The sequence below is a fragment of the Vibrio sp. L85 genome (assembly GCF_963871815.1).
Classification (GTDB): Bacteria; Pseudomonadota; Gammaproteobacteria; order Enterobacterales; family Vibrionaceae; genus Vibrio; species Vibrio harveyi.
This window is the reverse complement of sequence record NZ_CAWMYL010000053.1, coordinates 1-41,871: the sequence shown is the minus strand read 5'-3', so window position 1 is coordinate 41,871 and position 41,871 is coordinate 1. Positions and strand designations below refer to the sequence as shown.

At 43.4% G+C, this 41,871-nt stretch carries 14 protein-coding genes and 2 pseudogenes; 13 read left to right on the top strand and 3 right to left on the bottom strand.

Annotation, left to right across the window (positions count from 1 at the left end; genetic code table 11):
* Positions 1-239: 239 nt before the first annotated feature.
* The 8 genes and pseudogenes from AACR11_RS07635 to AACR11_RS07600 all read left to right on the top strand — a co-directional run.
* A pseudogene (locus AACR11_RS07635) lies at positions 240-376 on the top strand (IS256 family transposase); the annotation flags it as partial.
* Between the two features lie 160 nt (positions 377-536).
* A complete protein-coding gene (locus AACR11_RS07630) occupies positions 537-2,186 on the top strand; it encodes a cyclic peptide export ABC transporter (RefSeq protein WP_017817775.1) in 1,650 nt (549 codons plus the stop codon).
* Positions 2,186-3,997: an extracellular solute-binding protein gene (locus AACR11_RS07625; RefSeq protein ID WP_223295728.1), complete on the top strand. Its 1,812-nt coding sequence runs from the start codon at positions 2,186-2,188 to the stop codon at positions 3,995-3,997. Before AACR11_RS07630 ends, AACR11_RS07625 begins: the two co-directional genes overlap by 1 nt.
* A 2-nt stretch (positions 3,998-3,999) precedes the next feature.
* Positions 4,000-5,055: an ABC transporter permease subunit gene (locus AACR11_RS07620; protein WP_017189268.1), complete on the top strand. Its 1,056-nt coding sequence runs from the start codon at positions 4,000-4,002 to the stop codon at positions 5,053-5,055.
* Positions 5,052-6,116: an ABC transporter permease gene (locus AACR11_RS07615; RefSeq protein WP_017817776.1), complete on the top strand. Its 1,065-nt coding sequence runs from the start codon at positions 5,052-5,054 to the stop codon at positions 6,114-6,116. Before AACR11_RS07620 ends, AACR11_RS07615 begins: the two co-directional genes overlap by 4 nt.
* Positions 6,103-7,659, top strand: coding sequence for an ATP-binding cassette domain-containing protein (locus AACR11_RS07610; protein ID WP_017817777.1), 1,557 nt, complete (start codon positions 6,103-6,105; stop codon positions 7,657-7,659). Before AACR11_RS07615 ends, AACR11_RS07610 begins: the two co-directional genes overlap by 14 nt.
* On the top strand, positions 7,634-8,236 hold the full coding sequence (locus tag AACR11_RS07605) for a nitroreductase family protein (RefSeq protein WP_079324618.1): 603 nt from the start codon (positions 7,634-7,636) through the stop codon (positions 8,234-8,236). Before AACR11_RS07610 ends, AACR11_RS07605 begins: the two co-directional genes overlap by 26 nt.
* Before the next feature lie 45 nt (positions 8,237-8,281).
* Positions 8,282-8,992 (top strand): 4'-phosphopantetheinyl transferase family protein, encoded by a 711-nt coding sequence (locus tag AACR11_RS07600; RefSeq protein WP_017817779.1) that lies wholly within the window; start codon positions 8,282-8,284, stop codon positions 8,990-8,992.
* Here the strand turns inward: AACR11_RS07600 and AACR11_RS29855 are convergent.
* The 3 genes from AACR11_RS29855 to AACR11_RS07590 all read right to left on the bottom strand — a co-directional run bounded on the left by AACR11_RS29855 (position 8,923) and on the right by AACR11_RS07590 (position 12,236).
* Positions 8,923-9,639 (bottom strand): thioesterase II family protein, encoded by a 717-nt coding sequence (locus AACR11_RS29855; protein WP_079324616.1) that lies wholly within the window; start codon positions 9,637-9,639, stop codon positions 8,923-8,925. The two genes, AACR11_RS07600 and AACR11_RS29855, sit on opposite strands and share 70 nt — an antisense overlap.
* A gap of 64 nt (positions 9,640-9,703) precedes the next feature.
* Positions 9,704-12,001, bottom strand: a complete 2,298-nt coding sequence (locus AACR11_RS07595) for a TonB-dependent siderophore receptor (RefSeq protein WP_079324614.1) — start codon at positions 11,999-12,001, stop codon at positions 9,704-9,706.
* A gap of 34 nt (positions 12,002-12,035) precedes the next feature.
* Entirely contained in the window at positions 12,036-12,236 is a 201-nt protein-coding gene (locus AACR11_RS07590; RefSeq protein WP_017189274.1) for an MbtH family protein, read from the bottom strand.
* Between the two features lie 172 nt (positions 12,237-12,408).
* On the opposite strand from AACR11_RS07590, the gene AACR11_RS07585 reads away from it, so the two are divergent.
* The 5 genes and pseudogenes from AACR11_RS07585 to AACR11_RS07565 all read left to right on the top strand — a co-directional run.
* Positions 12,409-13,323, top strand: coding sequence for a TauD/TfdA family dioxygenase (locus tag AACR11_RS07585; protein WP_223156690.1), 915 nt, complete (start codon positions 12,409-12,411; stop codon positions 13,321-13,323).
* 13 nt (positions 13,324-13,336) lie between these two features.
* A complete protein-coding gene (locus AACR11_RS07580) occupies positions 13,337-20,125 on the top strand; it encodes a non-ribosomal peptide synthetase (RefSeq protein ID WP_079324612.1) in 6,789 nt (2,262 codons plus the stop codon).
* A 3-nt stretch (positions 20,126-20,128) separates the two neighbouring features.
* The gene (locus AACR11_RS07575) at positions 20,129-26,851 is read left to right on the top strand and encodes a non-ribosomal peptide synthetase (RefSeq protein WP_079324610.1); all 6,723 of its coding nucleotides are present in this window, start codon (positions 20,129-20,131) and stop codon (positions 26,849-26,851) included.
* Positions 26,848-40,815, top strand: coding sequence for a non-ribosomal peptide synthetase (locus AACR11_RS07570; RefSeq protein WP_079324608.1), 13,968 nt, complete (start codon positions 26,848-26,850; stop codon positions 40,813-40,815). Before AACR11_RS07575 ends, AACR11_RS07570 begins: the two co-directional genes overlap by 4 nt.
* An 843-nt stretch (positions 40,816-41,658) precedes the next feature.
* Positions 41,659-41,871, top strand: a pseudogene (locus AACR11_RS07565) (hypothetical protein); the annotation flags it as partial.

Sequence of the window (41,871 nt, the reverse complement as noted above, 5' to 3'; positions counted from 1 at the left end):
ATCAACATGGGACAGCCATGTCTTTTCACTTAATTAAGCAACAAAGCCCATTTTTGAAACAAAGTTCAGCAGTTTGTTCAATAGATGATCCACATTCAAATTCATGAAAAAAGTAGTTTTTGGCCATTTTGTGATACTTCAGAGCTATACTGATTTCTGGTGTATGGAAGAGAAAGGAAGTTGCGGTGTAATCTGTTGATGCTGTTCTCCCCAGAACGATTAACAGATAAGTACACCGCATGACTGATAATACTGTTGTTTCATTGAATGCACCACAAGACCCACTTACTGAACTGATGCGCAAGGGGCTAGAGATTTTATTGCACAAGCTGTTGAAGCTCAGCTTCAACAGCTACTAGCCCAACATCATCGTCTCTACAAGCGTTTTGACTGGGGGTTATACAAATGCGAAATTTTGTTAATTAACTCATGTTAATAGAATTGATAAGTGTTATCATTACGATTCTTTTTATAAATATTTATCATAGAGAAGGCTTAGTTACAGAAATAAAGCCTCCTAGCAGTGTTGTCTACCCATGAAATTAATCCTATCGTTATTGAAAGGCAGTCAGCGTCAGTTTCTTTTCGCAATCTTACTTAGTGGTTTGAGTGCGGTGGCTGGTGTTTCCGTTATTGCTTTTATCAATGAAGCTATCAGTCAATTGAGTCGCGGTGGCGAGTTTCCAGTCTCAATTTTTTTCGTCCTGATTCTGTTTTTGTTTGGGTTGAGTTTTTTATCTCAATCTATGATCACTGCTTTAGGGCATAAAGTTGTATATGAACTTAGGTTAAGTATTAGTCGTCGACTCATGAATACTTCAGTTGAACGAGTTGAACAACTTGGGCAGCCTAAAATACTTGCTACTCTTACCAAGGATATTACTGCAATTAGTCAAGCGTTTAACAGCTTGCCATTCGTGGTGTTTGGTATCTCGGTTATTGTCTTTACATATAGTTATCTGTTTTGGTTATCGATTCCATTTTTTGCCGCGACCATTGCAATGACCATCGTATCTGTTTTCTTGGGGCGCAAGCTAATGTTGGTATCCCGCGAATACAAAAGAAAAGTTCGAGAAAATGATGACACTTTGTATGGTACGTACCAGGCAATGTTGAGTGGAAGAAATGAGCTTAAGTTAAGTTATGAACGACGTTCGTCTTTTTATCGAGATCAGTTGGAGCCCACAGCTGAGCATTCCAGAGTGTTAGACACGAAAGCGGATCGCATGAACGTATTGAATGGAAGTTGGGTCAATACTTCGGTTTTGCTCGTTATTGCAGTTGTTGTTTTGATGCACGTTAAGTTCGCAATTGGAACCTCAGAGCAAGTAACTGGCTATGCGCTCGCTATTTTATTCTTACGCTCACCTTTAGCTGGTTTTGTTGGGTCTTTACCGGCTCTAATTCAAGGTGCAGTCGCTTACGCCAAAGTTCGCTCTTTAGCGCTTTCTGAAGAACGCGAAAATAATATACAACTAGACCCACAGCTTAAAAACTGGCAGCAATTGACTTTAAAAGGTGTTGAATATGATTATTCAACAGAAAACGGAGAGCCTGGTTTTTCCGTTGGACCGATCGACTTAACAATTAAACAAGGGGAGCTTATTTTTTGGGTTGGTGGAAATGGTTGTGGTAAGTCTACATGCGCCAAACTGATCACAGGTCTGTACCAACCGCATAGAGGATCTATTGAGTTCTCGGGACGACGTATCGAGCAGCATAATATCGATTGGTATCGAAACCATTTTTCAGTGGTCTTTGCTGATTTCTATTTGTTTAAAAATCTAATCAATGAGGAAGGTAAACGACCTGATAGGAAGCTCGTCGAGAGCTACCTCACCAAATTGGCGTTGCGTGACAAAGTTTCGGTTGAAGAAAGTCAACTTAGCACCACACAACTTTCACAAGGGCAGCGGAAACGCTTGGCGTTACTTCTAGCATATCTAGAGGGGCGAAGCTTGATTATTCTTGATGAATGGGCAGCTGACCAAGATCCGACGTTTAGGCGTGTATTTTACACAGAGCTTTTACCAGAGTTACAAGCTCATGGCAAAACGGTAATTGCAATTACGCACGATGATCATTACTTCCATTTAGCAGATAAAGTGTATCGAGTTGATGCTGGGAACATATCGATCGTAGAAAAAGAACATCGTCAACAACCTCAAATGAAAGTGACTTACTAATGATTAGACCAAATTATTCTTACAGGACGACTATTTTTAGTCTGGCGTTGTCGTTGTTAATGGTGCAACCGGCAGTGGCAAGTGACACAACACACGCCATTAGCCTGTATGATGAACCTAAATATCAGCCGGGTTTTGAGCATTTTGAATATGCTAACCCAAATGCACCTAAGCAAGGTGAACTTGCTATGGTGGAGATTGGTAGCTTCGACTCATTACATCAGTTCATTGATCTTGGCAAAAAGCCGCGAGGACTGTTCTGGATCTATGATCGCTTGACTGTACGCGGTCATGATAAAGATGAAGCTAAGGTACGTTACGGATGGTTAGCTGAAAAAATGGTTATTGAAGATGACTATTCATCTGTGACTTACCACATGCGAAAAGAAGCTAAGTTTAGTGATGGGCACCCTGTTGATGCTGAAGATGTTGCTTACTCAATCAATCTTTATCAGAAGCATGGGCTAAGTAATATCAAATCACGATTTAAAGCGCTTAAATCAGTTTCAGTTATCGACTCTCATACAGTTAAGCTTGATTTTGGTGAAGAAGGTAGCAAGCTCCAGATTTTGAATTCAGGCAACCTTCCAGTCTTACCAAAACATATATGGGAAAATCATGACTTCACAAAGCCTTCCTTAAATGTACCTGTTGGTTCAGGCCCTTATAAAGTAGCTTCAGTAGAGCCGGGACGTAACATTACTTACGAATTGAGAGAAGATTATTGGGGTAAAGACATTGCCGTCAATAAAGGTAAGTACAATTTTAAGAAAATTAAGGTCGAGTACTACCGTGATAGGACTGCCGCAGTGCAAGCTCTTAAATCTGACCAAGTAAACTACATTGCTGAAACCGATATTTTACGTTGGAACAAGTTATATCAAGGTTCAGAATTCGATGCTGGTAGCGTGGTTAAGGATAAGATCAATTATGAGGCGCCTTCCTTTGTTACCGCAATGGCATTTAATCTTCGTTTAGATAAGTTTAAAGATATTAGAACACGAGAAGCTTTAGTTTATGCGTTTGATTTTGAATGGTTAAACGCGAAGGCTTTTGATCATCAATATATTAGGGCTAAGAGTCTATTTAATAATAGTTTTTTAGCATCTTACGGAATGCCGAATAAAGATGAACTCGAGATCTTAGAGCAGTTCGCTGACTCTGTACCAAAGTCTGTAATTAGTGATTCATTTTCATTGCCCACATCTGATGGCTCAGGACGGAATCGTCAGAATCTAAGGAAGGCTCAGCTACTACTGAAGGAAGCTGGTTGGGTTATGCAAGATGGTAGACTGATTAATGGTCAGTCAGGTGAAGCAATGACTATCCAATTTTTATTGCCTTCTCCTTCTCTGAAGCCCGCTATAGGTGGTTACATTCAAAGCCTAAAGAGACTAGGAATAGAGTCTAATGTTATAGTGAAAACGGGCACTGAGTACTTCAAACTGTTATTGCAAAGGCAATTCGATATGACGCCGATTCAATATAAGGTTCGAATTCCGCCGAATACAGAATTGCGCTCATCACTCAAGTCTGAGTTTGCTGATGTATCAGCAAGTTACAATGTTACGGGTATCAGTAACCCTGTGGTGGATGAACTTGTTGAAGGGCTTGTTCATGCCAACTCGTATGCTGAAACTCAAGCATATGGTCGTGCTCTCGATAGAGTGTTGAAGTGGAACTATTACTATTTACCACTGTGGGCCCGCAATTTTCAATTAGTTGCCTATCAGAGTTATATCCAGAAGCCAGCGCAAGCTCCTAAGTATGGCTATGAAGTCGAATTTTGGTGGGATAGTCGTAAAGAATAACTATGTTAGGTTTGTATGTGCTCCGCAGGCTCTTATTGTTAGTGCCTACGCTTTTTGTCGTTATATCTCTGAATTTTTTATTGCTTCAATGGCTCCCTGGTGGTCCAGTAGAGTCGGCATTAGCTAAGCTACAAGGAGTAGATAATTCAGCTGTTGATCTGTTTGATAGCGTAGAAAGTGCTCTATCGGATAATGTTATAGATCAGCAGCTACAAGAAAAAATTGCTAAGGAGTATGGATTCGATAAACCTTTATCGGAACGTTATAAAGACACAGTTTCACGCTATATATCTTTTGAACTGGGCAACAGTTACTTTAATGGTTTACCTGTTAGCGAACTCATCTTAGATAAATTAACGGTTTCTTTGTCATTGGGTGGGTGGACATTATTTATTACTTACCTGATTGCTATACCTCTAGGGGTTGCTAAGGCAAGTCGACAGGGCAGTGTATTTGATTCATTTTCCAGTTTTATTTTGCTGCTGGCTTATGCGATCCCCACTTTCATTATTGCCATTATATTCCTGATGCTTTTTGCTGGTGGAGGCGTTTTTAACTGGTTTCCGCTTCGAGGACTTGTTTCATCTAATCATAATGAATTGAGTTTGACTGGGCAGATACTAGATTATTTCTGGCATTTAGCTCTTCCTGTACTTGCGTGTGTCGCAAGTGGATTGGTGTCTTTAACCGTGTTGACGAAAAACTCCATACTCGACCAAATGTCCGAGCAATATGTAGATACGGCAATCTGTATGGGTGAAAGTAAGTCACGCGCTGTGATTCATCATGTGTTACCAAACACTTTATTAGTTATCGTCGCTAGGTTGCCGTCCGATCTGTTATCGGTGTTTATAGGAGGTACCTTGCTGGTTGAAATCGTATTTTCTTTAGATGGTATCGCTCTTTTGGGGTTCGAAGCATTGCTTGAACGCGATTACCCAGTCGTGTTAGGTATTTTATACGTCTATACAATATTAGGTTTGATATTAAATTTAGTTGGTGATCTCCTTTACCGTTTGGTAGATCCAAGGGTCTCATTTTCTGAGGTGTCAGGGTGAACGATTCGAAGAATAAGCCTTTGGCTGCAGCACAAGTCACAGATAAATCATTTGTTCATCGTAAAAAGAATAGTGTGATTTTTCGCGGTAAATGTGCGGCATTGGTTTTGATACTTTTGACTTTCATTTGTTTGTTTGCTGAAGGAGTCGTAAACGATAAACCGATCCTAGTCCATTACGATGGTGATTGGTTTGTGCCGATTTTCAAGAGCTATCCTGAAACCGCTTTTGGAGGAGATTTTGAATCAGAAGCGGATTATAAAGATCCATATGTACTTAACATGATAGAACAGTCGGGTTGGGTTCTTTGGCCACTCGTCCGTTATCACTACGATACGATTAACTATGATTTAACTTACCCATCACCGCCTTCAAAACAAAATTGGCTAGGGCTTGATGATCAAGGAAGGGATGTTTTCGCCCGCTTAATTTATGGTTTGAGAATCAGTTTGGCTTTTGCTTTAACTTTAACATCGGCTATCTCAGCGATAGCTCTTGTTACCGGTACCGTTCAGGGGTATCTAGGTGGATGGGTTGACTTGATTGGTCAGCGTCTTACTGAAATATGGGGTGCTATTCCGGTTATGTTCGTTGTCATGATAGTCGCAAGTATACTTAACCCCGGCTTTGCGACATTGACTCTGGTTCTTGCTCTCTTTGGTTGGCATTACCTTGCTCAACTAATTCGTGCCGAAGTACTCAAAACACGTCAGTTAGAATATGTTCAATCTGCACTTATTGCTGGAGTGTCTGATTTTCGAATAATGTTGCGACATGTGCTTCCTAATGCGCTGATCACAACGTTAAGTACTCTACCTTTTATCTTTGCAGGATCTTTAGGCTCCCTGATTACTCTCGACTTTTTGGGTTTTGGATTACCAGTCGGCTATCCATCATTGGGCGAGTTGATAGCACAGGGCAAGAATAACCTTCATGCTCCCTGGCTGGGAATGACAGGGTGTGGTGCAATATTATTTGTTATTACGCTTGTTGTATTAGTTGGCGAAGCTGTACAGGAGTGGTTGAGTCCATTTAAGGAGCATCACCATGCTCAACGTTAAAAATGTCCGCCTACTTGTCGACAAATCTCTTCTTCTAAGTAACGTGAGTTTTGATGTACAGGCTGGTGAAACTCTCGCTATTGTCGGTGAAAGCGGAGCAGGTAAGACATTACTTTCTAAGCTGTTGCTTGGAATCGAGCCCCAAGGGAGTTTAGTAGAGGGGGAGGTAATGGTCGATGGTAAGAATACCCGACTGTTTTCCGAGAAAGATTGGTTAAACATCCGAGGTAAAGAGATTGGTTTCGTATCTCAGGAGCCATTGTCTGCGCTAAACCCAGTAAAAAGTGTGTACTGGCATTTAAAACGAGCCTTGTTAATTCATAGCGCAACGCAATTCCAAACGAGCAAGAAGATAGCAAAAAGTATTGCCGCTTTGTTGGAACAAGTGGGATTACCAACTTCTCTATCCAGTCGCTACCCTCATCAATTATCGGGCGGACAAAGACAAAGATTATTGATCGCCATTGCGATTGCGAATAAACCAAAGTTACTTGTCGCAGATGAACCTTCGACTGCGCTTGATCCGTCAGTACGTGATCAAATCTTGAGTTTAATAAGGCATATTCAACAACGTACCCGAATGGCTATCGTTTTAATCTCTCATGATCTAAATATGGTTGAGCGATTTGCAGATACGGTGGTCGTCTTGAAGGAAGGTGTTATTGTCGAAAAACAGTCAGCTCGCAAATTATTTTCGTCACCTACGCATGATTATACCCGTTCATTAATGCGACCAATTGAATTTGCTAAACCGTTACCTGCAAGTTCAGAGCCCTTGTTGCGCGTCGATCATTTGAATACCGAGATCAAAGCCACTTTGTGGTGGCAGTCACCTCACTCCCTTTTACGCGATGTATCTTTTTCTCTTAATAAGGGAGAAAGTATCGGTGTAATTGGAAAAAGCGGTTCGGGAAAATCTACTCTTGCTAAGAGTTTGCTTAGGTTAATCTCAAGTCAAGGTTCTGTCGAATTTGATGGGTTGGAGTGGCTAAAAGCCGATCGAAGAGATTTAAGAGCATTCCGTCACAAAATGCAGTTTGTATTTCAAGACACCTCCTCGAGTTTGAACCCGAGAATGACTATCGAGCAGACGCTTAAAGAAGGTTGTATTGCGCAACAGAAAACAATCGGCTTGGCATCTCGAGTAAAAAAGGTTATGCGAGAGGTCGATTTACCGATCGCTTTTTTAAAACGTTATCCTCATCAACTCTCTGGTGGTCAAAGGCAGCGGGTGATGATAGCCCGAGCATTGATTTTGCAACCGAAGCTTTTGATTCTAGATGAGCCCACTACTGCTCTCGATCGAAAAAATCGTCGAAGAATGATCCACCTTCTTAAGTCGATCCAAGACAAACACCAAGTTAGTTTTATATTGATTACTCACGATTTAACATTGATAGAAGCGTTGTGCCACAAGGTTCTAACTTTATCAAGTGGAGAGCAAATTAGTTATGAGTCTTCAGACACTTGGCTAACAACACAACAAAATGAATTTACAAGTTTAGAAGGAAATGAAAATGAATCCATTAGAGCCACTGCTTGATAGACGTTCCTACAGTTTTTCAAAATTGACTTATCCAGGTCCTTCTGATGAGGAGTTGAAGCAACTTTTCGATCTTGTAATGACAACCCCCGATCATGGGAATATTAAGCCATGGAAGTTCGTGGTTGCTCGTGGTGAAAATATGAAAAAAGCTGGGGAGATGGCATTAGAGCTATACAAACGGCAGTCTTCTTATGGGCAAGTTAGTGAAGATGGCAAGCGATCGGCAGAGTATATTAGTAACCTGCCAATGATGATTTTGGTAATGACTAACGTTGACCCCAATCATAAAAAAGTGACCATATGGGATCAGCAGTTGTCAGCCGCCGCCGCCGCGCAGAATATCATGAATGGACTTCATCTAATGGGATACGGCGGTCTGTGGTATACGTTCTTAGCGAACGAACAAGTGAAACCTCTTTTTGGAATGAAAACTGATGACCAAATTGTTGGTGCTATTGCAGTGGGTACGCCGTTACCCGAATTTGTGAAGAAGATAAAGCGTCAGTCTCCCGCAAAGTACTGTTTCGAATGGCAAGGGCTTGGTGTCCCACCTTCCGAACTTTTTGAAAAATAAAAATTTTTGTGCGGAGTAAAAGGTTTAAAATAATGTGTTGTTAATATGAATCTAGCAATCTACGTTACACCGAGTTCATTTTCGATCCCATTTAGCTTAAATGACGAGGAGTGGGCTCACTCTTTATCTTTTCGTTATGAATTAGATAGGCGCCGTTATGTATTCGCTCATAACTTTAAAAGACATGTACTGAGTTTAGAATATCCAGATATTTTCCCCAGTGATTGGGTGATTACCAAATCGCCAGAGCGTAAGCCCTTTTTAACAGCACCAATTTCATTTAACTTGAGTCATAGTAAAGAAGCGGTCGCAATGGTGGCTGCTGTGGGGCAAAGTGAATTACAAATCGGGATAGATGTTGAATGCTACCAAAAAATCGAAGATTTGAACGAGTTGATTCAACTAATCTGTCACCCTAATGAATTAGCAAGACTTGAACTGAAGATTGATGAACATAAAAGTTTCTATTGCTTATGGACGGCAAAAGAGTCTCTATTAAAAGCTGTTGGTTCTGGGTTGGTGGATAATCTCAAAGAGCTTGATTGTAGTGAGTGTCTGGTGAAAGAGAGGTGTTCGATACTTTGGAACAACCAAGAATTTGGGCTTCAAACATATAAGTTTGATTGGGGTGTATGTAGCGTTGCTTGGAACAACGCTATAAAGGTTGATTCATTACACATGGCAAGTCAGGATAAGTTAGAACTACTTTCAAATACAGAAATTAGTGAAGGCAAGAGTTGCTCCAAGTCTGAGTGAAAATAAAAGTGGTCTCCTCGCATTTCAAGTAGCTTGAAATCTGATTGGGTGAACTCTCTCCATTGTTGGATTTTGTCTGTGTCTACCACTGGATCTATATCACCGTAGATCGCAGTGATCGGTACAGCTATTTTCGAAGGGTCAACATTCTCGTACTGCTCATTCAGATTTAGGTCTGATCTGATAATGGGTAGTAACAATTCCATAAGCTCGCTGTTTGCTAAAATATCTATTGGAAGCCCACCCATTTTGGTCAATGTTGCAGTGAGATCGGAATCACTTGAAGAGTTTGAAAGCGAAGACGCCACTTTGTTGTTGGGAGAGTGACGTGAAGATACGAATAGATGGGTAGGTAGGCGGTGGTGTTTCTTGCAAATTAACTTGGTACATTCAAAACTAACTAGGCCACCCAGACTGTGTCCAAAGAAAGCAAATTCACTTCTCTCTGATAAATTGTCTTCAATTTGTGAACACAGATCTTCGCATAGTGCTTGAATACTACTGACGAACGGTTCGCCGAATCGACTTCCTCTGCCAGGGTATTCTAGGGCAACTACATTGATATTATGTTCGCGTAATGGATGTATCCATGCATGATACATGCTTGCGGCACTTCCTGAAGAAGGGAAGCAATAAAGTGTCAACATATCTATCCTTACAACATATAAGAGGGGTACACCTTGTACCCCTCAGCTTATTACACAAATATAATTAGAAGTTGTATGCTGCGGTTAAAGAGATTGTTCTTGGAGAGCCTAGGTACACAGCGTTTTGTGTCGAATCTGATCCTGCCGAGTAGTACTCTTCATCGAATACGTTTTTAACGTTAAGTTGTAAACGTAAATCTTGATCAGCGAAATCTGGTGTGTACCAAGCTGCCATATCAATCAGGGTATATGCTGGAAGTGTGTAATCGTAAGCTTCACGGCGGTTACCTGCGCGGTCACCTACGTAACGAACACCACTACCCACTCCCCATTCTTGTGTTGCTTGGTATGATAACCAAAGGCTCGCATTGTGCTCAGGTACATTTACTGGTTTATTAACAGAAGATGGAGAGTTCACGAATTCAACATCGTTGTAGCCGTAGGCGAATAATGCCATTAGCTTTCTTGTAATAGCGAAATCGCCGTCAACCTCAAAACCTTGGCTGCGTTGTTTGTACACATCGTAGCTACCTGGTACATCACCCTGGTACGCTACGTTTTCTAAGTCAATATGGAAGATAGCTGCTGTTAAGTTGAGTCGCGAATCTAATAATGATGTTTTCGTACCAAACTCATACTGAGTGCCTCGTTGAGAGTCTACCCACTCGTTTTTGACTGTGTCGTATTTTTGGTTTGGTAGGTATGAATTAGTGAAGTTACCAAACAATGATACTTGATCATTTAACGCGTAAAGCGCACCTGCTTGTAAGCTTAGGTTTTTCTCTTTAGGGCTGTCTGAGTTAGAGTTCTGAAGCGTTACGTTAAGTCTAGCCGCGCCTTGTTGCACAGTTGAGTCCCAAGTTTTTGAAGACTCGGCGTCGAAGATGTCGTAACGAGCACCCAGTACAAAGTTCCAGTCGTGATACTCGACTAGATCTTGTAAGAATATGCTGTACTCTTTCAGTTCAAAAGTATCTGTATTGACGTTATACGTGTCATTCGGGTGTGTAGCGGTAGAAGGGGCGTCGTTGTAGTAGTTGTATACACCACTGTTAGGGTTCACCGTACGCTGAATTAAAGCAGAGTATCCGACAAGGTCTGGGTCGCTCCATGAAGATGATGCCATCGTTTTGGTCTTGGATTCGTAAGATGTGTAGTCTGCTCCTGCAATGATACGGTGAGCGAAATCTTCAGTTTCCACATCAAAGACATTCTCCCATGAATACAATGTTGTTTCGCTTGACTCATTACTGCTAGCAATATAACGGGCAATTGTCCCATCAAATGCGTTCGTCGCTCTGTCTTCAATATATAAAGTTAAATTCCCTTGAGCAGGTGGCGTCGTAATTGGAGATGCTGCATAAAAGTGAACCCGGTCACCCTTATAAGTACGTTCTTGATAACGGGCTTTAAAGCGCGTCGTCCAGTTGTAATTAATAGCGTGCTCTAACTCTAACGAATATTTATGGGTTTCGCGTTCTTGGTTTGAAAACGTAGCGCCTAGACGTTTTTCATCGATATCAAGAAACTCCCACCCGGTATTACTAGCATTTCGCACCGCCAGAGTTCCACGATCGAATGGCATTTCTTCTTTGTTGTATTTGTAGGCAAAGGTAACAGCTGTGTCTTCCGTTGCTAGCCAAGTGACACTAGGCGCGATAAATGTTTGTTTGCTGTCCGAGTGGTCACGCCACCCTTCAGAATCGTCAAATACACCAACAAGACGATAAAGAATTGTTTCATCTTCATTTGCGGACCCAGTAAAATCTAAACTGAATTTTTGCTTTCCGTGTTCATCTAGAGTTGCTTTAACTTGGTGGTTGGCAACCGCTTGCGGTCGTTTCGTAATTAAATTAACGAGACCACCCGGACTCATGTTGCCGTAAAGTACTGATTCTGGTCCTTTTACTACTTCAATGAACTCCAAATCGTCTATTACTGCTTTATCTTGTGCTAGTCCGTAAATACGCGTTCCGTCTTCGTAGGCATTAGCATCGAAACTACGAATTTTGAATTGATCTCGTGTGCCACCGTAGTTGTTGTGTTCTGCGACGTTACTAACGTTATAAAGAGCATCACTTAAGCTCTGAATGTCTTGTTGCTCAATAACTTCAGTATTGATCACTTGAACAGATCGAGGAACGGTCGATAAATCCGCTTCGGAGCGCATAGTCGATTGCGCAACGTTTGTTGTCAGGCTTTGCTTAACGCCGATTACCTGAATTACTTCTTGCGCTTCATCGTTTGAGCTTTGATTTACTTCCGTTGCAGCGAAAACTGGTGTTGAAGCTAAAAGGGCTAGAGTCAAACAATGAGGCTGTACTGTTGTTTGAACAGCAGTAGCCAATTTGGTTTTGAACATAATACTTCCTGTAAATACTTCTTTTTAAGTGTGGTTAGAGAGCTTGTTGAAATAGCTTGAGAGAGGCTGGACGCATATCGGTCCAGTTTTCTTGAATGAATTGTAAGCAGCTTTCCTTGTCGCCTTGGAAACCCACTTCTTTCCAACCGCTCGGAATTGCTTTGTAGGTTGGCCAGATGGAGTACTGCTCTTCAATGTTTATGACGACATTATAGAGAATGCTTTGTTGTTTCATTTTAAATACTTATGTTACTTGATTGTCTGATTGATTTATAAAATAATAACACTCTTGGTGGTAATATCAATAATCATTATCATTTGTATTTTTATTTATTTCATTTAGTGAGACTTCAGTAGTGACTAGCCCAAAGTTTTTAAATATCAAACCATTATTATCTGATTCTTTTTTGCCCCAAGTCGTTACAGCTGACAACGGTGTGCGCCTCTCTGACTGTATTCAAGAAGTACATGCCATAGCTGAAGAGCAATTACGTACCACTGGGGGTGTTTTATTTAGAGGGTTCGATTTAATTGGAGAGGAGCCTTTCCAAGAGTTTGCGCGTTCCTTCGGTTTTCCTCTACTTAGTTATGAGTTCGGTTCAACGCCAAGAACCGATCTTGGTGAAGGTGTGTATACCACGACAGAGTATCCAGCCCATCAGACAATTCCATTACACAATGAGCAAGCGTATACGCTCAATTGGCCAATGAAGATCTGGTTTCACTGTATTACGCCAGCAGAAACGGAAGGTGAGACGCCAATAGCTGATAGCAGACAAGTTTTTAACAAGATCTCCCCTACAATTCGCGAACGCTTTGAACGGAAGAAGCTTAAATATGTTCGCAACTATGGAAATGGTCTAGACCTGCCATGGGAGAAAGTGTTTGGCACAGACAACCCAAAGGAGGTTGAGAAGTTCTGCTTACAAAATCAAATCGACTTTGAATGGAAAGAAGATGGTGAATTGCGAACGAGTCAAATTTGTCAGGCTGTTGCTAAACATCCGGTAACGGGTGAAATGGTTTGGTTCAATCAAGCCCACTTGTTCCATGTATCTAACTTAGAACCCCACATAAGAGAAACGCTTCTTTCCGTTGTTGATGAAAAAGACCTACCACGCAATGTGTACTACGGTGATGGAACTGCCATAGAGGATTCGGTTCTAGATGAAATTCGAAGTGTTTTGGATGATTGTACGGTGAAGTTTCCTTGGGAATCTGGCGATATCTTAATGCTCGATAACATGCTAGTCGCACACGCACGTTCTCGCTTCACAGGAACTCGCAAAGTCATCGTTGCTATGGCTGAACCTAACTGCTAGGAAACCAACTCAAATGGATTTATTAAAACCTCTGATTAATTTGCGAGAAAAAGGCATTCAGATTGAGGCTCACAATGATTTATTGAAAATAAACAGCAGCCCAATAAATGCTGGGCTGGATTCAAAATTGTCTCAAACGGAACATCAATGGCTGTTATCAAACCAAGATGACATTGTTGAAACGATGTCTGAGTATCCAGAGTATTTTGAGCGCTTATTGGTGTCATCGAATCAAAAATCTTTATGGTTTTTGTACCAATTATCTCCAACATCGAGTGCGTATAATATGTACTTTACTTCGGTGTTAGGGGGAGAAAAACAGACCCCGCTTGATCTAACTATTCTTAAAGAGAGCTTTTTTGAAACAGTTTCACATCACCGCTCGCTTCGTACTGGATACGCACAGGAAGGGAGCAGGGTGTATGGGAACTTGTTTACGTCTGATGTAGCAAAATTGACGGTTGATTATACGAGTTTCTCTAAGTCAGAGTTGGATGATTGGGTTGCTAAACAAACAGATGAACCTTTCGACATCGAAAAAGGCTATGTATGTCGTGCGAATGTTGTTTTTAACACTTTTGAAAAAGAGACAACACCTTATCTCATCTTAACTCTTCACCATATCGCTGGCGATTACTACTCGATTGAGCAGTTAATGCAGACATGGGCAGAATACTATTTATATTTGGCGAATGGCGAAGACCAGCCATTGCCGTCTGAACAATATTGTTCTTGGGCTCAAGAACAACAAGATTACTTATCATCTGAAGCTGCGACCAAATCGTTGCAGTTTTGGAAAGACTCATTGACGCCACTTCCAGAACCATTAATACTTCCAACAGACTTCGAGCGCGGCGATGTCCAAGAGTTCGATGGTGGGCAAATACATTTTCATACCAGCAAGTCCATTACTAGCAAAGTTAGAACGCTTTCTTCTCAGTTGAATACCACTCCGTATTCAGTTTTATTCAGTGCCTTCCAATTCTTTTTCCATAAACTTTCGGGTCAATCTGAGTTTTTACTAGGTTCTCCAACGATGGGGCGTTATGGACGAAGACATAAAGGTGTTGTTGGTTACTGTGTTAATCCTGTTTTAATTCCAGCGAATTTCACTGAGCCACAGAGTTTTGAGGCATTAGTAAAGACGTTCACTGAGTTCTATCGTAAAACGGTTCGTCATCAGAAAGTACCTTTAACTACGCTAACTGAATCGTTGTTAACTGAACGTCGAGCTGATAAGACAGCGATAGTGTCTCATATGTTTACTTATGCTCGCATTCATGATCACTCTTTAGCCATGCCTATCACTGACCACGCAGAAAGTTCAGGTCAAAGAGGTGCTGCGCATGATTTAAATCTTGTCGTATATGAGTATGAAGATTCGTTCCGCTTGCATTGGAGGTTCAATTCTAGTTTGTATCGTAAGCAAACGGTCGAATCGATTTCACACGACTTTTTGGAGATTTTGGAAACGGTATTAAACAAACCGGAAGTGAAGTTGAACGAACATCTTTTCCGACAATGGCTACCAACAGTTGAACAATCGTCTCCTCAAAAAACAACAGCTTTGTCACTCTGGTTAAACCGTGAACGTAGTGAACCGGCACTCTTACATAATGACAAATTGATTACAGGCGAAGAGTTAGGTCTTAGTGCTTCGAACCTGGCTTTTGCTTTACGTGGTAAAGGTGTAACTCATGGAGCAAGAGTCGCTGTGTTATTGCCTCGTGGGGTCGAGCAAGTAACAGCTATGCTGTCAGCTTGGTATGTAGGTGCCGCTTACGTGCCATTGGACCTGTCACAACCTGCTGATCGAAGTGCAATGATGCTTGAAGAGGCAGAAGTCAGTGTTGTTATTGGTTTCGGGAGAAGGGCGGATTGGTTAGCAGAACAGATGGAATGGATCGATGTTTCCAAACTACCCTCTGGGTCCATTGAACCGGAGGGCGTGGACGCGAAAGATTTAGCGTATCTGATTTTTACCTCTGGATCCACAGGCAAGCCCAAAGCTGTGACTGTTAGCCATGGTGCTCTTGCATCCTATGTTATTGCAGTTAACAAACGCTTGGAGATGCCATCAGGAAGCGTTTATGCCAGTTTAGCTAGTGTCGCGACAGACCTAGGTTATACATCTCTATGGGGGGGGCTGCTTGCAGGGCACGCAGTACGCCTTTTAGACGAAGACTTTATGCTCGATGCAGAGGCTTTGTCTGAGCACCTAAATCGTTATCCAGTTGATATGCTCAAAGTTGTTCCATCCCATTTACAAGGATTAATGGCTTCAGAGTGTGAAGGGTTGTTACCGCGCGATGCACTAGTCCTAGGCGGTGAGGGCGTTAACCAACGCTTGCTAGAGGATATCGAGCAAACTGCGCCATCATTGCGAATTTTTAATCACTACGGCCCTACGGAGGCCACCGTTGGTGTTATTGCTGGTAGTTTATCATCGCAAGAACCTATCGCACTTGGAGAGCCCTTAGACGGTTGCCGGGTGTATATCTTGGATAAGTCACTGCAAGCCGTCCCTGTAGGGGCAATCGGTGATCTTTATATTGCTGGTAATCAATTAGCTCAGGGGTATTGGAAAGACTCAGAAAAAACAAAGCTTAGCTTTATCGACGATCCGTTCAGCGATCAAGAAAAAATGTACAGCACCGGTGACCGTGTGAAGCGACTGCCTGATGGTCGAGTGCAGTTTATTGGTCGAGCTGATGGGCAAGTAAAAATTCGTGGCTACCGCGTGGAGTTAGCTGAAGTTGAAAGTCATATCAATGCACTAACAGGAGTTGCAGAAGCTGCAGTTCTCTTTGATAAAAGTAATGTTCGTGAGGCCTTAACCGCGATCGTGGTGCTGGATAAGGAGTGGCATCGAAAAGATAATAAATTGGCATTAGCTGAACTTAAGAATCAGCTTAGCGAGCAATTACCTGCTCATATGCAGCCTCACTTTTGGCAATTTAAGGAAACAATTCCTCGAGCAGTAAACGGCAAAGTTGACAGAAACACTTTGTCTTTGGCAGTGGAAAAAGTCGATGAAAATGCAATAAGTAGCGGTGAACAAGAATCAAGCGCGGATGCGTTTTGGTGTAATTTGTTTGCACAAGTGCTTGATATGCCGAATGAAGTCGTGTCATCGACAGATAGTTTCTTTGCCATTGGTGGAGACTCTATTCGAGCTCTACAATTAGTTGCTTTGGCAAGAAAACAAGGCATTGCTCTAACGCCACAATTGTTATTCAAACACCAATCCGCGAAAGAGCTTACTCAGGTTTTAGCTTCGCAACATCAAGCAACTGAAAGTGCAGAAAACCAAATTAGCTCGGATTCTCGAGTAACCAATTTAGCAAGCGCACAAAACCTAGTTAAATCGCTATGGTCTAGCACACTATCTGTATCAAACGTAAACAATGACGATAACTTCTTTGCAATTGGTGGTGACTCGATATTGGCACTTCAGCTTATTGCTGCAGCAAAGAAAGAAGGGTTAACGCTACTCCCGCAACATGTTTTCCAGCATCAGAGTGTGAATGAGCTGGCTCAATTTATTCTTCCTCAATTGGAGAACAATGATTTTGATATACCGGCGTCGCAAGCCAAGGAAAAGCACCGAAGTGATCTAGATAGGCTACCGTTAACCATCACGACCGACGAAGTCACTGCGGAGATATCGGCACGTGATTTGAATGAGATCTGCCAACATATTCCAGCGACGAATATAGAAGATGTTTTACCGCTAGCACCAACTCAACAAGGCATCTTGTTTCATTGTTTATTAGACCAAAATCCTCAGCTGTACCTCAATGTTACGAGCATGTCATTGGACGGGCCCATAAATAGTGCTGCGTTTCTGGCTGCGTGGGAGGAGGCAGTACTTCGTCATGATATTAATCGTGGGCGTTTCATTTGGAATGAGCTTGATCAGCCTTACTTTGTTGTTTGTCGAAATGTTCAATTTTCTACGAATTTGCTGGATTGGAGCGATGTTTCTCATCAAGAGCAATTAGCTCTGTTTAAAGAACTTGTGGACGAGGAGAAGCAAACCGGTTTTGTTCTTGATGAATCACCGTTGATGAAAATCACGTTGATAAAGTTTGATGAAAGTGTCTATCGAATGGTTTGGTCACGCCATCATTTGGTGGTCGATGGTTGGACGTCTACTTTAATTGCTGACGATGCAATGACAATATACAGAAATCAGCCAATTTCGCCTGCTCCTCGATACGCAGATTACTTCAAATGGATTGCGAAGCAAGATGTAGACGTCGCAGAGCAGAAGTGGCGAACTTATCTTGCTGATGTCGAACAGGTACCGCATTTACCTAAACCAACACAACCTAAGCAGGAGCAGAAGAGCCGCCAAAAGTTTATTTCAAAAAGCGTTACTCAACAGCTGGAGAATCAAGCTCGCTCTCATGGTCTAACTCTAAATACATTAGTCCAAGTTGCGTGGTCATTGACGCTTAGTCGTTACTTAGGTCAATACGATGTGTTATTCGGGATGACGAGCTCGGGTCGACCACAAGAAGTGGATGGAATTGAAAAAATGGCAGGCGTTTTTCTTTCTAGTTTGCCAGTGTACGTGAAATTGGATCCCGATTCCAAATTGATCGACGTTGCCAAGCAAATGCAGCTCGATGTTGTCGAACTTCGTGGCATTGAACATGTTCCTCTATCTAACATTCAATCTAACGTAAGCTTAGAGCCTGGTGAGCTCTTATTTGATACTGTTCTTGTGTTTCAGAATTTTCCATTTCCACCAGCGTTAGCTGAGATGAAAGCCCCTAAATTTGATCTGCTAGAAGTATTTGGAACGAGTAACTTTCCAATTATGCTACAAGTGACCCCGAACGAGTCTCTTCAATTAAATTGCACTTACGACTGTCAGTCCGTGTCAAATACTCTAATTGAACGCATGCTTTCGACATTCGAGCTCGCATTAATCGCCCTTACTGAAGACCTGTATCAAGAGGTACATCAAGCGGTTGAAGCACTCGTCTTTATACCTGAGCCTTTGCCACGTGCAGCGCGTGATTCTAACTGGGACTTTCTAACCGAGATTGAGCATCAGGCGCGTGATAGTGGTGACGCTGTAGCTTTGATCACAGAGGATAGAACGTTGACCTATCGTGAATTAGTCACCGAAGTTGATGCGCTAGCTGTGTCACTTTCACACTGGACTTACGATAATGATCAACCTGTAGCTGTTTGCCTAAACCGAAAAGCAGAACTACTAATTACATTGCTGAGTCTATATAAACTGGGACTTTGTTACATCCCACTAGACCCTGCGCTTCCTCCTGCTCGTTTAGGTAACATTATCGAACAGGCTCAACCTCAGTTAACAATCAGTGATGTAGTCTTGCCGAAATGTCGAAGTGTCAACATCGACGATATCAAACAAACGGTAATTGATGGGCAGAGAGTCAAAGTGAAGCATGCTAAGCAACTTGCTTATACCATTTTTACATCTGGTTCGACGGGCAATCCGAAAGGTGTGCAAATTGAGCGTGGCGCACTTAACCATTTCCTTCAGTCTATTTCTCCAGTAGCACGTCTTACGCGTGAAGATACGTTGTTGGCATTAACTACGGTTGGATTTGATATCGCGGTTCTGGAGTTGTTCTTACCATTAATCCATGGGGCAACAGTCGTACTCGCTAGTGATCAAAAGAGCAAAGATAGCCAATGCCTCTCGGATCTGATGGAGCGTCATTGCATCACAGTGATGCAAGCGACACCAGCAACTTGGCAGAGCTTAGCGGATATGAATGCAGCTTGGTGGGCATCGTTGAAGGTGTTAGCTGGTGGAGAGGCGCTACCGATTACATTGGCGAAACGACTGAAGCAAAAAGCGAAATCGGTGACGAACGTGTATGGACCGACAGAAGCCACGGTGTGGGTATCAAGTCAGACTGTTGATCATACCCAAGGACAGACTGTTGCTTTAGGTAATCCCATTGAAAATATGCAGTTTCACGTACTCGATGAATTACTCAATCCTGTGGCAGAGGGGGTTGAAGGAGAACTTTACATTTCAGGAGAGAGCTTGGCTCGTGGCTACCTAGGGCGTGCTGACCTTACCGCGAGCAGTTTTATTCCGAACCCTTTTTCTGACCAGTTAGGCGCAAGAATGTATCGCACTGGGGACAGAGTGTTTATGGATGAAAACAAAGAACTTCAGTTCCTCGGGCGTAGCGATTTCCAAATTAAGCTACGCGGTTTTAGGATTGAACTTGGCGAAATTGAGTCTGTTCTTTTGTCTCAAAAGGGCGTTAAAGAGGCGGTAGTTAAAGTTTGGCAGGCAGACAGCCAACACGGTTATATCGTCGCTTATGTTACGGCACGCGATGGTGTGGTGCTAGGGAGCGAAACTTTACTGCAACTAGCAGCGGAGCATCTCCCTGCTTACATGATACCCAGCACACTTATGATCATGGATGCTCTGCCCCTAAATAGTAACGGCAAAGTCGATCGTAAAGCGTTAGTTGAACCTGCCCAGCAAGGGATGAGCCACTATTGTGCACCAACCACAGAGTTGGAAATGCAATTGGTAGAAATATGGCAAGAGTTATTAGGACACGATCAGATCGGTACTCAAGACAGCTTCTTTAGTTTAGGTGGGAATTCTCTAACCGCCACTCGTTTACAAGCACGTATTCAGCGTACTTTCCAAGCGCAAATTGCTTTAGCTGATCTTTTTCACAATCCGACAATTGCCGAGCTTTCGCAGATGCTGGAAGGGGAAACGATTCAGCAAGACGACTTAGAAGCAATGTCAGACTTATTAGATTTATTTGAGTAAAACATGAACCAGAAACTTAACCCTAAAAATATTGCACTGCGTCTGGCCGAGTTACCGGATGACAAAAAAACACAGTTTCGCGCGTTGCTAAAGGACAAAAACATTGATAGTTGGCAACTGCCCATTGTTGCTACACCACGAGTGAATGGTAAAGAAGTCTTATCAAATGCACAGCAACGGCTATGGTTTATTGACCATTATGAGCAAGGCAGTTCTATATATAACTTATTCAGCCAAATTCAGCTTATCGGTCAACTCGATATAGAGGCGTTGAAATACGCCTTAAATGCTTTAATTACACGTCATGAAGTGTTGCGCACGACGTATCACATTGAAGATGACGCAATTGAAGGCACTTTCAAGCCTAATCAACGACCTAACGCTTCTTTTGAACTGCCGTTATGGGTTGAATCGGATGTCAAAGATATCGACAAGAGAAGCCAAGAAGTTGCGAACGCCGTTTTTGACCTAAGTACTGAGTTGCCATTACGTGTCTATTTGTTAAAAGAGAAAGAACATCATTGGCGTCTAGTGTTTGTCGTTCATCACATTGCTTTTGATGCTTGGTCTGAAGCCATTCTTATCAAAGAGCTAGCAAACTATTACCAGCAATATCTCAATGCAACAAACCAAGGCGGTACTTTGCCAAAGGTGGTCCCGCTTGAGCTTCAGTACGCAGACTATGCTAAATGGCAACAGGAATGGTTGGAAAGCGAACAGGCAGAGCAGCAGTTGGCATTTTGGCAGCAAACACTTGCCGGTTCACCTGAATGTATGTCGCTACCTTTAGATCGCCAAAGACCTGATGTTATTTCGCGAACGTATGAAGGTGGAGAGGTTCAGCTGACGATCCCAACGCAGACTTTTATGAGTTTAAACGCGTTAGCGAAAGAACAGGGCACGACCTTATATTCGGTGATGCAAGCAGGTTTTAGCCTACTGCTGAATCAGTATGGGGCTGGGTCTGATATTAGCTTGGGAACCTCTGTCGCGAGTCGTCAACGTCCTGAGTTAGAGGGAATGATTGGCTTTTTAGTAAATACGTTGGTGATTCGTCACCAACTGCAAGATCGTGTGAGTTTCCGTGAGTTAATTGATCAGGTATCTATTACGTCTCGTCAAGCGTTTGAAAACCAAGCTGTCCCTTTTGATTTGGTTGTAGATACACTCAATATCCCGCGCGGAAAGCCTTGGACGCCGCTCTTTCAAGTGCTGTTTGTTCATCAAAATGTTCCACGCCAAACCATTGAGCTTGGTGGGGTCGCTGTTAGTCCAGTTGCTAGCGAAAGGCATCGAGCGCGCTTTGATTTAACCCTTAGGTTAAACGAAACAGAGCAAGCTCTGCGTCTTGATATGGAATACAGTAAAGAACTGTTTGATGAAGCGACAATTGTTGAAATGCTTGAGAGTTACTTAGTATTGCTCGAAGATCTTGTTGCAAACCCAGAGCAGGTTATCGCTTTAAGCGCGGAACATGATTGCTGTGATGTGACGGCTCAGCCTGTCACGCGTCATGTCGACAGTGATGTAATCGACTCAGTAACAGAAAAGCTACTCATAGCTTTGTTTACAGAAATATTAGATGTCGAAGTTCGCCCTGAAGACAGTTTTTTTGAGTTGGGGGGCGATTCAATTTTAAGCTTGCAACTGGTGGCAAAAGCTAAAAAGCATAGTTTAAGTTTGACTCCTAAGCTGCTTTTTAAAGCACAAACTCCAAGAGCCATTGCTCAGCAGCTAATAGAGCATGACAGTACAAGCCAAGTTGAGTCTAAGGCCGCTTCTTTGGTGTCAGAGTTGTCGCATTTAAACACCATATTGTCTGCGTTTAAGCAACTGTTAAATAATCCTGCTCTTACCGAAAATGACAGTTTCTTTGAGTTAGGGGGGGATTCGATATTAAGCCTTCAATTGGTCGCTTTACTTAAGAAACAGGGCGTAAAAGTTAGCCCGAAACAGGTGTTTGCATTGCAAACCTCAAAAGCCTTGGCAATGGCTTTAATCGAGGGAGATTCAGCGGCTAATGACCAAAACCACAAAACACAGGGAAATGGTGCATTAGAAGCAGGTAAACCGGCGTTGGCACCAATACAGCACTGGTTCTTTGAACAAGCGTTAGAGCAACCGTCTCACTGGAACCAGTCTATTCTTTTACAGCATGAGGGTGAACTAGAGACCGAAGCATTTACACAAGCTGTACGACATGTCGTGGCTAATCACCCTCAGTTAGGAATGGCTTATAACTTAGAGGAAGATAAGCAGAACTGGCAAAAATCATTCAGCCAATCTCCTATTGTGATCGATAGACACACGCTTTCTTTACAAGAGCTTCCTGATTATTTAGAGCAACAACAAGCACGTTTGGATATTTTCGAAGGGACAATGCTCCGTGTTGATTTATTGGTTATAGAGGGGCAGTCTCATGGTCGGATCCTCTTCACAGCACATCACCTAGTGGTTGATGCTGTGTCGTGGCGAATTTTGGCATCACAGATTTGGCAAGCGTATCAGGCTCTGTGTTCAGGTGCTTCTTTGAATGATGGATTAGAGCTTTTCTCAAGCTCTTACGAAGCTTGGGTCAGCGATCTAAATCACTGGCCAGAAGAGAATCTCAGCAATGCGAGAGACTACTGGCAAACTCTAGAGCAAGTTGATTTAGAAACAAAGGGAAAATGGACTGCTATCCCTGGTGTTCAGCCAGAAACTCCTCTGCTTAACCAGATCAAGGATACCGATGTGGTCGAGGTGCGATTATCTGCAGACCTTAGTCATAAGCTCGCAGGTAAAGCACTAACTGCGTATCAGTTAAAAGTTGATGAACTGATGTTATCAGCTGTGTCGTTAGCGATTCAGGAGTGGCGAGGTCAAGATGACTTCTTAATCGAACTTGAGAGTCATGGGCGACACCACGACTCGCTTGACCTTTCACAGACCGTGGGTTGGTTTACTAGTCGTTACCCAGTGCTACTGGCGAGCTCGGCATTTGTAGAATCCCAAGATGCGTTACGCCAACACGTTCTAGCAATAAAAGACCAACTGCGTAATGTACCTAACCATGGGCAAGGGTTTGGTGTATTAAAGTATTTACACAAAGAGCTACAGCGCGTACCTACTCCGGCGATGGTGTTCAATTATCTAGGCCAAACAGATAAAGGGATGATTAACTCAGGATTAGGGTTGGCAAAAGAGACAATTCCAAAACAACGCCACGGCGATAATACGCGCCCTCATTGGCTAGATTTAAACGCCATGATTACAGATGGCGAGCTAGTAATGCGTTGGAACTTCAATAACAAAGTCCACTCGAAATCTCAAATTGAGGCCGTTGCTGAAATGGTTGTCGAAAAGCTGACACTATTAGTTGAACATTGTTGTCACGCTCGGAGCACATTGTCTCCGACAGATGTACAATTGTGTAACATGTCACAAAGCCAGCTTGATAAAGTGGTGGATAGTATCCCACATTCCATTGAAAATATAGCTGACATTTACCCAGTGACGCCTTTGCAAAATGGCATGCTCTACCATACGTTAACAGATCATTCTGAAGGTATGTACATTAACCAAAGTTTGGTTGATTTAAAGGGGGCATTAAATGTAACAGCGCTCGAATTGGCATGGCAGTGGGTTATCGATCAGCATGCGATGCTCCGTAGTGGGTTCGTCTGGAAACATCTAGACGACCCTGTTCAGTTTGTTGCAAGAGAAATCAGTAATGACTGGCAATTTATTGATTGGTCTGAACAAGCAATAGGTGATGCTTTTAGACCGAACTTAGATGCTCAACTTGCTCAGTTAGCTAATGATGACCTAAAGCAAGGGTTTGATCTCACTAACGCGGGGTTGATGAGATTTAAGTTGGTCAAAATGAATAATGACCATCACAGCTTAGTTTGGACTCGCCATCACCTGATTGTTGATGGTTGGTGCACCAGCATTATATTGCGTGATGTCCAGCAAGCTTACTCAGCTATTTGTAAACACACTCAACCTGCACTTATCTCAAACCGACCATATCGAGATTTCATCGCGTGGCTTAACAAGCGAGATACGCAGAAAAGTGAACAGTATTGGGCGAAGTGTTTTGCAGGTTATGAGAATGTGGCTCGTTTACCTAAGACAATGACTCAAGAAGCGTCGAGCCCAGTGGCACGCTCCCAAACTCAAATATTAGATAGCTTGTCTATATTCGATGCTGAAGTACTTCGAAATGTTGCAGCTAAGCATAGACTGACATTGAACTCTCTGTGCCAGGCGATCTGGGCCCTTACGCTACAACGGTACACTGGTTGCAATGACCTTGCCTTTGGGGTGACGAGTTCCGGTCGACCAAATGACTTGCTAGGTGCTGATGAAATGGTTGGTGTATTTATTACGACCATACCATTACGTGCGAACATCGACCCTTCGGCGAGTTGGGTGTCGTTGGCACAGAAGCTACAATCTCAAATGGCGGAAAGTCGAGAACACGAACACCTACCTCTATCTACCATTCAACGGGTGTGCGGACAGCAATTAGAAGTGTTCGATAACTTGTTAGTGTTCGAAAACTATCCGAATGAGCCACAACCGCTCACTGAAGAGCTCACACTCTCAGTTCGTGAAACAAAAGAGCGTAATAACTACCCATTAACGTTGGTCGTTGTACCTCATCAACAGCTCGACTTTAGGATTGAGATTAATCCTGAGCATATCGATTTTTCAGTCGCTCAACACATGCTAGCTGATTTTAAGTCGTTGCTTGTCTTGATTTCGCAAGAGCAAGAAAGCAGCGATGAAAAACAAAGCTGTGGGAGTTTGCTACGTCAAATCAGCATGGGAGGAGAACATTTCGCTCCTTGGGCTTGGAATAAAACTGAAACAAGCTTTGATGAAATTCCTGAAACACTGGTTCAATGGCTTGAAGATCAAGCTAGAAGAACACCCGACCGCGTCGCTTTAGTTTACGAAACGTCAGAGGGAATTTGCGAATACTCGTATAACGAGCTCAACCAAAAAGCTTCTCAATTAGCGCATTACTTGCTCAACCGTCACGAATGCAAAACTGATCAAACGGTCGCGGTTTGTATGACACGTTCACCGCAAATGGTCGTAAGTCTAATAGGTATCCTAAAGGCGGGCTGCGCTTACTTACCACTTGATCCTGATCTCCCAGCCGATCGTCTGGGCTTTATCGCTGAAAATGCTCGGGCAAAGGTTGTATTGACGATTGAATCATGCAAAAGCGCATTACCTGCGAAGGAGCAAGCGCGTGCAATATTGTTAGACGAGTCGGTTTCACTGTGCCAAACCTATCCTGATGTGGCACCTAATGTAGAACTTAAAGGCGATCATCTGGCGTATGTGCTTTATACATCGGGTTCGACCGGAAAGCCTAAAGGCGTGGCAATTCCGCATGCCGGCATCGTCAACCGGTTAGCTTGGATGCAAGCTCAATACAAACTAACAGACGCAGATACAGTATTACAAAAGACACCTTATAGTTTTGATGTATCCGTTTGGGAGTTTTTCTGGCCACTAGTGACGGGTGCCAAGCTTGTGTTGGCAAAAGCGAACGAACATAAAGACACTGACTGTTTGATCTCACTTATTCAACAGCATCATGTTACTACCATTCATTTCGTACCATCCATGTTGCAAAGCTTTTTGGATAACCCTAATGCTCAAGCTTGTAGCGCGTTATCGCGAATCATCTGTAGTGGTGAAGCTCTGCCATACCAACTTCAACAGCAATGTCTGCATACGTTGCAAGCCGAATTACACAATTTATACGGACCTACGGAAGCCTCTATCGATGTCACCTACTGGGATTGCCGAAATCAGAATATCCAAGGTGTCGTGCCGATAGGTTATCCAATCGCGAACATGCAAACGTGGATTTTGGATTCTTCTCTCAATCCTGTACCTGTAGGCGTTGAAGGGGAGCTATATCTTGCTGGTGTCGGATTGGCTCGCGGTTACTTGGGCCGTGAAGATCTGACAAAGCAGGCCTTTATTCCCAATCCTTTTGCTGATTGTAATGCGTCGTCTGATGTTGAGTATGCACGTTTGTACCGTACTGGCGATGTTGCTCGCTATCGTGAAGACGGCGCTATTGAGTACGTTGGGCGTTCTGATTTCCAAGTGAAAATTCGTGGCTTACGGATCGAACTCGGCGAGATAGACGCCTCTATCGCAGCGCATCATGGTGTAAAAGAAGTCGTGACGATTGTCCGTCAGAACGCCTCATCGGGGGATTACTTAGCCACTTACATAATTCCTCAACCAGACTATGTTGGCCAACTCAGTGAGCCTAATATTTGGCGCGATTATCTATCTGGAACTTTACCCGAATACATGATCCCCGCAGTCGTGACTGAGCTAGACAAAATGCCAGTTACTCAAAATGGAAAATTGGATCGCAAATCGTTACCAGAACCGGCATGGCACACACAGGCTTTCGTAGCTCCTGAGACAGAAACGGAGCAGACCCTTGCGGAAATTTGGCAAGCACTGCTCGATGTCAAGGAAGTCAGTAAAACCGATAACTTTTTCTCTTTGGGTGGACATTCGTTACTGATCACACGTCTAGTCAATAGAGTGAACCAAACGTATGGGCTGAGTATTCGATTAACTGACGTGTTGGAAATGTCTGTATTGGAACAACAAGCTGGCTATATCGAGATGTTAATGCATCAAGCCGAGTCAGCAACAGAAGTAGACGAAGAATGGGAGAGCTTCGAGTTATGAGTATTGCTGTATATATTACGCAGTTATTTCAGCGCAATATTCGAATTAGCCTGGAAAACGAAAAACTGAAAATTGACGCTCCTAAGGGGGCGTTAACCACGCAGATTAAGCAAGAGTTAATGGAAAATAAACAAGCCATTATTGAATACCTTGTTGAACAGAAAAAGATAGCTCAGTTGCCTATACCTGACGCTATAGATCGCGAAAGCGATGTATTACCGATGTCTTCTGCTCAAAAGCGTTTGTGGTTCTTACAGCAGTTGGAGCCAAACAGTGGTCAGTACAATGTCAATGCGCTGCTGTCGATAGAAGGCTCAACGGATATTGATTCAATTCGCTCAGTTTTCTCTGATCTAATTAAAGAAAATGAAATTTTCCATACTCAATTTTCGGAAGTGGCAGGAAAACCAAAGGTAGAATTGCTAGAAGCTCAATCAGTGGATCAAGAGTTTGAGATTGAATGTGTTGAATTAGCGGCCAACGAACTTGAATCCAATGAGTATAAAGAAGCATTGCAATCTGCAATGACTCGACCATTTGACCTAGCTAATCCGCCACTGTTTCGTTTAACGCAATTAAAACTGGGAGAGCATCTGTCTCACTTGGTGCTAACTTTTCACCATATTGTTATCGACCACTGGTCATTGCAGTTATTGACCAAACAATTTGTCCAAAAATGTCAGGCCAAATTACAAGGGGGCGTAGAGACAAGAACACAGTCATCAGAATTACAGTATTTGGATTATGCTGCGTGGCAAAATGCCCTATTCGAGAGCGATTATTATGAGGAGCTAAAGACCTATTGGCGCGAAACACTTGGAACGGAAGACTATTGCTTATCATTGCCAACTGATCGGCCAAAAACGCCACAAACGACTCACGCTGGTGCGAGGTATGACTTCGAATTGAATCCAGAACTCTTTACTGCTCTTAAATCGTTCTGTCTCATGCATAAAGTTACGCCAAATACCGTGTTATTGGCAGCTTACCAGTGGCTGCTTGTAAGACGTTCAAGTATGCATGAGATTCGAGTCGCGTGCCCAGTTTCTGAAAGGGCACATCAAGATCTAGAGAGCATGCTTGGCCTGTTTGTTAACACTATGGTGGTGAAAACGCATTGGTCGGAAGGGCAAACAACAACGTCTTGGATTAAGAAAGTAAATGAAGCACTATCAGGCGCAAAACAACATTCAGCGATGCCATTTGAGAAGTTAGTCGATGAATTGGTCGCGTCTAGAGAAGGTGAGCATGAACCTTTGGCTCAGACTATGTTTAATTATCTAGTAAATGAGCCTAGCGAACCGATCCAGTTGGCTGACATGAGACTTCAACCATTACCTGTGCCAGAGTATAGCGCCAAGTTTGATATATCTTTGTTTGCGAACAATGACGGAAGCGGTATCAGCCTGTCTTTCCAGTACAGAGTCGACTTGTTTGATAGAGAAACTGTCGCAGACTTAGCACAGCATTATCTTGCTGCGCTGGAGTATCTAATTTCAGCGGGTGACCAGCCCTTAGCATTACACTCCTCATTATTAAACAAAGAGCGAATTCAGCTACAAGATTGGAATGACACTGCGAAAGAGTATGACTTGCCTAATACATTGGCAGAGGCGTTATCCGATCAGCAAGAGTTAACGCCAAATCATATTGCGCTCAAATATCAAAATGCGTCATGGAGCTACCAAGAGCTAGACCAAAAGGTTAATCAGCTTGCGAACTGGTTAGTCGCTCAAGGGTGTAAAACGGAAGACAAAGTGGCGATTTGTATGACTCGATGCCCTCAAATGGTGGTGAGCATTCTCGCTGCTGTGAAAGCTGGTTGTGCGTATCTACCTCTTGATCCTGATCACCCGCAACAACGTTTAGATTACATCGTGGAACATGCCAAACCTAAGGTAATCTTGGTGCTTCCCGAGTTTTCGAGTCGTTTTGAAAAAACTGAGCTAACACAAGATCTATGGACGTTAGATGACGCATTCAGTTTGGTTGACGGTCAAAGCATTGAATTTAACACTCCCGAGTATCATCCTCATCAATTGGCTTATGTGCTTTATACTTCAGGTTCAACTGGTCAACCTAAAGGTGTAGCTGTTCCTCACAGCGGTGTTATGAACCGAATTTTCTGGATGCAGGATGAATATTGTCTTGGCAGTAAAGATGTGGTTCTTCAGAAAACACCGTACAGTTTTGATGTCTCTGTTTGGGAGTTTTTCTGGCCATTGATGACAGGAGCTACACTCGTATTGGCGGAGGCGGGAGAGCATAAAGACAGTCAACGACTTATTGAGCTAATAGAGAAATACCAAGTTACTACGTTGCACTTTGTCCCAGCCATGTTGCAAGTTTTCCTAGATAACCCTCACGCATCCTGTTGTCGCTCTTTAAGGCAAATTTTCTGTAGTGGTGAGGCGTTACCTTATCAGCTACAGCAGCAATGCTTATCAGTGCTGGGCGCAGAGCTCCATAACCTTTATGGGCCGACCGAGGCTTCTATTGATGTGACGCATTGGGATTGCCGAAAACAACATATTAAAGATCTCGTGCCAATTGGCTCCCCGATTGCGAATATTCAAACTTGGATTCTAGATGAAGAGCTCAATCCTGTTCCAATCGGTGCCAGTGGCGAGCTTTATCTTAGCGGGATTGGTTTAGCGCGCGGTTATCTCAATCGTCCAGACCTCACCGCTAAAACCTTTATCCCTAATCCGTTCGCTCAAGACGGCGCGGTGGGTGATGCTCAATACAGCCGGCTTTACAAAACAGGTGACGTCGCCCGTTACCTTGAAGATGGGAGCATAGAGTATGTAGGGCGCGCTGATTTCCAAGTTAAGATCCGAGGATTACGTATCGAACTTGGTGAAATAGAGGCAAGAATAGCAGCGCACTCTGCTGTGAAAGAAGTCGTGGTCGCAGTTTGTAAGGATGAGAAATTATCGGATTTCTTAGTCGCTTATATCGTAGCTAAAGGTGAACATAGTCTACCGGAACTTACACAGTGGCAAGCATATCTACTAGAGAGTCTACCTGAGTATATGATTCCTACCGCTTTCGTTTCATTGGATGCAATGCCATTGAGTGTGAACGGAAAAGTAGACCGAAAAGCTCTACCAACGCCAAATTTAGCAGCATTGAATCGAAACGAGTTCGTGGCACCAAGAGGAGAGAAAGAACAGATTCTTGCTGAGATTTGGCAAAGCCTACTCGGTGTTGAGCAAATCGGAATTAACGATAATTTCTTTGCCATTGGCGGAGATTCAATTGTCAGCCTACAGGTCGTAGCACGCGCTCGAGATATGGGGCTAAAACTTGAGCCGAAAGATATATTCCGTAATCAAACCGTAGAGTTGCTTGCGTCTGTTGCAACACAAGATAAGCAGCAAGATTACGATGTAGGGGATATGTTTGGTGAAGTACCATTGGCACCTATTCAACAGTGGTACTTAAATCAAGCGTTGGTGAACCCTGATCATTTCAATCAAGCACTCTTGCTGGCAAGTTATACAGAGGTTGATGTCTCCTGTTTGCGTCGAGCTTTACAGCGCTTGGTAAACGCTCACCCAATGTTAGTCGCGCGCTTCAATTACCAAGAGAATACCAAGCAATGGGTGCAAAGTGTTTCGGAGACTGATGCGAAAAGAGACATCGCGTTTACAGTGTATGAACGTCACTCTCTAACCGATGAAGAGAAACAGCACGCTGTCTCAGAGATTAGTGAATTTGAGCAGACTCGGCTTAAGCTCGCTCAAGGAGAGGTGTTTCGATGTGCATTAATTCACTTTGGTGGGTCAGAAAGCCGTTTACTACTAGTAGCACATCACCTTGTAGTTGATGGTGTTTCTTGGCGTATATTGCTTTCTCAGTTGGAAAGTGACTATATCAAGTTATGTAACAAAGTATCATTGGCACCAACTCGATACCAAACTAAGCCATTCAAACGCTGGTCTGAGCAAGTGGCTGAATACAAACCGAGCTCTGAAGGGATTATTAAGTGGCATGAGTGGCAAAACAGGCCGGAATCAAGAGAGGCTCTTTCTACCACATTACCAACAGATCCAGTTGAGGTGCCATACCCCGCAGGTCTCCAAGGCAGCACACAAGTTTGCCTATCGACAGACCAGACCGAACGATTGCTCAAACATGCAGGAAGTACACTGCGCGCTCGCATTGACGAACTTTGTTTGACAGCGCTCGCTAAGGCGCTGTCAAATTGGACTCAATCTCAGCACCACCTCATTAGTCTAGAAGGACACGGGCGTGATCTCGTTGATTGTGATGTCAGTGAAACAGTGGGCTGGTTTACTCGACTTTACCCAGCGTTGATCAGCAGTGAATTAGGTTCATGGCAAGAAAGAGTGCTTACTGTACGCCGCCAGTTGAGTGCATTACCAGAATCCCATACTCCTTTTAGTGCTGTTAAATCATTCTTGAGCGATGCGTTGGAGCCGCAACTCGTCTTCAACTACTTAGGGCAGCTTGATAATGCACAAAGCAGTGGTTTCATGCAGCAGGCTCCGGAAAAGCTTACAGGGTTTCGTGACACTCAGAACCCATTATCATGGCTACTCGAAGTAAATGCGTTTATCAGTAAGAATCAGCTGAAAATTAACCTTCAGTACTCGCGCAGTTCATTTGTTCCAGAAACCATAGCCCAGTTTGGGGCTGAGTATGTATCTCAACTAGGCGATATGTTGGATGCACTATGTGATAATAGCCCAAGCCTCAAGGGGGCGGTTGCAGCTGATTTCCCTCTGGCGAATTTGAGCGATGATCAAGCGGTTAACCTCGTTCGAAAATATGTAGATTGTGCGGTAGAGGATGTCTATCCACTTACCCCAGTGCAACAAGGCATGCTTTTCCATTGTTTGGATCACGATGCTGCTTACATCAGCCAAAGCATTGCTAAGTGTGAGGGAGCGCTTAACTCTCAGCAATTGCAAGAATCATGGATAGACGTCGTGGAACGTCATCCAGCCCTTAGAACTGCGGTGATTACTGATGACGTTGACGAACCCCATCAAGTTGTGTTTCAGTCCGCTAAATTGCCATTTGAGGAACTAGACTGGCAGGACATCGCTCAGGCAGATAAAGATTTGATGCTGCAAAGTTTACGTCAGCGTGAAATTTCCCAGATTAAGTTCTCTCAAGCACCAATGATGCGTGTTGTTCTTATCAAACATAGTGAAAACCATCACCAATTGGTTTGGACCATACATCATTTGATCATGGACGGGTGGTGCCTGAATATGCTGGTAGGCGAAGTGATGCAAGGGTATTTTGCTCGTCTATCGGGGGAGCAGATATCGAAACAACCTGCAGTGCCTTTCCGAAACTTCATTGAATGGTTAGAGTTAAAAGATGAAGTAGGTGCAAATAAGTTTTGGCGTGAGCAACTAACGGGTTTTACATCTACGAACTCACTTCCTGCCGCTTACATCGCAGGTTCAAAACCTAAACACGCAATAAAAGAAGACGCTTATCTGATTACTCACCAGTATCTGGGTAAGGCGCGTACAGCTGAAATTGAACGACTCTGTCAGCAAAACTCATTGACGCTAAATACGCTTGTTCAAGGCCTCTGGGGAAGTATTCTTGCTCGTTACATGGGTTCGAGAGATGTAGTTTATGGTGTGACGACAGCGGGACGACCAAGTGACTTACCAGGATCAGATCGTATATTGGGCGTGTTCATTAACACCTTGCCACTAAGATTGGATTTGAACTCTGATCTGTCGGTTTTAGAGTGGCTGACTGAGTTGCAAGATAAGAACTTAGTTATGCGAGAATTTGAACAAACACCAATCGCTCGTATTCAACGAGCGTCTTCAGTTCCGCAAGACCAAGTCTTGTTTGAAACACTATTGGTGTTTGAGAACCTACCTGCGTCCGATGAACAACCTCAACATGGTTTGACGTTGACGCTAGACGATCATCACGTGCGTAATAACTTCCCTCTCACTTTACGCGTTGTACCTCAAAAAGACCTGAGATTTGACCTGCTGCTAGATTTAGAACGTGTTGATCACAATATAGCTACGAAAATGATCGACGAATTGTTATTAGCGGTCGATAAATTAATCAACGACGCAAATACGCTTCAAACCCGCGTTAAAGATTGGGTTGTAGGAGGGTTCCCTAAACTCCAGACGAGCATGGCTAAGCCAGTTGGTAATCTACTGGAAAGGGTGATGTCGAACTCAGGTTCTGCAACTGGCTTATTGGTTGATGAAAAGGGAGAACAACTTTCTATCACTTACCAGCATCTTCTAACTCAAGCCGAACATTTGGCAAGTTATCTTCCAGATATTACTGCCTCTAAACGTGTCATTGCGCTTGTCTTACCAAGAGAGCAAGAACAAATAGTGGCGATGCTTGCAGCTTGGTGGAAAGGGGCTGCGTGGCTGTGCATTGATCCGCAGTTGCCTGCTGAGAGGGTGAGTTACATGCTTGCGGATGCCAACGTATGCTGTGTCTTGGGGCTTGATACCCCCGAGTATTGGGAAAATGATGAGTTGGATGAACGTTATATTTGGTTAAATATTCGAACTCTTCTCTCTCTACCAGCGAAATCAGGCGCGTTGTTGCCTCCGGCAATAATACAGTCGAAAGACACGGCCTATGTTATCTATACATCGGGATCGACAGGGCAACCTAAAGGCGTCGAAGTGACTCATGGCAATGCTATCAGTTATGTCGATGCATTGTTTGAGCGTATTGATATAGAACCCAACGCAACGATGGCGACATTAGCCACAGTTTCTGCGGATCTTGGTTTGACTTGCGTACTTGGCGCATTAGTTACGGGTCGAACGCTGGCTTTGATACCGAATGTACTGAGTTTTGACCCTTCCGCACTAGCACAATATCTAGAGCGCTTCCCAATTGATGTTCTGAAGATTGTGCCGTCGCACCTAAAAGCGTTACTCGCTGTAGAGAAACCAGAGCGTCTTCTTCCGCGTCAATGGTTGATTTCCGGTGGTGAGTCATTAACAACTGATTTGGTGCAAGACGTTCGTGCATTATTACCGACAATCAATGTTGCAAATCACTACGGTCCAACAGAAGCAACAATTGGGTGCATGGCTAAAGTCGTCGACGATCGGGCAGCATCTATTACGTTGGGCTCTGAACTTAGCAACGGTATTGCGCTAATCGTCGACGAACAAGGCTTACCTGTTGCTCAAGGCATACCAGGTGAATTGTTAATTGCAGGACAAGGTGTCGCGAAAGGTTATTTGAATAAGCCAGAACAGACAGCAAACAGCTTTACGTCAGTGTCAGTTATCGATAGTAAAGGTCAGGAGCAAATGCTTCGTGCTTATAAAACAGGTGATAAAGTTTCTAAAACTGACAATGGTGAGTTCATTTACTTAGGACGGATAGATGACCAAGTTAAAGTACGTGGTTATCGTGTAGAACTTAATGAAGTTAAACAGACACTATGTAGTTTTGAATCTGTTATTGATTGCGCCGTAACCGCAGTTTCGGGGCCTTCAGGACTGCGTCTCGCGGCCTGTGTTGTGATTGAAAAGGAAGCTTCGTTGGCGGCGGTTAAGCAACGCGCCTCAGAAGTTTTGCCGGAGTACATGGTGCCATCGCTCTGGATGATCGTTGAATCCTTACCACTGAATTCTAATGGTAAGGTTGATCGTACTCTAATCGCACAGTGGTTAGAGCAATCCAAGTCTTCAAGCAGCGCTCCAAGAGGAGCGAGTGCGGTTGACGTTGAAAACGATGATAGCCTCCACGTATTAACTGAACTATGGGAAGGTTTGCTGGGTCAGCGGCCACAGCCCAATGATAACTTGTTCAGCTTGGGTGCCGATTCAATCATTTGCCTGCAATTTATCGCTAAAGCAGCTAGTAAAGGGTTTAAATTCACGCCTAAGCAGATCTTCTCTGCGCCGTCATTGCTGCAATTAAGTGAGTTTACAGCAACACGCAAAACTGAAAATGCACTAGCTACGAAGGTAGTTGAAGCGGTGAATGTTCAATCCACCTCTAAAACAGAAGCAACTCTTCAAACGTTATGGGAGGAGCTTCTAAAACAGAAAGTAAATGTGGATGATAACTTCTTCGCCTTAGGTGGTGATTCGATCATTACGTTGCAGATGATTGCAAAAGCAAAACAGCAAGGTCTGACATTGACGCCTAAAATGGTTTTCGAGGATCCAAGTATTCGTATGCTTGCTAAGCGCCTTGAAGAGTCTGCAACTGATAAGGGTGAAAATCAGTCCTTATCGACCGTTTCGAGATCTTCTGTCGAACCAATAATTGAATCTAATACCGAGTTTTCAACCGAAGAACATACTGATTTTGATTTGGAAGCGCGAGAGTCATTGAATGCCTCCGAACGTAGTAAAGTACTTGGTCAGTTAACTCAAATATGGCAAGAGTTATTTAATTTAGAGTCGATTGTTCCTGATGCTCACTTCTTTGAATTGGGAGGTGACTCGATTATGGCGCTTCAATTGATTGCTCGATTGAGTAAATTCGATTTGAAGTTAACACCTAAACAAATCTTTAGTTCGCCGCGCCTGAATGAACTCGTAGATATGTTGGTTGATAATGAACATAAGGTGATCTCTGAACCGAATAATTCTGATGCCAAGGTACTGCCGTCTTCCGTTATTAATACGCCTTTGATAGAAACGACTGTGCCTTCTCAACAGTCCAACTTATTGCCGATCCAGCACTGGTTTTATGAAGTCGAGCAACCTGTAATTCATCATTGGAACCAGGCAATCATGCTTGCTCTTCCACAAGCTGTGAATCATGAAGCGATGTCGGCAGCGGTTGAAGCTTTGATTGAGAAGCATGCTGCACTGGCCAGTCGTTTTGCATACAAGCAAGGCGCTGAAATACGACAAAGTCATAGTGGGCAAGTTGCTGGCGTTTACACCACCTTTGACAACCAAACATTACAAAGTGTTGAAGAGTTAACACAACATTGTCAAGAAAGCTTAAATTTAGTTACCGGCCCAGTGTTCAAAGTGGTCGCTTTTAACCTCAAACAAGGGGGAGCTCGTTTGTTGCTGGTGGCCCATCATCTAGTCGTTGATGGTGTTTCATGGCGAATCATTGGAAACGATCTGGCTCACGCGTATCAAGCAAAGTGTCTTGGTCATAACATCGAACTTGGTCAAGGATCGGCATCAGTGTCAGATTGGCATAATGCACTAATGAATTGCTCTGCCGATGTATTGAAGCGGGCTCGTGAGTTTTGGTTACCAATGGCAGCGCGTTCACTGGACGGGCAACTGCTCCCGGAGGCACAGAATGGAACGATTGCGACGGCTGACAAAACAGTACAAGTCTTCGACGAGGGAGTCACTCAATCGCTTATTTGCCTTGGTTCAATACACGGAAAGACAGGCTGTGAAGTTGCTATGTTATCCGCACTTTCACAAGCACTTTGCAATCAGTTCAATAAGTCTAAAGTAATGATTGAACTAGAAGGTCATGGCCGTGAGTTATTGGATTCGCATGTTGACTTATCTGAAACAGTAGGATGGTTTACTTCACGCTACCCTGTCGCTTTTTCTGCGCAGCAGAAATCACTTGAAGAGGCTGCATTGACGCTTTCACAAGTGCCTAATAATGGTGTTGGATACGGTGTTTTACGTTACCTCAAACAAGAATTAGCGTTTGTACACCCGCAACTAGTGTTCAATTATCTAGGGCAAGTTATGAGCACTAATGGTGAATGGCAGTTGGTCGCAGACGGTGTTGGAAAATCAAGACATCCTGAAAGCTTGCGACGCCAACTCATCGAAGTGACGGCACAGATTCGTGAAGGGCAACTCTATGTCTCTTGGCAATATCCATCTGACATCGGACCAAAACTAAAAAACATGTTTGAACAATTTGAAACAAACGTGAAATCGATAGTTGCAAGCAAAGCGGAGTCACAAAACGAAGCTACTTTAGAGCGTTCGAGCAATGTTACGAAAATAAAACATTACCCGTTGACTCCAATACAGCAAGGAATGTTCTTACATAGTGCGTCTGCAAAAGAACCGCTCTATTTTAATCAAACGACCGTCGAGCTTGAGGGAGAGCTTGATGTTGATTCGTTTGTCCGGGCTTGGCAGCAGACTGTTGATGCGGAAGCTATCTTAAATGCGGCTTTCGAAGATCATGGTGACAAAGCGCCAACTCAATGGTTTTCGGCTCATTCATCTTTACCCATGTCCCGACACGATTGGTGTGGAAAAGAGCTGGAGTGGCAACAAGCTCAGTTGAAGCAACTTTGTGAAACAGATAGGGAGAAAGGGTTTGATTTAGCCAAGCCGCCTTTAATGAGGCTGCATTTAATAAAAGTAAATGAAAATCGCCATTGGTTAGTGTGGAGCCGACATCACTTGATTGTTGATGCTTGGTGTTCGTCGATCATCATCAAAGATATGGTTCATCGCTATCTCAATCTCATTGGAAAAGTAGCGAGCTTGCCTTCGAAAAGGCCGCCATTCACTCGATATTTAGATTGGTTGGGTCAGCAAGATTTAGAACACAGTAAGCGCTTTTGGAATGAAGAGTTAAAAGGTTTTGACTCACCATTAAAACTGGTACCCGGGCAGAGTGGAGAAGAATTTACCCTTGAAGATCATACTTTGTCTCATGAGTTGACACAGAACGTAAAAGAACTCGCTAAGCGTAAAGGCGTCACCTTGAATGCGGTGATCCAAGCTGCATGGGCACAAACCCTAGCGCACCATAGCGGTCAGCATGACGTTGTTTTTGGTATGACAACGTCGGGTCGACCTGCTGAACTGGCGGAAGCTCATCAAATGGTGGGAATCTTCATTAATACATTGCCGGTTCGAGTTCAACTGAACCCAATGCTCGATACTGGAACCCTTTTACAAAATATCCATCAACAAGGAGTAAGGTTAAGAGAATATGAGTACACCCCATTAAGTGAGATTATCGCTCAAAGTGAAATCAACCGCGGTCAATCGCTGTTTGATTCATTGCTTGTGTTTGAAAACGAGGCGATGTCAGAGCGAAGCAATATTGCTGAACATCTTACAGTTACACCGTTAGACGGTTATGAGCGTAATAGCTATCCTTTATCTATTACGGTGATGCCAAGAAGTGAGCTTGTTTTACGAGTTGGTTGTGATGGCGAAAGACTGTCGTATTCTCATGTAATCAAAATGGTAGAGACCTTTAAAACTGTTCTTGAAAGTATGGTGTTTAGCTGTGATCAGCTGCTAGGAAATGTGATGAATCAGCCTACTTTGCTTCCATCACAGTTTGTGGAGCAGAGCCTGCGAAATTGGTCGGAAAGCTGGACGTTAGAAACTGAAATTTTATCAGTAGCGAACACATCTCCACAACGTATTGCCGTTAGTGATACTGAAGGCGCTTTGACATATCAACAGCTTGTGGAGCGCGCGACATATCTAGCTCAAAGCTTAAGTGAGTCAGGTATTGGTTGTGAGTCTAAAGTAGCGGTTTGTCAGCGTCGGGGCGTTGATATGTTGGTATCTTTGCTAGCGGTTTATTGGTCTGGCGCGGCTTATATTCCACTGGATCCAAATCAACCCAAAGAACGTTTGGCGTTGATTTTAGAGCAAGCGAGTCCTGCATTAATGTTAGCTGATGAATCAGTGACTGACTTTGACCATTATGGCTGTGTCAAGTCGCCGCAGCAGCTATTAAATCAATGTACCTATGATCCAAGTTGGATGAACACAAGACCAGCGAATCACCCCGAACAATTGGCTTATATTATTTTTACTTCTGGTTCTACTGGGGTACCTAAAGGAGTTCAGATTTCTCGCGCTGCGTTTGCTAATTTCCTGCAAAGCATGTTGGAGTTAACCCAAATCCAAGCATCTGACCGACTGCTTGCTGTAACAACCATTGGCTTCGATATCGCGGGTCTAGAAATGTTTCTACCTTTGCTTAGCGGCGGGCAAGTGTTTGTGGCGAGTTACGATGATGCCCGTGATGCTAGTCAACTAGCTCGGTTAATAGATGAAAGAGACATCTCATTTATGCAGGCAACGCCAGTCACCTGGCAGATGCTTGCGGAGCACGAGTCAGTTAATTGGTCAGCACTGACGGTCCTGACTGGAGGTGAGGCATTACCAGCGCCTCTAGCGTCCTACATGGTAGAACAGGGAGCGAAAGTGATGAACGTTTATGGACCGACTGAAACGACAGTTTGGTCATCGATGCTTAATGTTGATCAACAGCAAGCACAGTCTCCTTCGCTGGGCCTACCTATCGCTAACACCAATTTCTATGTATTAGACGATTGGCTAAACCCTGTCGCTGTTGGAGCCGAAGGGGAGTTATACATCGGTGGCCAAGGGCTAGCTCGTGGTTATGCTGGACAAGCAAGCCTGACGGCACAAACGTTCACCCCTGATCCGTTTAGTACTCAAAAAGGTGCGAGAATGTATGCAACGGGTGATATTGTCCGCATTGGTATGAAGGGGCAGATTGAGTTTGTAGGTAGGAAAGATTTTCAGTTGAAGCTGCGTGGCTATCGTATCGAAGCTGGCGACATTGAAGCTGCGCTAGCGAAAATTACGGCAGTAAAAGAGTCTGCGGTAAAGCTATGCTACCCGGACTCAGCGAAAGCATGTTTAATTGGTTATGTAACGCTCGCATCAGGAGAGGAGATAAATACAGAACAGGTTTTAGAGAGATTACGTAAATCTCTGCCTTTCTACATGGTGCCGAAACGTGTTGTTGTTTTGCAATCGATGCCACTAAATGCAAACAACAAAGTTGATCGCAAAGCATTGCCAGAACCAGACGATTCCATTCCATCTGGTTTATTACCAGCAACGGAAACAGAAACTTGGCTAGCAGGGGAGTGGCAAACCTTACTAGATAGTGCGGATGTATTTGCAGATGATGATTTCTTCGCTATCGGAGGTAATTCATTGTTAGCTGGTCGTTTTGTATCTGGGCTCAAGAAGAAACTAGGTATTGAACTATCCCTTACACAATTGTTTCGATTCCCTGTCCTACGTGATCTAGCGCGATTGATCGAAGAGCAAAGTGAAAGCAAACATGGCTATGACTGTAGTGATCCACAAGTACCAATAGCGAGCCAAATACCTCATTCAGACCTGCTGGTATGTTTGAATAGAGGTTCGTCAATGCAGCCTCCATTATTTGTATTTCACCCTGCGGGTGGTCATGTAAAAGCTTATGAAGAACTAGTTAGCTTATTGCCAAAAGAACAGACCGTATATGGTATTCAATCACCGCAACTTGTTAATTTGGAGAATGCACCAAACTCTGTGAACGGCTATGCTAGCCTGTATGCTGATCTCATTCGCTCTGTGCAAAAAACGGGAGCAGTACGTTTGTTGGGCTGGTCATTTGGTGCTTGGCTGGCGGTTTCAGTGACTCATTTACTAGAAGCGGATGGTGAAAGAGTAGAGTGGCTTGGGCTGGTAGATGCGAGAGCAAATCCTCAAAGGGCAGTGCTAACACTTCCGACATTACCTCATGTTAGCCGTTACTTGGCGTGTTTAGATAATGAAGCGAGACGCTTCCTTCTTGGCAAACATGCTGTTTTTCTAGATGAATTAGAGTTGCGCTTGCAGTCAGCAATTGATACGAGTCGCGATGATATTGCTTTTAATGCCTTCTCTGATGTGATTCATGATGTTGAGATGGGTCACAATATGGGTATTGAAAATAAAGAACTGTATTATTTGCAAATGAAACTATTTATGAAGTGCCATACTTTGATGCAAAACCATCAACTTGAAGCGGTGTCTTCGCCCATAGATGTCTGGTGGGCGAGCGATACGCTCGTAGATCGCGACTATCAACATGGGGCATCTGAATATGAGTGGGATGTGTATGGAAAGACGAATGTAACAATTTTAAACGGTGACCATAATAGTATTATCCGGGATGTCCGATTAGCTAATGATATTTCTCACAAACTCAATCGCTTACGAACCACTTTAATCAGTGAACCATAAAGTTAGTAATGATAGTGCCTCTTATCAGAGAGGCACTCCACTCTTATGACTTGAATTACGCAGCCTTGAAACCTTCTCCATAACAACTTTTCCTTCTGAACGTTGAACTCGGCGATGGCGTTTTAATTTGACTGGCTTTAGCATGAGACCAAGCTTTCGCAGTTCACAGGCTTTTGCCATCACGGTATGAATGGTTCGACCAAGCGCAAAGCTTACTTACTCAGGTCCATCAAGCACGTAACGCTCAATCAGATATTTTTGCTCTGTCGTTTTCCAAGGCAAACCGTGGTTAGGGTGAAAGTCAGGGTGATACTGCATGCGACCAAGAGCGTCATAATCAAACGATATTTTCGGGTAAACAATCGACAGAAACCTTAACTCTCTCTAAAAGTAAAACTGGTTGGGTTGTTATTGGTTATTTCATCAACTCTCTTGACCAATAAGCTAATCGGGTAGCCGGAGTTGTCTAGCCTCCAGTCCCCACCACCCTGCATGCAGCTCCGCACAGAGCGGTTCATTTAGAACACCTAACTTACTTTCTGGTTGGGATAATGAACTGCGATCCATCCATCTCTTAGCTAATCCTACTTGCTTCAAATACTCATTACTCAGTGCTAGCTGTATCCCCGCCGTTTTAGAGCTTCTCCATGGTCCTTTGCTTGTTATACCGCAATAAGAAAGATTAGACATGGTGCCTCCAGTAATAGTGTTGACCACTTGAGTGTGGCAGATCCTCGGGAGGGGGAATCCATGTCATTCGTTAGGTGACATGAGATAAACGACTGAGTAGTGATAGTATCTTGGCGTACATCTAGCTTCAATTAACGAAAAAGGAACGGGTTAATGAATGGTAAAGCATTTGATAATTAGCAAAAATCGCGAAAGAAAGGATGTTTAAATTGGCTTTTCAGAACAACTTTCGTCACAGCCATTTTGTACATGATTTTTAATGTTATTTTCCTTTATCCATCTTCTGATGCGGCAAGCATTACGATTTTCTTATCGGATAAGGCTTTGTTGCGTAATTCGATGGAACTAAATCAAGAAGCTACGATC

Excerpts from the sequence above, each read along its gene's own strand:
- AACR11_RS07625 (WP_223295728.1), top strand. The coding sequence starts at position 2,186 with ATGATTAGACCAAATTATTCTTACAGGACGACTATTTTTAGTCTGGCG.
- AACR11_RS07600 (WP_017817779.1), top strand. The coding sequence starts at position 8,282 with ATGAATCTAGCAATCTACGTTACACCGAGTTCATTTTCGATCCCATTT.
- AACR11_RS07605 (WP_079324618.1), top strand. The coding sequence starts at position 7,634 with ATGAATCCATTAGAGCCACTGCTTGATAGACGTTCCTACAGTTTTTCA.
- AACR11_RS07590 (WP_017189274.1), bottom strand. The coding sequence starts at position 12,236 with ATGAAACAACAAAGCATTCTCTATAATGTCGTCATAAACATTGAAGAG.
- AACR11_RS07580 (WP_079324612.1), top strand. The coding sequence starts at position 13,337 with ATGGATTTATTAAAACCTCTGATTAATTTGCGAGAAAAAGGCATTCAG.
- AACR11_RS29855 (WP_079324616.1), bottom strand. The coding sequence starts at position 9,639 with ATGTTGACACTTTATTGCTTCCCTTCTTCAGGAAGTGCCGCAAGCATG.
- AACR11_RS07570 (WP_079324608.1), top strand. The coding sequence starts at position 26,848 with ATGAGTATTGCTGTATATATTACGCAGTTATTTCAGCGCAATATTCGA.
- AACR11_RS07575 (WP_079324610.1), top strand. The coding sequence starts at position 20,129 with ATGAACCAGAAACTTAACCCTAAAAATATTGCACTGCGTCTGGCCGAG.
- AACR11_RS07630 (WP_017817775.1), top strand. The coding sequence starts at position 537 with ATGAAATTAATCCTATCGTTATTGAAAGGCAGTCAGCGTCAGTTTCTT.
- AACR11_RS07620 (WP_017189268.1), top strand. The coding sequence starts at position 4,000 with ATGTTAGGTTTGTATGTGCTCCGCAGGCTCTTATTGTTAGTGCCTACG.
- AACR11_RS07595 (WP_079324614.1), bottom strand. The coding sequence starts at position 12,001 with ATGTTCAAAACCAAATTGGCTACTGCTGTTCAAACAACAGTACAGCCT.
- AACR11_RS07610 (WP_017817777.1), top strand. The coding sequence starts at position 6,103 with ATGCTCAACGTTAAAAATGTCCGCCTACTTGTCGACAAATCTCTTCTT.